This is a genomic window from Gordonia tangerina (assembly GCF_021556435.1).
GTDB classification, from domain to species: Bacteria; Actinomycetota; Actinomycetes; order Mycobacteriales; family Mycobacteriaceae; genus Gordonia; species Gordonia tangerina.
This window is the reverse complement of record NZ_JAKGCU010000001.1, coordinates 633372-691042: the sequence shown is the minus strand read 5'-3', so window position 1 is coordinate 691042 and position 57671 is coordinate 633372. Positions and strand designations below refer to the sequence as shown.

Below are 57671 nucleotides of genomic sequence, written 5' to 3'. Positions count from 1 at the left end.
TCACCGATCCGAGCAGGATCACCGCGAGCGCACAGATCAGCAGACGTTTCTTGTGCGGGCCGTCGCTGAGCCGTCCCATCACGGGCGTGGTCACCGCGCCGACCAGCAGGTTGATGGTCAACATCCACTGCGCGGTCCCGACGGCGACGTCATATTCCTCGGCGACGCTGGGCACCAGCAGCATGCCGAGCGAACTGACCACAGCGGTGGTCAGTGCTGCGTAGACGAGGCCGGGAAGCAGTCGCGTCGAGGTTCCGGCCATCCGGCCACCCTATCGAGTAGGCGGCCGTCGGCACCGGGTGGAGTCTGCGAACTCCGGCCCTCAGACCTTCTCAAGACGGGTGACCACCCCGCGGTCCCCGTCCACCCGCACCCGGTCGCCGGTGACGAGTACCTGGGTGGCGATGAGGGTGTTGACGACGCAGGGCAGCCCGTATTCGCGGGCCACCACAGCTCCGTGGGAGACCGAACTGCCGATGTCGGTGACGAGAGCGGCGATGACGGTGAAGTACGGCGTCCATCCGACGTCGGTGACCGGAGCAACCAGGATCTCGCCGCGCTGGACGTCGCGTGCCTGCGCGATGGTCTTCGCGACACGCACCACCCCCTCGGCCACCCCGCGCCCGGCGGGCCGGCCGACAATCGCATCGTCACCCACCAACCGTGGCGGTGGCGCGATGCGCGCGGTGGGCCGCCCGATCGACACGTCGTCGAAGTCCAGCGCGTCTTGGTAGGCCAGGGCCGCGCGACGCTGCTGCGCGCGTGTGACGAGGCCGTCGATGTTCTCTACGCCGACGATGCGGTGCAGTTCGGCGCGGTCGAAGAAGAAGACGAGGTCGGCGTCGGGCAATCGCCCTGCCGCGGCGAGGACCTCACCGAGGTGCCGATAGCCGAGTTTGAGCGAGTGGGCCATCAGCGCCATCCTCGACTTCGTCTCCTCACGTCCGCGGGCACCGGCCTTCGCCCATCTGGCGAGCAGTCGGATCGTTGCGGATGTGGGCGCGTCGACCTGCACTCGGGTCGGGGCGCGCTCTGCGCGATCGTGCGTGGCACGCAGCATGGCCTGCATCATCGTCCCCAGTCCGGCGGGGTCCTCCGCCCAGGACGGGTCGCGCATGCACAACTCGCGGTAGCCGCGGTGTCCGTGACGACTCAGGAAGTGACGCAACGCCGATGCGGCCTCATCGTCGCCGGCGCGCACAGCGGTGACGGCACGCTCGGGCGTGACCGAGAGGAACGCGTCCGCCGCCATGGGGTCGGCGGCAATCAACCGGACCACCGCATCGAGTTCGCCGAGCATGAGCGCGCTCTCGACATCGCTGGCGCCGGCCATCAGCTGCGCGGCCTCGGTCCGCCCGTCCTCCTCGGTCTGCCCCTGTCGTAGCGCCCGCCGGATCAGCACGCTCTCCAGGATGTTGGCGGCCACTGCGGCCCGCGACGAGGAGCGCACATGGGTCAGCGTGACATCGCAGTAGCGCTCGACGCCGGACTCCAACTGTTGCAGGATGCTTCGCGGATCGTTGCCAGTTGGTATCTCGAACTCAGCGATCTGGGCACCCAGGTGCCGGACCGCCGGCCCGACGGACAGGGCATGGGCGCTGAGTCGAATGGTGTTGCCGAGCTTTCGGCGGAATGGTTGCGGCGGTTTCGGTTTCAACTCGTCGATCACCCGCCCACAGATCGACGTGGAGAACTGTTCGAGGGAATTGCCGAGGATGCCCGAGCTCAGGGCCGTGCCCTCGGTGAGGTTGAGAAACATGTGCCCCGAGAAGTAGCCGACCTGCAGCCACGGCCGTTCGTAGCCGGGCTGGGCTCGCGCGACCACTTGGATCTGCTGCATCGCACGGTCGATGGCGTACCCGGACACCGCCGCGGTGAGCGGGCAGAATGCGCCGGGCATCATCTCGCCGATGTTGCAGCGCGTGTAGACGTGATCGGCTCCGGCAACCGGCGAGTCCATCTCGCCGAGATCGCCGGGCAGGGTGGTGATGGGCCGGGCCTGCAGCCACCACAACCGTCCGTCGTGGTCGATCGCCCATTCGAGGTCCATCGGCTCACCCCAGTGGTGTGCGGCACGCAGTGCGCCGGTGCGGATGTCGGCGATCTCGGTGGATGACAGAACCGGTTGCGCACCAGCGAGTTCGTGCACTATCGGTGTACCAGTATCGTCGAGGACGGTGTGGTCGGGTGATGCAGAGCCGTCGACCAACGACTCACCCAGACCCCCGACGGCGTCGATCACCACCAAATCACGACGTCCGGTGGTCGGGTCCGCGGTGAATACGACACCGGCTGCGCGCACGTCGACCATCTGTTGGACAACCACATTCATAGTGGCGTCCTGATCGGCGCGGTACGCGGTGGCCCGCCGCGAATGCACGGAGGCGGCACACTGCTGGACGGCCGCGACGAAGTCGTCGACCGAATCGACACCCAGGACGGTGTCGTACTGCCCGGCGAAGGACTGCTCGACGCCGTCCTCGCCGACCGCGGACGAGCGCACCGCCACCGGGACCTGACCAGCCGCAACCATCTGCGAGAACCGTTGCACAGCGGTATCTGCGGAGGCTTGAGCAGTGACCTCGGCAATGACGAACCCCGGCGGCACCGGCAGTCCGAGGCGGCCGAGTTCGGCGAGTCCGGCGGCCTTTCCGCCGTAGCGGACGCCGGCGACGTCCTCGAGTTCAATCGTCATCGGCGACATGGTCAGGGCAACGCGTCGACGATCTCGGCCAACGCATCGGCGTCGATCGGCCCCGGTTGATAGAGGCAGATCCGGTCGGACACCCCGGTAACGCGGGCGCGGATGTGCGCGGCGATCTCGGTCGGGGTGCCGCAGGCTGCGATGGTGTGCAGTATGTCGTCGTCGATCAACGTGGCCATGTCCTGCCAGCGCCCTTGCTTGGACATCGCGTTGAGTTCCGGCTGCAGTTCGCCCCAGCCGTGGGCGTCCAGGACTGGCCGGTAGGCGGGGGTGGAACCGTAGAAAGCCAACAGCATTCGGGTCGAGGTATGGTCGTCTCCGACCGAGACGATGATCTCCGGCACCACCTCGAAGTCGCCGTCGACGCGTCCGGCGGCGGCCAAGCCGGCGCGAACGGCCGGCATCGTCACCTCGTGGAGGAATCGCTTGGTGCCGAACGGCATCACGAGTAAGCCGTCGGCCACCTCGGCAGTCATCCGGGTCATCCGCGGGCCCAGCGCCCCGAGATAAATCGGTGGCGGACCGTACGGGTTCGGCCCGGGCACAAAGGTCGGCGTCATCAGGGTGTGCCGGTGGTACTCGCCGCGGTAGTCGAGTCGTTCACCGTCCTGCCACGTCGCGAAGATCGCGCGCAACGCGCCCACCATGTCTTTCATCCGCGCCACCGGGTGGTCGAAGTGCGCGCCGTAGCGTTTCTCGATCTGGGCGCGCACCTGGGTGCCCAGGCCCAGGATGAACCGGCCTTCGCTGAGTAGTTGTAGGTCGTTGGCCTGGTGAGCGAGTTGGATCGGGTTGCGCGGAAGTCCGATCGCGACGTTGGACATCACATCGAGACCGCGCACCCCGGACGCCAGCACCAGCGGCGTGAACACGTCGTGCGGGCCTTCGAAGGTGAAGATGCCTGACGCGCCGGCCTCCTGCAGAACACGTGCGCGGTCGACGGCGTCGGTGGGCCCGAACAGGGCTGTCATGACCTTCATCGGCTGCCTACTTCGCTCCGTCGGTCCAGTCGGTGAAGCCCGACGGATGATGTGGCCCGAGGACACCGTGTTCGAATAGTCCCGCACCATGACACTTCCGACCGTCAGGTTCGGTGCAAACTGCTTCGGCGACGTGGTCGATGAGGCTGAACGGAGCCTTGGCCATCACCTCGGGATCGGTCAGGTCGAAGCCGACACGTTCGACGAAGGACTCGCCTTTCCAGGTGCCGTGCGCCCAGGTCGCGTCACCGCCGTACCCCGCACCGAAAGCGATGGGTGCGAACAGCTTCGATTCGATGTCGAGCTGAAACCGATCACCGTCGCGGTTCTGGAACTCGACGTGCGCACCGTAGGGAATCCGGGTGCCCGACGTGTAGTGGACGGAGACGCGTACCCCGTCGAGCTGTTCGACTCGGCCGTCACGCCATCGTCGGGTGCAGTCGTAGAGGCTGCGATGACCGTCCGGGTCCTCCTGCAGGATCAGGAACAATTGATAGTCGTCGAACGCCAAAGGCAGGTACAACCACCACATCCCGCGGAAGGATGTGTCGGGACGTCCACCCGGTTCGGCCTCGCCGACCGGACGGATCCCCCACGAACGGTCGCGGCTGGCCACGCTGGCATCGTGCTCGACGATCAGCCGTTCACCGTCGACGTCGATCCACCCCTCCCAGCTACCGAGTTGGGCAAACCGGCACGCCTGCAGGGTCACTCGACGGTCGGTCAGCATGTCGTGTGGACGCTCGAGCGCAGCGGAGAACTCACCGCGCCAGGTGAGGTCCGCGGCGATACCCTCCGTCTCGTCCATCGTCAGATGTATCTGCTGTAGGGGTTCGATGACGTCGAGGCGGTAGCCGTTGACGTGTTGATTCAGCCGATCGTCGTCGATGGCGTCGCTCAGATGCACCGCGGTCTGCGTATCGCCGTGCCGGACGACGAAATAGGCGTCCTTGACACCGAGCCGCGGGTAGTAGCCGATGCCGGTGAGCGCCATGAACCGCCCGCCACGGTCGAGCACGTTGAAATACGAGCGGTCGTAGAAATTTCGATCGGACGTGGCCGGCCAGGAGACCGGAGTCGGCGTCTGATGGATCGGATACTCGTCGAGCGGGCTCAGCTTCACCGACACTCCCTCAAATACGATGCACACTGTATTGGAACTAAGGTGGAACTCATGACAGCAGAAAGCGTCAGCCGAGGCAAGGGGTCTGAGACAAGCGCGCCCGCCTCATCCCCACCGGGCCGTCCCCGCGACAGCCGCATCGACGCGGCGATCGTCACGGCGACACGGGAGTTGCTGCTCGAGTCGGGCTATTCGGCCCTGTCACTGTCGGCGATCGCCGCACGAGCCGGAACCACCACCGCCGCCATCTACCGACGCTGGGCCGGCAAAGCCCAACTCGTGCACGAGGCGGTCCTGCCCACCGACTCGATCCCGACCCCTCTCAGCTCCGGCGACATCCACGCCGACATCCGATCTGTGGTCGACACCGTCCGCACGATGTTCGACCGGCCCGAGGTGCGCATGGCGCTACCCGGCCTGATCGCCGACACCGTCGCCGACCCCCAGGTCCACACCATGATGATCACCCGGCTGGCCGGCAACCTCGGCGCATTCGAAACGCACTTCGGCCAGGAACGCCGCGCCGACGACCACCTCCCCATGCTCGCCGAAGTGGTGGCAGGCACCGCGATCTTCCGCATCCTCATCCGCCGCGACGCCGCACTCGACGAGGAGTGGGTCGACGCGATGACGGAGATGATCACCGAGCGGTGGCCGGCGGGGGTGGAACGGTGAGGAACAGGTCGGATCTCAGCATCGCCGCGTCACGTTCAACGACTTGATCTGTGGGCTCGGGTTCTGAGTTTCACCTCAGACCTTCGGTTCCCACGGGTTGACGCATCGGACGCCGAGCGGCTCGAAATGCTTGGTATTGCGTGTCGCCACGGTCATCTGGGTGGCATGGGCGATAGCAGCGATGACAGCATCTTCGAACGGAGCATGCTCGGGCACCCGATAGGTCGCCAAGACCCGTGCTGCGGGCAGATCGAACGGCAACACACGGTCGGCGAATGCAGGCAGGACCCGTTCCTCGAACCAACGGCGCAATACTTCTCCCTGCGCTGGGTCGGATCGCTCCTTGGTGACCACGCCACACTCGAGTTCTGCCATGGTCATCGCCGTCACGAACTGGTCGGTCACCGATACGGACGCCGCCCAGATCTCGACCTGTCGGTTGCGTCCCCGGACCCTCAGCGCGGATACCACGTTGGTATCCAAGACGTACTTCACAACTCGGCAGATCGGACAGTCAGACCGAGGCGTTCGGGCTCGAAATCGATGTCCGCACCCTCATCGGAACTCAGCAGGTCGACGAGCGTGACCGGCTCCCGCTCAAGCGCTTCGGCGAGGATCTCGCGAGCCTCCGCCTCTACCGACCTGCGATGCTGCTCGGCACGCGCCCGCAGGGCGGCCTTGGTCCCCGCGGGTAAATTGCGGATGAGGATCTGTTCCATTTTTTGCCACCTTCGATATCAGGAACATGATATCGAAGGTGTGCGCTTGGACGACACCCTCACATTCTTGTTTGTCATACAAACAAGAATGTGCGACCCTCATCACATGACCACGTCACGTCGCGGTAGTCGCGAAGCCGGCAAGGCCACCCGCGACTCCCTGCTGCGCGCGGCGGCCGAGGTATTCACTGAGCAGGGCGAGACGGCGTCGGTCGCCCAGATCTGCCACCGAGCTGACGCCTATCCGAACCAGGTCACGTACTACTTCGGCTCCAAAGAGCAGTTGTTCACCGAAGTCGCGTGCACCGCGGTACTACGCGCCGGTCGCGCCGCAGAGGAAGCCGCCGGCACGGCCACGACCGTCGGCGAGTACACCCACGCCCTCATCTCGACATTACTCGGCGGGCAGGCCCGCAATGTCGAGTTGTTCACGACCGCAATGTCGATGGCGTCGCGCCGTTCCGACCTTCGACCGCAGATCGCGGACACGTTGCAGGTGTTGCACGAGCGCGGCGCCGAAGCGTTGATGCGAACTCTGGTGCGGACAGGGTGGGAGCTGCGGGCACCGATCGACGTGGAGGCAAAAGCGTTCTGGTCGGCCATCTTCGGGCTCGTCATCCAGCAGGCGGCCGCCGGCGATCACCTCGGGGATCGGCTCGAGGACGCGGTCGCGATCGTGTTCACCAACCTGCAGATCCCGGATCGGGTGTTGGCGCATGCCATTTGACGTGGTCTCGCATCGAGATCGCCCAGCGAAGAGAACAGCAGTCGGAACAATCGAGCATTCGCCTCCCCCGTCGTTGGTCGAGTAGCCGTCGAGCCCCTAGGCGAGACGGCGTATCGAGACCAGTTGCGCCGCTTCGAAAGGAAAACCCATGACACACTCCACCGAGACCACCACCCACCCGCAACCGCATCTCACGCACACCGTCCTCAACCAGTCCGCCCCGCGTGTCGATATCAACGAGTTCGACATGAATACCGTTCTTGTCGAAGCGATCCGACGCCACGATGCGGGCTGGGCGGAAGATGAGCTCCGGGAGATCGGCGCCCACGTGGGCAGTGCGCAGTTTCAGCACGACGCGCACCTGGCCAACACCATCACCCCGGTGCTGCACACCCACGACCGCTGGGGCAACCGGATCGACGAGGTCGAGTACCACCCCGCCTACCACCGGATCATCGAGGCGTCGGTGGCCCACGGCTCGCACACACGCTGCTGGGCCGACCCGCAGCCCGGCTCACACGTCGCCCGTGCCGCGGGTTTCATGTTGTTCGGGCAGATCGAACCCGGTCACGCCTGTCCGGTGTCGATGACCCACGCGGTGATTCCGTCACTGGAGCTGCAGCCCGACGTCGCCGCGCACTGGGTGCCGAAAGCACTGTCACGCAGCTACTCCCCCGATCTGTCGGCCACCAAGGAATCGGCAATCTTCGGCATGTCGATGACGGAGAAGCAGGGTGGCTCCGATGTGCGCGCGAACACGACGGTTGCCACACCGGTCGGCCGTGGCGGGCCGGGCGCCGACTATCTGCTCACCGGACACAAGTGGTTCTGCTCGGCACCGATGTCGGATGCGTTCCTGGTCCTCGCGCAGGCGCAAGGCCCCGGCGGCGAGGGACTCTCGTGCTTCCTGCTGCCCCGCGTTCTGCCCGACGGCACCCGCAACGTCTTCCGCATCCAGCGACTGAAAGACAAGCTCGGCAACAAGTCGAACGCGTCGTCGGAGATCGAACTCGACGGCACCGTCGCGGTGATGGTCGGCGAACCGGGCCGTGGCGTGCGCACCATCATCGAGATGGTTGCGCAGACCCGTCTGGACTGCGTCCTCGGCAGTGCCGCCGGAATGCGACAGTCTGTGGCCGAGGCGGTGTGGCACGCTCGCCACCGGGCCGCCTTCGGCGCGACGCTGGCCGATCAGCCGGCGATGACCGCCGTGCTCGCCGACCTCGCCCTGGAATCGGAAGCCGCCACCATCACCGCCATGCGCCTGGCTCGCGCCCATGACGAGGACGCCACCGATCAGGAGAAGGCGTTCCGTCGCCTTGCCACCGCGGTCGCCAAGTACTGGATTTGCAAACGCGGACCCCACCACTCCTACGAGGCGCTGGAGTGTCTCGGCGGCAACGGCTACACCGAGGCATTCCCCCTGGCCATGCGCTACCGCGAGCAGCCGGTCATGGCCGTCTGGGAAGGCTCCGGGAATGTCATCGCCCTCGACGTGCTGCGTGCGATGACCCGCGAGCCGGAGTCGATCGCGGCGTTCGACGCCGAGATCAACATCGCACTGGGAGCCAACCGCACCCTGGACCTGCACCTCGAACGGCTGCGTGATCAGCTGGGTGAACTTGTGCGCGCCGACGGGGCAACGGCGCAGCGTCGCGCGCGTGGGGTCGTCGAATCCATGGCCTTGGCGCTGGAAGCCTCCCTGCTGGTGCGGTTCTCCCCGGCCGAGGTGTCCGATGCGTTCATCGCCGCACGCCTGGGCGACGACCGCGCGTTCGAGTACGGCGCGCTGCCCGACGGCGCGGATCTCGCGGCGATCCTGGAACGGCACTGAGCGCGGTGGCCGTCGTGGACTCGACTGTCGCGCAGTAACGCGGCGCCAGCCCCTCACCACCCGCGGCAGCGATGTACGTTCTACAATCGCAACTTGAAGAACGTGTCCCTTTCATGGGGGTCTGACGGAGTCGCGTTCGTTGTCAGCAGTGCACAGGGGCGGGACGCGAACGGTGTTTGTCGATGAGAATCGGTCTGCAGGCGTGGGGAATCTTGGGGAGGCGACCCACACCGCGCGGACCAAAGCGTACGAGGATCCTCGATATGTCTTGGATCAGATCGAGATCTCCGAACGGCTACCCCGATATGGAATAGCGGGCCTGACGCTGGCCATCGGCCTGTTGGGTGTCCTGGCGGTGACGTCGCCGGATGGTGCGGCGGGGAGCCCGGTTCGGATGGGCGCGCTCATCGCCATCAGCGCCACCACGGTGCCGGTCGCGATCCTCATCGCGCGCATCGATCTGCGAACCATTTGGTTGTCGGAGACGATGCCTATGCGAGGCGCCAACACCGCCTTCGTCATCTACGCCGACCTCGGACTGACCGCGGCGCTGGCCACGTTCCAGACGCCGGTCATGGCACTGCAGGGCACGGCGCTGTTCGCGGTCATCGGCGGCTACGTCGCGCACTTTCTCCGCATCCAGGCGATGGTCTGTCATGTCGTCTTCTCGACCGCCGTGATCGTCACCATCGGCGTGAGAGCGTTACTCGACGACACGCTGCCCGGATCGACCGCGCTCTACGGGATCATGGTGTCGTTGCTCGCGGCCAATGGCACCGTGGGCTTGATAGCCATCTCAGCGCGGAGTCGAAACGCGCTCTACGCCTTCAGATCGAGTCGGCCAACACCGACCCGCTGACCGGCGTGCTCAATCGGCGCGGGTTCCGTTACATAGCGAAAACGGCAGCCCGGCAGACGACGCGGCCCTTCACGATCGTCGTGGTGGACATCGACAACTACAAGGCCATCAACGATCGCCACGGGCATGCCGTTGGCGACGACGTTCTCGAACGGTTGGCCGCGGTGCTCGTGGATGCCGTTGGGAAGTCAGGGGTGGTCGGGCGCCTCGGCGGCGACGAGTTCGCGATCGCCGGCTCCCTGGATCGCATTTCGGCCATCGGACTGGCCAATCGCATCCGGGCCGCCCAGATCGGCCTGCCCTGCGAGCCTCGCATCACCGTGAGCGTCGGCGCGGTCGTCTATGAGAGCAAACTCCGCCCGGCCACCGACGGCGCGCTCGTGGACCTGGCACTGAAGACTGCCGACCGCGCGCTATTCGAGGCGAAGAACGCTGGGCGGGACACGTACCGAGTGGTGTGCGGCGACCCTTCGTGACGCCCGAGGACGTCCGGAGCGCTAGCGGCGGATCGTCACGAAGGGCAGCCCATCCGCGCCAAACCGGCTCATCCCAATCGGGGGTGTAGGAGTTGGGGTCTGAAGCCGCCGGTCTCGAGCAGGCTTCGGGCGATGTAGTTGGTCAGGTTGCGGAACCCGAGTGCGGAGCCGCGCAGGTGTTCGAGCCGTCCGTTGAGCGCCTCGGTCGGCCCGTTGCTGGTGCCGGGTCGTTCGAAGTAGGCGAGCACGTCAGCGGCTCGCTTCTTCAGGGTCCGGCCCAGGGTGGTGAGCTCGGTGAGCACCTTGGGGACGCCGGCGCTGAGGTCGGTGATCAGCTTCTCCATGAGCTCGCGGCCACGTTGCCGGTCCTCGTGGCGATAGGCGGCGATCATGCGCTGGTAGACACCCCAGGTCGCCTCGACCTCGACGTGAGCGTCATCAACGAACAGCGCGCATAGCCTGTCGCTCTGCTTGTCGGTGAGCAGGTCCGCGCCGGTGTGCAGCGTGCGCCGCGACTTGTAGAGCGGGTCGTCCCTGAACCCACGGTGCCCGTGGATCGCGAGTTGGACCCGGCGCCGGCACCTGTCGAGGGCGTCACCGGCCAGGCGCACGACGTGGAAGGGATCCATCACCGTGACCGCGTCCGGGATCTCCTCTGCAGCGGCGGTCTTGAACCCGGTGAAGCCGTCCATCGCGACCACCTCGACCGCGTCACGGAAGGCGTCGTCGCGGTCGGCGAGCCAGGTCTTGAACGCCGCCTTCGACGGCCCTCGACCATGTCCAGCAGCCTTGCTGGGCCGGCGCCATCGCGGACCGGGGTGAGGTCGATGATCACGGTGACGTACTTGTCGCCACGCCTGGTGTGGCGCCAGACGTACTCATCGACGCCAATGACCTTCACGCCCTCAAACCGCGTGGGGTCGTTGATCAGCAGCCGCTTGCCTTCAGCCAGGACCGCGTTGTTGGCGGTGTCCCACGCGACCCCGAGTCCCTCGGCGACACGGGCGACGATGAGGTGTGCGACCACGATCCCTTCCAGCGCCCACCGCAGCCCTGTGCGCGAGAGCTCGCGCGTGGCTCCGCCGCCGCGCTGGTGTCTTGGCGCCACACGTGTCCGCAGTCGGCACAGCGGTAGCGGCGCACTACAACTTCCAGCACGGTCGGTCGCCAGCCCAGCGGCTCGTGGGCCAACCGCCGGATCACGGTGTCACGAGCAGCGCCTTCGCTGCCGCACCGTCGGCACCACTGATCTGGTTCCACCACGCGGCACGCGAGGACCGCACGATCCGGTTCAAGTCGTTGTCCGGTCACGCTCAGACCGAGGCCGTCGAGTCGAGCGAAGGCGGTCAGGTCAGGGCGGCCGAAGCCGGCCGGCAGGGTAGCGTCGGACACGTCGAGGTCTTTCGGATGGATGGCTTCGACGCCGCCGCAAGCTCCGGTGAAACGGTCGGTACTGGTCGGTCGTCGTCGGTCACCACCGGATGGCGGCGTCCCCCACGCTCGGCGTTTGCGCAGGTCAGCGGCTCGTTCGCCCAGTGGGCGCATCAAGCGATAGACGCAAAGCCGACGTGATTAGGTCGTCGGTTCGATTCCGACAGGCGGATCCGGCGAACAGCCCCTGACCTGCGGAAACGCAGGGCAGGGGCGGTTCGGTTCTGGTGGTCGCGCGATGCGCTGGCCTCACGGCTCTGCCCGACACCGACGTCGCTCTCCTCTGCGACGGACCCCTCGCCGGCTGAGCGCTCGCGGCCGGCATCCTGTCCGTGTGCCGATAGGCCTCGCACCGCTCGGCAACGCAGCGTGGCGTTGCGTTGCGTCGCGACCTGGCGACGGCTCGGCGGGGCGCGGTCGTCTCGTGCGTTGGCGGACTACGGGAGCTTGGACGCGAGGACGTCGGCCGCCAGGATCTCGGGTGCTGCGCCGAGGAGGTGCTGGTTGGCCATCAGGGCTGCGACGATGGCGCCGTTGGCGTGGGCGTCGCGAGCGGCCTCGTCGGGGAATGCATCGAAGATCCAGAAGGTGTCGGCGTGGGTCCTGACCGCGAACCAGACAATCGTTCCTACTTCTTCGTTGGCGAGCGCGACAGCGCCGGCGAGCAGATCGGCGAGCGCGTCGTGCTGTCCATCGGCCGCGACGATCTTGGCGACGAAGGCATACGGAAGTGATGCGGGTGTGGACATGAGGGGTTCTCCTAAGTGTCGAGGTTTCTTGGTGAAGCGAGTTCAGCGTATGACGAGCAAGGGCATGTGAGAAGTGGCGTATACGGCAGTATTGCTATTGTTTACGCCATGCGTATCGGACTGATCGCGATCGACGGCTGCTTCGGTTCGGCTGTCGCGTCGGTCATCGACATCGTGCGGGTGGCCGACGGAGCCCGCGGCGATGTCGACCCGCGGATCGACCCGATCGAACTCGCCATCCTCGGACCGAAACGGAGAGTGACCACGACGGCATCGATGACCCTGTCGGTGGACCACCCGCTGTCGGAGTCCGCAGAGTTCGACGTGGTCGTCGTCCCTGCGCTTGGAACCCTCACGGCCGCCGCTACCAACGACGCCCTCCAGAGCCGAGATGCTCGTTCGGTCATCGCCTCGCTCGGGCGCCTCGACGACGCGACCACCCGGATCGCCGCGGCGTGCACCGGCGTGTTCGCTGTCGCCGAGACCGGACGGATGCATCATCGGCGGGCGACGACCAGCTGGTTCCTGGGGCCGGAGTTCCTGAAGCGCTATCCGACCGTCGCCCTCGATCTCGACACCATGGTCGTGGTCGACGGGAACCTCGTCACCGCCGGCGCCGCGTTCGCCCACATCGACCTCGCGCTCTCACTCGTGCGATCGATCAGCCCCGACCTGGCCCAACATGTCGCCAAGCTCCTCATCATCGACGAGCGTCCGTCGCAGGCGGCCTTCGTCGCCTACGAACAGCTCCGGCACGAGGACCCGATCGTCGTCGAGTTCGAACGCTTCGTGCGCGCCCGCCTGGACGAACCGTTCAACGTCGCCTTCGTCGCGCAGTCGCTCGGCACCAGCCGGCGCACCCTCGAACGACGAGTCCGTGCGGCGCTCAACCTCACTCCGCTCGGCTTCGTCCAACGGCTTCGCATCGAACGAGCTCGGCACCTCTCAGCAACCACGGACCTCACCTCCGCCGAGATCGCGCTACGGGTCGGCTACGCGAACGCCGAGACTCTGCGCTCCCTCCTGCGTAGGGAGCGACGCCGTTCCTGACCTATCGCCATGCCTGTAGCCGGTGTCCTAGTGCTCGACTTGAACCACCTCTCAGCACGTCGCGTCGACGCTCCTGCGTCGCCCCTGGACGACCCACTCGACACGCCCGCAGCACAGGCCATGTGACGTGTCCCGGCTTCCCGGACGGTCGGGGTTGGGTGGCTGTGATGTCGCTGCGTTCTCGTCGAGGGGGTCAGCAGACTCGATCAGGGTCGATTGGGATGAGACGCGAAGGCGGTCAGGTCAGGGCGGCCGAAGCCGGCCGGCGGGGTAGCGTCGGTCACGTCGAGGTCTTTCGGATGGATGGCGTAGGAACCTCCATCGTCGGGAGACCTCGACGTCCACCTGCGGACCGACGCGCCCGGCCGACCTACACCCTCATCTGGGAAGAGCCGCCAAACCTACAGCAGCACACCGGGGTTGAGCAGACCGTGCGGGTCGAGAGCCTTTTTGATGGTGGCGGTCAGTTCCATCACGTCGTCGCCGACCTGATTCGGCAACCACGCCTTCTTCAGCCGACCCACTCCGTGTTCGCCGGTGATGGTGCCGCCCAACGAGATCGCGAGATCCATGATCTCTCCGAAGGCTGCCTGCGCGCGGGCGGCCTCGTCGGAGTCGGTTGGGTCGAACACAATGAGCGGATGTGTGTTGCCGTCACCGGCGTGCGCGATCACCGAGATCATCACGTCGCGTGCCGCCGCGATCCCCGCGACCCCGTCGATGAGCGCGGGCAGTTGTGGCAGCGGCACCCCGACATCCTCCAGCAACAGCGATCCCAGCTTCTCGACCGCCGGGATCGCGGCACGACGAGCGGCGGTGAACGCCTCCCCTTCCTGCGCGTCATCGGTCGCGAAAACCTCGCTGGCGCCGTGCTGTTCGAAGGCGCGCTGGATGATCTCCACCTCGGCCGCGCCGGCGGGTCCGGGCGCGTCGGATTGGGCCACAAGGAGCGCACCCGCCTCGCGATCCAACCCCATCCGCAACATGTCCTCGACAGCGTTGATCGACACCGCATCCATGAATTCGAGCATCGCCGGACGAATCTGCGAGGTGATCGCGAGGACAGCCTCACTGGCCTGGTGCACCGACCCGAAACTGCCGACCACCGTGCACGCCGGCGCCTGCGGAGGGAGCAGTCGCAGCGTCACCTCGGTGACGATGCCGAGCAACCCCTCGCTGCCGACGAAGAGTTTGGTCAGGGGCAGCCCGGCTGAATCCTTGAGCTGTTTCCCGCCCAGTCGTACCGCCCGCCCGTCGGCCAGCACCACCTCGAGTCCGAGGACATAGTCGGTGGTCACGCCGTATTTCACGCAGCAAAGCCCGCCGGCGTTGGTGGCGACGTTGCCGCCGATCGAGCAGATCTCGAATGATGAAGGATCCGGCGGATACCAGAGACCGTGGGCCGCCGCGGCCGCTTTGACCTCGGCGTTGAACAGTCCCGGCTGTACCACGGCGGTACGCGTGGCGGTGTCGACGAGGAGGTCGCGCATCTTCTCGGTGGACAACATGATCGCGCCGTCGACCGCTGTCGACCCACCGGACAGGCTGGTGCCGGCTCCCCGGGTGACCAAGGGAATGCGGTGGTGTACACACCATCGAACCGTGGTCTGCACCTCGGCGGTGGTCGTCGGACGGACCAAGGCCAGCGGAGTGCCGGCGGCGGGATCCTGCGCTCGATCCTGCCGATAGGCCTCCAGAATGTCGGGGTCGGTGACCACCATGCCTTGTGGGAGGTCCGCGGCCAGCGACTCAGGACTCACGACGTCGGTCATGACCTCACTGTAGGACGCCGTCGGCCCGTCGCCGGTGTTCTCTCATACCGAGACCTCCCAGCAACCGCACAGCTGAACTCCCGACGACGGGCAGGTCCGGTTTGTACGTTGTGTCCATGCAGCGCCACGATGAGACACACGAACACGACCGAGGTCTCCGCTACGACCTGCGTTCGCTGAGCCGCCGCCGGGCGCTGATGCTGTTGGCCACTGGCGCGGTCGCCACCACCGCCGCCGCCTGCGGCACCGACACCTCAGGGTCCGGTTCTGCGGCATCCGGCACAGCCGGGGCATCGTCCACCGACGCGGCCGGCGCCACGGGTACGGCCGACGGCTGCGTGGCGGCCGCGCCAGGGGAGACAGCCGGCCCGTACCCCGGCGACGGCAGTAACGGACCGAACGTGCTGATCGCGTCGGGAATCGTGCGCAGCGACATCCGGTCGAGTTTCGGCGATTCGTCGGGCACCGCCGAGGGTGTGCCGGCCACCCTGACCATCACCCTGCAGGACTTGGTCGACGACTGTTCGCCGGGCGAGGGTATGGCCGTTTACGTGTGGCATTGCGATCGCGAAGGCAACTACTCCCTCTACAGCGACGCCGCTGCCGACGAGAACTACCTGCGCGGCGTGCAGGTCGCCGACCCCGATGGCGTCGTTCGGTTCACCACGATCTTCCCGGCCTGCTACGCGGGCCGGTGGCCGCACATCCACTTCGAGGTCTTCGACTCCCTCGAACAGGCCGTCGCCGGCTCGGATGCCCGACTGACCTCGCAGATCGCGCTACCCGAAGACGCCTGCACCGAGGTGTTCGATTACGACAGCGGCTACGCCCGGAGCATCTCCAACATGTCCAATGTGACGCTGGCTTCCGACAATGTGTTCGGCGACGGATGGGACGCCGAACTCGCGACCGTCGCCGGGTCCCCCGCCGACGGCATGGACATCTCGATCACCCTCGGCGTGGCGGCAAAGGAAGACAATCAGCAGAGTATGGGTGCGCCTCCATCGGGTGGACCGGGCGGTCCGGGCATGCCACCAGGTGGGTCGGGCGGGCCCCCGCCACGGCAACAGGGATGATCCGGCCGGCGGGTCGTCGGGCGTCCGAATGACGTCGATGGCCACCGCCGCACCGCCAAAAGCCCAGCAGAACGCAGGTTTACCCGCTCGGACCGAGTAGCTCTACTCATGTGCCACGGAGCGTCGCCGACGACTCTTGAGCCATGAACCAGACCCCGGTGAACCAGACCACCGCCCACTTGCTGACCAGGATCTCCGGCGAGTTCGCAGACATGTCTCGGCAGATGCACCGCATGTCCGACGACTTCGCCGAACTGCGAGCCGTCCTCGTCGAACCGACGACACAGACAGCGTCGCAGCCGTCGCCGACGATGCAGTCCCCGCCGCCGGGTCGGCAGGTGCCGCCGACGACCGGTCCGATGGTGCCGACACCGCCGATGATCATGGTGGACGCGACGTCCACGCCCGCAGGAGTTCCGGCGACGTGGATGCCGGCGCCGCCGATACCCGGCCAGGCCATGCCCAACCCGGCGGCACACAACCAGGCCGCACCCAATCCGGCTGCATACAACCAAGCCATGCGCAAACCGGCGATGGCCACTCGGGCGATGCCGCCGAACCCCACCCACCTGCCCGCCGGCTACTCGCCGCCGCCTCCCGCTGCACCACCACCGTGGCCGCCGAGCCAGCAGCGGTCGACCCGTCCGGCACTGACCGACCGCATCGCGACGGCCTTCCGCAAGGGCACGGTGGCGAGTGTGCTGGCGGCCGCCGGCGTGGGTGTCACCCTCATCGGCATCGTGCTGCTGCTGGTGCTGGCCGCCCAGGCCGGCATCCTGCGTCCGGAGGTTCGGGTGGCCGGCGGCGCCGTCTTCGCGATAGCGCTGGTGGTGGCGTCGACGTGGTGGCATCGTCGGCCCGCCGGACACACCGGCGCCGTGGCGCTCGCCGCGACCGGCGTGGCGGCCGGCTATCTGGATGTGCTGGCGGCCACTCGGTTCTATGAGTGGCTGAGCGTGCCGGCCGCGCTGAGCGCGGCAGCTGTGATCGCCGGAGCCGGGCTGGCGCTCAGTCGCATGTGGAACAGCCAAGCCCTCGGAGTACTGGTGGTTGTCCCGGTGGCCGTGCTGGCCCCGGCTCTGACCCAGGGCGTCGACATCGTGCTCGTGTCGTTCATGCTCGTGCTGGCAGCAGCGTCCGGTTGGGTTCAACTCGGACGTGACTGGACCTGGCTGTACCTCGTCCGGATGGCGGCGCCGACGTTGCCGTTGGTGTTGATCGCCGTCCTCGCAGGCGTGGGGGTCGGACCCGACACGACGATGTGGACCTACGCCCTGGCTGCTGGGCTCACCGTGGTGATCGGTCTGGGCAGCGCCCTCCTCGCGCTCCCGAGTTCGTCGCAGCCGGCGCTGCTCGCGGCCATCACTGCAGCCACGTCCGCGCCGGTCCTGTTGTCTGGCGCCCTGGTCGACGACCTGTCCGCGGCCTCGCTGATCGCCACCTGCGCCGCAGCGCTACTCCTGCTGGTGGTCAGTGGCCCGCGAATTCCGGGTGTCACCACGACGGTCCGCGAGATCTGGGCGATGACGGTGGCGCTGCAGACGCTGGTCGCGGTCGCCACCGCGTTCAACGGCGGCATCGACGTCGCGGCGATCCTCGGGTTCGGCACGGTCGTCGCGATGACCGCGCGGCACAGCACGTCGATGGCGCGCATCATGCGCGGCATCGCCACCACTTTCGTGACGATCGGCGGCATCGGCACCCTCTCGACGGCCCCGCCCGCCGACCTCGCCGTCGCCCGCGTCATCGATCCGGCGATCGCGGCAACGACGCTGGTTCAGTGTGTGCTCTTGGTCGGTGCAGTCTGGATACTCGCCGGCATGTGGATCAAGGCCAGCCGAACCCGGCAACGGAGCGACCGGTCGGCCGAACAGTTGTGGGGACTGACGCTGGCAGTGGTGGCGTTGTATGCAGTCACCGAATTCACCGTCACCGCCGGGGTGCTGGTCGCGGGTGCCGAGGAGGGCTTCTTCGCCGGCCATCTGATGGCCACCATCACATGGATGATCGCCGGCGGCGCAACGCTCGCCCACGCCAGCCGGTTGCCGTCGGCGGCCCGCACCCCGCTGCTGGCCGGCGGCCTGGCCGTGGTCGCCGCGGCGCTCGCGAAGTTGTTCCTGTTCGACCTCGCCACCCTCGACGGCATGTTCCGCGTGCTGGCGTTCATCGTCACCGGACTGCTGCTACTGGCCATGGGTGCGTGGTTCGCGCGGAGTCTGTCCGACGATGCCGACACATCAATTCCGCATCCGGGCCCCGCGACGAGCTCGCCGGGGCAGAATAGGTCGACGTGACCGACGACGCCACCGAGCCCGATGGAAGGCGACGGTGCAGGTCGTGACCACTTCGAGCCGCCGCGCCGATCGGACCGGGCCCGACTACGCTGACGTTGTGTACGGGGCGGGCGACGAGGTGGCGGGATACGTCATCGACAGCTTTCTGGGCAGCGGCAGCAGCGCCGAGGTCTACCGGGCTCGCCACATCGGCGAGCCCGGATCGGTCGCGCTCAAGGTGCTACACACCCGGCCCAGCGACCGGCAACGCGTGCGGGAGCGTTTCGAGCGAGAGTTCACCATTGCGTCGTTGCTCGACCACCCGAATATCGTCGACATGTACGCCCGTGGTGAGATTGACCCCACCGAGGTGTCGGACGAGACCCGGACGCGCGCAACGATTCTGTGGATGGCGATGGAGTACATCGATGGTCGGCCGGCGAACGACCTGGTCGGACCACATCCCACCGAAGACGACGTCGAGACCATCGTCGCGATCGCAACCCAGATCGGAGCTGCACTCGACTACGCGCACGCGGCAGAGGTGCTGCATCGGGACGTGAAACCCGCCAACATCATGGTCGCAACGGGGTCCGAACGACCGCGGGCGGTGCTCACCGACTTCGGTATCGCACAGTTGCTCGACGACGCCCGCCCACTCGCCCGCAACGGCCGCGTCCAAGGTTCTATCGCCTATGCGGCACCGGAACTGCTGACCGCCCAACGACTCTCCGCCGCTACGGACCAATACGCCTTCGCTGCAGGGCTGTTCGAACTGTTCACCGGCGAACCCCCGTTCCCCCGCGCGACCGCGTTCGCGATCACCTATGCCCATCTGCATGATCCGGTGCCTCGGTTGACCAAGGCGCAACCCTGGCTGCCGTCGTCATTGAATTCGGTGTTCGCGAAAGCCCTGGCGAAGAATCCCGCCGACCGCTACGAGACATGTGCCGAGTTCACCGACATCATTCGCCGTGCGTTGCAGGATGTTCCGGTTCCCACACCATCTCGCCGACGGTGGTGGCCATGGGCGCGTCAACCCGCCGGCTGAGCCGCGGCTCGCGCTTGCGCCCTCGCCGGTAAAGCGGTGACAAGCGAGTTTGCGAACAGGCCCCGTCGCCGGTTGAGTAGCGGCGTGCTGCCCCTGTCACCGGTTGAGTAGCGGCGTGCGAGCTTGCGAGCCCGCCGCGTATCGAAACCACCCCACCCGCACAAAAATCTTCTGCACTATTTTCAAGAATTTCCTTGACGTCGAACTGATGTTCGACCATAGTGGAGTCATGGGAGCTTCGGGGGATCTCACCACCATCACTGATTCTGTTCGTGACCTGCACTTGGGCGACGATCTGTCGGGGCGTGCAGCGTTCGATGCGATGACCGCTCTGGTCACATTGCGCAATCTGATCGACCATCACGCCGCGACGGTGGTCGGCCATCTGGACCGCCTCGGTGTGGCCCGCGACCACGGCCGCAAACTCAGCGAGTTGTTGATCGTGATGGGGCTCGCGCCGGCGGTCGCCTCCCGGCTGATCCGTATCACTGCCGCACGCGAGCAGCTACCCACTCTGGCCGCGCATGCCGCCGATGGGGCGATCTCCGCCGAACATGTGGATGCGGTGGGTAAAGGGGTCGATCATGTCGGGAAAAGATCGGCGGAACCGCTCGACGATGTGGCGCGTCTAAACATCGTGACCGAACTTCTCGCCCAATTCTTTTCCGGCGCCACCCCCGCCGACATCGGTAAACGTGCGCGTCGTCTGGGCAACCAGGCCGCCGCCGACACCGGTGGGCTACCGGCATCCGAGGACCGCAACCTCAACACGCTCACCCACGATGCCGACGGTGACGGACGGCTGCAGGTACGCGCCGACCTCAACACCGAAGTCGGCGAAAAATTCTCGGCCGCAATGGAAGAGTTGGCGGCACCCCGCCCCGAACCCGACGGCTCACCGGATGCCCGCAGCCCCGAACGCCGGCATGCCGACGCCCTCGAAGCGCTCCTGGATATCGCTGCCCGTAGTGGTGATGCGGCGTCGGCACCACGTCACCAGATGCTGGTGTCGGTGCCCGCTGATACTCCCGATTTGGCCGAACTGCCGTTCCTGGGGTCGATCACTGAAGCCATGTTGCGCACGTTGACCTGTGACACCACTGCGACGGTCGCGATTGTCGATGGTGAGGCGGTGCCGATGGAGATGAGTAAAGACAAACGCCTGTTCCCAGCCCATCTCCGTAAGGCGTTGCACAAGCGCGATGAGTGTTGCATCAAATGCGGCGTGGCGGCCTCCCGCTGCCAGGGCCACCATATTGTCCATTGGGCTGATGGTGGAATCACGGTGTTGGACAACGGATGTCTGCTGTGCCCGTCGTGTCATGCCGACATCCACCACAACGGGTGGGAGGTGATCATGGGCCACGACCGACATCCCTGGCTCATCCCACCCGTCGCTGTCGACCCGACACGTCGGCCGATACCGGCCTACAACCGACGCACGATGAACCTCGACAACCTACCCGCCGCAGCCTGAGCCACGCTGACTGGCGAGTAGGTCACGCAGCCACGTCTTCCCACGCACCCGACCCCGGTCGGGACCGCAACCGTCCCTTGACAACTCCATAGAGTTAACCCTCCGGCACCACAGTGGTGTCGCGTACCCGACGGCCACATCGGTTGCACAGCAACCCTTGTGGTGCGCGGTACGCGACCCCACACGCCGGCCAGGACATTCGCTCAGCCGGGTGTCTCGATCTTATAGACGCGTAAAGCATTGTCTCGGAATACTTTACTCAGTGCGTAGTCGCCGCCGAGCGGCGCGATCAGATCGACCAGTGCGCCGACGATCATGTCGAACGATACGTTGGGCTTGTCGATGGGGAAATTGGAGCCGAACATCACGCGGTCGGCACCGAAATGGGTGAACACATGGTCGACCAGCGGGCCGACCATCTCGGTCAGTGTCGCCCGGCTGCCGACATTGCCCCACCGCTCCCGTCCGTAGCCCAGAACCGGCAGCCCGAGTCCGGACAGCTTCACCATCACGTTCGGGTAGGCCGCCAGGGTGACCATTCGTTCGCGCCACAACCGCATGATGTCTGCGCGCGCACCCGCAGTGGCACCGGTTCGCGCGCCGACGGGTCCGAACACCCCGACCGGCGCCCCGACGTGGTCGACGACGATGGTGACCTCGGGATACTCCCGCGCCAGAGTCACCACGTCGTAGAGCTGATGAGAGTAGACGAACGCGTCGAACACCAGGCGTCGGTCGGCAACCTCGGCGAAGCCCTTCAAGAACGACGGGGAGGACAAGATGCCATCAGCATCGGCCCCATTGCGGATCTTGGGGTCTGGGTGACGGGTGGTGATCCACCGAATGCCACGAAGTCGGTCGGTCAAGGCGGCATGTTCGTCGATGAGTTCGGCGAAACGCTCGGCCCGCGGGTCGGCGTGGGCAACGATCGCACCCAGTTGAGGCAACGAATCCGCACCGAACGGCAGGGTCGTCACGTACCGCGTCTCCTCGACGGCCGACCTCCCCGCGGGAGTGTCGACGCGGCCGGCGGTCTCGTCGCCGCGCCAGTGCGACTCCATGTGCACCACGGTGTCCACCCGCACACCGGCGGTCTTGAAGACCGGGGAGGTGTCGGCCAGGTACTGCATAGGCTCGTACACGCGCGCGACGGTGCTCGGGGTGAGAACGTACTCCCGGTCGGCCTGCGACACCACCATCGGGAAAACCCGGTCGCCGAATGCGGGCACGAACCGATACAGCCGCGAGAGCCGATTCGCCGCCCACGGCGTGCTCCGCGGATTCCACTGGTGCAGATGAGCGTCGACAATTCCCCTGACAACACCATCGAGCAAGCTCACGTACCCGAGGTTGCCACAGTCGTCGCGAACCCGACATCGATTGATCGATCGCAAGTCGCCGTCGATGGACCGCTAGGCTCTCTGGGGCGGGCATCGATCCCGCCGACCATGCGACACGCTCAGGGGAGGTGACCGGCCCGTGGCCAATCATTCGCGACACGTCCTCCACCAGCTCCGCGAGCTGATCAACCGCGACCCCGACCGGTTCTCGGCCAACATCTACACGCGCATGTTCGCCATCGATCCCGATCTTCGCGAACTGTTCCCGGCGGTCATGTCCGGTCAGCGCGATGCGTTCTTCCGGGTCATCGACCACGTCCTCGACGTGATTCCGCAGGCAGATGGCCACCCCGAGCTCGTGGAGTTCCTCGCCCAACTCGGCCGTGATCACCGCAAATTCGGAGTCCGCCCCGAGCACTACGGTGTCATTTATCGGGCACTGATCGCCGAGTTCGCATCGCTGCTGGGTGACTACTGGGATGACGAAACCGCCCAGACGGTAACTCAGGCGATGATGCTGACCACCGGCGTGATGCGCGGCGCCGCCGAGACAGCGCCGTTCCCGGCGCTCTGGTCGGCGGAGGTGGTGGAGAAGTTCCGCATCACCCGCGACCTCGCGGTGGTGCGGCTGCTGTCCAAGGCACCTCTACGGTTCGCCCCCGGCCAGTACCTCGAGGTGCAGATTCCGCAGCGCCCGAAAGCGTGGCGAAGTCTGTCGCCGGCGATCCCGCCCAACCCGCGCGGTGAGCTGGAGTTTCACGTGCGGGGCGTGCAAGGCGGCACTGTGAGCTGCGCCATCGTCGGCGAGACGCGGGTCGGCGACGTCTGGCATTTCGCACAAGGGCACGGCACCCTGCACATCGAACCGGACCGCCCGGTGGTGATGGTGGCCGGCGGATCCGGCCTGGCGCCGCTGCGGGCGCTGCTCATCGAAATGTCCAAGCGCGCCGATACTCCGCCTACCCACATCTTCTACGGCATGCGCTATCCGGGCGAACTCTACGACCTCGTCGTATTGCGTCGAATTGCGGCGACCAACCCTTGGCTGCGCGTCACCGCGGTTTCCGAAGAGACCACCGATCCGTGGTGGATCACCGCGGTGGCCACCCCCGAAGCGCTGGGCATCGAGCACCACATCGGCACCCTCGCCGATGTCGCCGCAGCCGCCGGCCCGTGGGACGAGCACCAGGTGCTCATCGCCGGATCGGCGAAGATGATCGAGGCGACTCGCCGGCGAATGCTCATCGCAGGTGCTCGGGCGAGCCTCATCCAGCACGACCCCGTGGTCTGACGAAAGACTCGGACCTACGGGCCGGGAGTCTGACCGGCGACGGACACGGTGGTCGTCTCGGTGACCGTCTCAGTCGGCTGCTCGGTGACCGTCTCGGTCTCCGTCGACGTCTCCGTCTCGGTTTCGGTCTCCGTCGTGGTGCTCGTGGCATCGCGCGATTCGGTCACTGTTGTGGTGGCGACGCGGGTGCGGACCTCGGTGACCGGCGCAGCGGTGCGGGTCACCGTCGACGCTTCTGCGGTCTCGGTGACCGTCGTAGTTGGTGTCGGCTCCTCTTCGGTGGCGTCCACACCGGCGAACACCGCGGACGCCGCAATCGCACCGAGGGCCAGTGCCGCCGCCATCGCCGCGCCGATGAGCCACCAGCGACGCGTCGACGGGGTACGCACAACCGCCCCCGGCCGCAGCGCCAACACCGCCGCGCCGACCGCCGCCGCGAGCGCCGGTTGATCAACGACAGTGACCGGTCGCGCCAGCGCATACTCGAGAGCCGCCGACGTTCCGGCCACCTCGGCGCCGGGGCCGGTGAGTACCACCGACGTGACGGCAGACCCTCCAGGTGCCGCCATCACCGCGTCGGCGACAGCGCCCGCATGGGCGGGATCGGTGACCGGGCCGGGCGACCCGTAGGCGAACTCGGCCGTTCCCAGGACCTCGCCGGTTGCCGAATCGAGGTTGACGACCGACGAACCCGGCGACGGGACGGCGTCACGATCCAGATCAATCGCAGCGACGATCCCGGTACCGGATGCGGCAGTCCGGGCCACCTCGGCCAACGCCGCCGGCATGTCGGTGACGGCCACCTTGTCGTACCAGGCCGGCCGCGACGTACCCGGCGCCAGATTGGCCTGCAGGTAGCTCTGGGTGGCGGGTCGGGCGCAGGCGACACCGATGCGATTGATCTCGTACGGCACCGAGTCGACGAGTTCGTGGATGGCGTTCTCGGCGCTCTGCGCCGACGGATCCGGAAGGTCGACCAGGTTGCTGGCGATGATGTCGCCGTCGGCACCGCGCACCACGGAGGCGACTCGATCCTCGACCACGGAGATCCCGAGGACCGATCCGTCCGAGCTCGAACCGCCCCCGTACTGGGCGCTTCTGGTCTCGGCCATGTCCTCGTCCTGTCTACAACGACGCTTTTGTCCCGAGTCAGGGTAACGGGTGGGCCGAGGTACCGATCAGTTGGTCTTGCGCTTGCGGCGCGGCTGCCACACCACCAGTGCGCTGGTGCGCGGCACCGGCACCAGCTCGCCGCCCCTACGAGCCGCGCCGCTGTCGACTTCGGATTGCAGCTCGCGGATGCGCTGCTGCAGGGCGTCGACCTGGTTCTCCAGATCGATGATGCGTTTGATGCCGGCGAGGTTGACGCCCTCCTCCTGCGACAGGCGCTGGATCTCGCGCAGCACCTCGACGTCGCGCGCGGAGTACCGCCGACCACCGCCGGTGGTGCGCTGCGGCGTGACCAGCCCGAGCCGGTCGTAGGTCCGCAACGTTTGAGCGTGCATGCCGGCCAGTTCCGCCGCGACCGAGATCATGAAGGTCGCGGCGGCTTCTCCGTCGAACTTGTTGCGGTCGTGGTTACCGGCCACCATCATCGCCCCCAACCGGCGCGTGGATCGAAACCGGCGGCCTTCTCCGCGGCGGCGTAACGACGCATGGCCTCGACTGCGTCGTCGTCGAGCTTCGGCGGCACGGCAACTTTCACCGTCACCAGCAGGTCACCCGCCCCACCCGAACGTTTCGGTACACCTCGTCCGCGCACGCGTAGCGTGCGCCCGTCGGTGGTGTTGGCGGGGATCTTCACTCCCACACTGCCGTCGAGTGTGGGCACCGACACGGTGGCGCCGAGGACCAGTTCGGAGATGCTGACCGGCAACTGCACCTTCAGGTCGTTACCGCTGCGAGTGAACACCTTGTCAGCGGTCACATGGACCACCACGTAGAGGTCACCCGAGGGAGCACCACGGCGACCGGCCTCGCCTTGGCCGGCCAGCCGGATGCGTTGGCCGTCCTCGACACCGGCCGGGATACGCACATTGATGGTGCGTGCGCGTACCTTCACGCCGCTGCCCTCGCAGTCGGTGCACGGATCGTCGATCCGTGACCCGGTGCCCTGGCAGTCCTGGCACGGTTCGCTGAACCCGAACGCGCCCTGGTTGCGGCTGACGAATCCGGACCCGTTGCAGTTCGGGCAGACGCGCGGACTGGTACCCGGTTTGGCACCACTGCCGTGGCAGGTGGTGCACGGCGCCGGGCTGGTCACCCGAAGCGGTACGGTCGTGCCGGTCGCGGCATCCTTGAACGTCAGGGTCGTCTCGGTCTCGAGGTCGTTGCCACGCTTGGGCCGCGTCGCCGTGGAGGTTCGCGGACCGCGATTGAACAGCCCGTCGAATAGGTCGCCGAAACCGCCCGCCGACTCGCCGCCGGCGCCACCACCACCGCCGAACAGGTCACCGATGTTGAAGTCGGCCCCCGGCGTCGTCGTGTAGTGCGTTCCACCGCCTCCCGAGAAACCGCCGGGAAAGCCATTGCCCCCGCCACGGAATCGCCCACCGGCGAACATCGCGCGGGTCTCGTCGTATTCTTTGCGCTTCTCTGGATCGGCCAGCACGCTGTGTGCTTCGGACACCCGCTTGAAGCGTTCTTCGGCCGCGGTGTCGCCCGGGTTCGCGTCCGGATGGAGTTCGCGGGCGAGCTTCCGGTAGGCCTTCTTGATCTCTTCAGCCGAAGCGTCAGAAGCAACGCCCAGGTCCTTGTAGAAGTCGTGTTCCAACCACTCCCGTTGTGGAGCCACCAGACGTCACCTCCTTCGATATCTCAGTTGTCTGGATGAAGTTGTGTGGAGCGGGCCACGAAGGATTGCCGTGCACAACCCTTCGTGGCCCGTCGTCGGTGCGCTTATTGTGCACCAGTCTGTTCGGCCGCATCGCTCGGTACGTCCGACGGATCGGTGACCGTGACCATCGCGTGACGGATCACCTTCTCGCCGAGCCGGTAGCCGGTGCGATAGACGGCGCCGATGACGGGTTCGGCCCCATCACCATCGTGCTGGACGGCCTCGTGCAGTTCCGGGTCGAACACATCGCCCGGCGCACCGAACGTGGTGAGGCCCTCGGCCGACAGCGCGGCGACGAGTTTGTCGGCCACGCTGCGTAGCGGCCCCTCGTCGAGGTCACCGTGCTGGCGGGCACGATCGAGATCGTCGAGCACCGGCAGCAGTTTGTCGATGAGCAGCTGCTTGCCGTAGAGGACCGAGCCCTGCTTCTCTTCTGCGGCACGCCGCCGGAAGTTGGCGAACTGGGCACGCTCCCGCTGCAGATCTGCCGTCAGCTCGGCGACGCGCTCGTCGGCGAGATCACTCACCTCCGGCTCGCCGTCGGCCTGCGGATCGGCGACGGGTTCGGCCTCCGCAGGGCCGGGCCCGGCGGCCGGCTCCTCGCGCACCTCGCCCGTCTCCGGGTCGATGCGACGACGATCGGTCACCGTGACCGGTTCCTGCTCCTGGACGCCTTCCGGCTCACCTGCGGTCACTTGTTGTCTCCGGAGGAGGACGGTTCGTCGACGACCTCGGCGTCCACGACATCGTCGCCACCGGCGTTGTCACCCTGCGGCGCCTCACCGTTGGGCGACTCGGCGGCCGACGCGGCGTAGATCGCCTGACCCATCTCCTGGGACTCGGTCGAGAGCTTCTCCACCGCGGACTTGATCGCCGCGATGTCGGTGCCCTTCAGTGCCTCCTGAGCCTCGGAGATGGCCGCGGTGACCTTGTCCTTGAGCTCACCGGGCACCTTGTCCTCGTTGTCCTTCAGGAACTTCTCGGTCTGGTGGACCAGCGACTCGGCCTGGTTGCGGGTCTCGGCCTCTTCACGACGCTGACGGTCCTCGTCGGCGTGTGCCTCGGCATCCTTGATCATCCGGTCGATCTCGTCCTTGCTCAGGCCCGAGCCCTCCTGGATGCGGATGGAGTTCTCCTTGCCGGTGCCCTTGTCCTTCGCGGTGACGTGCACGATGCCGTTGGCGTCGATGTCGAAGGTCACCTCAATCTGCGGGACACCCTGCGGCGCAGGCGCGATGCCACCGAGCTCGAACGATCCGAGCAGCTTGTTGTGCGAGGCGATCTCGCGCTCACCCTGATAGACCTGGATCTGCACCGACGGCTGGTTGTCCTCGGCGGTGGTGTAGGTCTCCGACCGCTTGGTCGGGATGGTGGTGTTGCGCTCGATCAGCTTGTGCATCACGCCGCCCTTGGTCTCGATACCGAGGCTCAGCGGGGTGACGTCGAGCAGCAGCACATCCTTGACCTCGCCGCGCAGCACGCCGGCCTGCAGTGCCGCGCCCACGGCGACGACCTCGTCCGGGTTGACGCCCTTGTTGGGCTCCTGGCCGCCGGTCAGTTCCTTCACCAGCTCGGTGACGGCAGGCATACGGGTCGAACCGCCGACCAGCACCACGTGGTCGATGTCGCCGACGGCGATGCCGGCGTCCTTGATGACCGCCTGGAAAGGCGAGCGGGTGCGCTCGAGCAGATCGGAGGTGATCTTCTGGAACTCGCTGCGCGAGAGCTGCTCGTCGAGGAACAGCGGGTTCTTCTCGGCGTCGACCGTGATGTAGGGCAGGTTGATCGAGGTGCTCTGCGAGGCAGACAGTTCGATCTTGGCCTTCTCGGCAGCCTCACGCAGACGCTGCATGGCCATCTTGTCCTTGGTCAGGTCGATGCCGTTCTGGCTCTTGAACTTCTCCACGAGCCAGTCGACGATGCGCTGATCCCAGTCGTCACCACCGAGGTGGTTGTCGCCGGAGGTCGCGCGGACCTCCACGACACCGTCGCCGATCTCGAGCAGCGAGACGTCGAAGGTACCGCCACCGAGGTCGAAGACCAGGATGGTCTGTTCGCTCTCGCCCTTGTCCAGGCCGTAGGCGAGTGCCGCGGCGGTGGGCTCGTTGACGATGCGCAGCACGTTGAGGCCGGCGATCTGGCCGGCTTCCTTGGTGGCCTGACGCTGGGCGTCGTTGAAGTAGGCCGGCACGGTGATGACCGCGTCGGTCACGTCCTCACCGAGGTAGGACTCGGCGTCGCGCTTGAGCTTCTGCAGCGTGCGCGCGCTGATCTCCTGCGGGGTGTACTTCTTGTCGTCGATCTCTACGGACCAGTCGCCCTCGCCCATGTGGCGTTTGACCGAGCGGATGGTGCGGTCGACGTTGGTGACCGCCTGGTTCTTCGCCGGCTGCCCGACCAGTACCTCGCCGTTGCGCGCGAACGCGACGACCGACGGGGTCGTGCGGGAGCCTTCGGCGTTGGCGATGACGGCGGCCTCGCCGCCCTCGAGCACGGACACCACCGAGTTGGTGGTACCGAGGTCGATTCCAACTGCACGAGACATGTGTGTTCCTCCTAGTTCATGGGTGTGCACCCAAGTTCGTGTCGGGTCCGAGGGGTGTCCGCGAACTAATGCCTGCGAACGGACCTCGGATGATGCTGTCGAAACCCTCGTCGGACCCGAACTTCAGCGCATCCGACTCATGTCTTACTGAAAGAATCAGCCGGAGTCAACTGAGTTGAGTGATATCGACTCAAGTTTCTCGTAGTCTGCAACGGCAGTAGGCGCTGGAATGTTCCCGGTGCCGCAAAGATCGTCGACACAGGCGTCAGCGCGGGCGCCGCCGCCCACACTGACGCCATCAGCCACGGACACGGCGTGACCGACGTCGCATTCGCTGGATGTAACGACGGGTCACCCTAAAGTAGACAAAGGAACCAAGCACCGGGCGCTGCGCTGGCCCACGATCCACGGCAGATTCGGCGAAGGAGGAACGTTCCCATGGTGGAGTCGAGGCAACGCCGCGGTGGCGAACGCCGGACCAAGTTCGGCGAGACCGCTGTCGAGATCATCGCGACCCAGGGCCTGCACGCCCTGACCCATCGCACGGTCGACGAGACCGCCGGCTACCCGCCCGGCTCGATCAACTACTACGCCCCCACCCGCAGCCGACTGCTCGCGCTCGCCCTGGAGACCGTGCACGCGCAGCTTCAGGTCATCGCCTCGGAATCCTTCGGCCCCCTGCTGACCCCGGGCCCGCACACGCCCGACGACGTCGTCGAGTGCGGCACGCAGTTCGTCGAACTGTCACGCACCCAGGGCCGCAAGACCGTGACCGCACGACATGCACTGTTGATCGAGGCACAGTTTCATCCCGACCTGGCGGAGATGATCGAGGCGCACCGCCAGGAACTCGTCCACCTGTCGGTCGCGGTGGGTGCACCGTTTCGGCCCGAACACCCGGAAGAAGCGGCCAATCTCGTCGTCGCGCTGATGGACGGGCTCGTCCAGCAACTCGTGCTCGGCAAACTCGACACGGTGACCCGGCCGATGGTCAAGATGGCGATGTCACATATCTGCACGATCGGCAGCGAGACATCGCAGTGGACGGCAATCACGCCATAGCCACGTTGTGCTCATCGCCGGCGAGGGTGGTGGCAGCGTTGACGTTGTCGCCGACCCCGGCAGTTCAGAGCGCTTCGGGCGGCAGCGCATCGCCGGGGAAGCCGCGTGCAGGGTGCACAGTGAAGGTGAACACACCCGCGGCTACTCCGGGATCGTCGTCCATCAGCGTGGTGGTGGTCTCGACGTCGCGGTCGAAGACTCCCACACCGCAGACGTCGGTGTCGTCGATGACAGGTAGCACCACCGCCAGCGCGCCGGCCGCGCGCAGGGCGAAGTTGCGCCTGCCGTGTTCCCAGATGATGGCTGAGGCCTCCGGCGAATCGTAGTTCGGACCGGTACGGAGGATCACGACCGAATAGGGTTGCGCGTACTGCAGACTCGTCTGCATCTCGGCGTCGGTCACGGTGGGCAGATCGGCCATCAGCACTCCTCGGGTCGGCGCGACAGCGTTAACGTTCCGGTGGACCACGGCTGACACCAGAGCGGGCCGCGACAACAATTATCGTCGTCGTGGCCCGCTGTGGTGTCAGTTGTGCCGATCAGGCGGCGGACACCGCGTGATCCGACGCGCCGTGTCCCGACGTCGCGTACTCGGCCGCCGGTTCCAACGCCTGCGCGAGGATGTCGGCGACGTCGGTCATCGGACGCACGTCGAGCGCGTCGAGCACCTCGGCCGGAACGTCGTCGAGGTCGGGTTCGTTGCGCTGCGGGATGAACACCGTCGTCAGGCCGTTACGTTGCGCGGCAAGCAGTTTCTGCTTGACCCCACCGATCGGCAGGACCCGCCCGTTGAGGGTGACCTCGCCGGTCATGCCCACCTCGGCGCGCACTTTACGGCCGGTCGCCATCGACACCAGCGCGGTCACCATGGTGACGCCGGCGCTCGGACCGTCCTTGGGCACCGCCCCCGCGGGCACGTGCACATGGATGGTCTTGTTCAGCATCTCCGGGTCGATACCCAGCTTTTCGGCGTGGGCCCGAACGTAGGACAGCGCGATCTGCGCCGATTCCTTCATCACTTCACCGAGTTGGCCGGTCAGCTTGAGTCCGGGTTCGCCGTCGACGCTGTTCACCTCGATGAACAACACGTCTCCGCCCATCCCGGTCACGGCCAGCCCGGTGGCCACGCCCGGCACCGCGGTGCGCTCGGCCGATTCCGGGGTGAACCGCGCCCGACCGATGTAGTCCTTCAGATCGGCTTCACCGATCGCGATGGGCGCCTGCGATTTTCCGGACTCCAGGTTCGTCGCGGCTTTGCGCAGCAGCTTGGCGAGTAGCCGTTCGAACTGTCGCACACCCGGTTCCCGGGTGTAGTTCGCTGCGATCTCCCGCAGCGCGTCGTCGCTGACGTCGACCTCGTCGGCGGTCAGTGCGGCCCGTTCGGCCTGCCGCGGCAGCAGGTAGTCGCGGGCGATGGCCACCTTGTCGTCCTCGGTGTAGCCGTCCAGAGTCACCAGTTCCATCCGGTCCAGCAGCGCCGACGGGATGTTCTCCACCACGTTGGCGGTGGCGAGGAACAGCACGTCAGACAGGTCGAGATCGAGGTCCAGGTAGTGATCGCGGAAGGTGTGGTTCTGCGCGGGGTCGAGCACCTCGAGCAGCGCCGCCGCCGGATCGCCCCGGTAGTCGGAGCCGACCTTGTCGATCTCGTCCAGCAGCACAACAGGATTCATCGATCCTGCCTCACCGATGGCCCGCACGATGCGGCCCGGCAGAGCGCCGACGTAGGTGCGGCGGTGACCGCGGATCTCGGCCTCGTCACGCACACCGCCGAGGGCGACGCGGACGAACTTGCGGCCCAGTGCGCGGGCGACGGATTCACCCAGCGACGTCTTGCCGACACCGGGAGGGCCGGCCAGCACCATGACGGCACCGGAGCCGCGGCCGCCGACGACCTGCAGGCCGCGCTCGGCGCGACGTGCGCGCACGGCCAGGTATTCGACGATGCGGTCCTTGACGTCGTCGAGACCGTGATGGTCGGTGTCGAGGATCTCGCGAGCACCCTTGATGTCGGTGGAGTCGTCGGTTGTGACGTTCCACGGCAGTTCCAGCACGGTGTCCAGCCAGGTGCGGATCCAACTGGTCTCCGGCGACTGATCGCTGGCGCGTTCGAGTTTGCCGACCTCGCGCAGTGCGGCCTCGCGCACCTTGTCGGGTAGGTCAGCGGCCTCCACGCGACCGCGGTAGTCGTCGGCGCCGTCGGGTTCGTCCTCGCCGAGTTCCTTGCGGATGGCGCCCAGCTGCTGGCGCAGCAGGAACTCCTTCTGCTGCTTCTCCATGCCACTGCGCACGTCGTCGGCGATCTTGTCGCTGACCTCGGTCTCGGCGATGTGTTCGCCGGTCCACTCGATCAGCCGGGTGAGCCGTTCGGCAATGTCCGGGGTCTCGAGCAGTTCACGCTTCTGCTCGTCGGAGAGCCACGAGCTGTAGCCCGAGGTGTCGGCGAGATCCGACGGGTCGGTCATCTTGTTGACCGCGTCGATGATCTGCCACGCCTCGCGTCGTTGCAGCATGGCCAGGACGAGTTTCTTGTACTCGGCGGCCAGGTTCTTCACCTCGTCGGTGACCGCGGGGTCATCGACCTCGGTGACCTCCACCCAGAGAGCGTTGCCGTTACCGGTGGTACCGGTACCGATGTGGGCCCGCTTCTCACCCTTGATCACCGCAGCGGTCTGCCCGCCAGGGATGCGGCCCACCTGCACGATCGAGGCCACCACACCGTAGGTGGGATAGCGGTCATCGAGGCGCGGCGCGACCAGCAGCTTGCCGGACTCGCTGGCACGTGCGGCGTCCACGGTGGCCTGAGCGGCGTCGTCGAGTGGGACCGGCACCACCATGCCGGGGAGGACGACCAGATCGGGAACGAACAGGACGGGCACGGAATATGTGTGCGACATCAAACCTCCAAAAAGTTCAGTCTGATGGGCTCAACCTTGCTGGCGGGATGTTTGTTCCCGGTGATATTTTGCCAGGAGCGGACAGTTCGTGTGGCGCCGATTACATTCGACATCACAACGACCCATCCGCCGCTCAGTCCCAGACGAATGGAGCACGTATGGGTCCGTTCTGCTGTCTCACCTGAGGAGTGCGTGTATGACCATCTCGACCTTCGCCCGCCGCGCCGCGGTGTCGATGGCCTGTCTGGCCACGGCACTGAGCGGCGCACTTGTGTTCTCGAATGCCCCCGCCAGAGCCGCATCCTGCGCCGACGTCGAGGTGATCTTCGCGCGCGGCACCATCGAACCGGCACCACCGATGGGATTGACCGGGCTGTCGTTCTCCGAGGCGGTGCGCTCGCAGCTGCCCGGCAAGACGGTCAGCAGCTATGGCGTGAACTATCCCGCCAGCGACCAGTTCAACAATCGCCTCGCCATCGCGAACTCGGTGGCCGTGGGCGTGCGGTCGGCGCAGACGCGCATAAAGTATCTTGCCGCCACGTGCCCGGACACGAAGATCGTGCTCGGCGGTTACTCGCAGGGCGCGGCCGTCGCCGGGTTCACCACCGCGACCGGCATCGACGTCCCGAACGAGTACCGCCAGTACCGCAACCAGGTGCCACCGCCGCTGCCGGCCGACGTCGCCGACAACGTCTCCTCGGTAATCCTGTTCGCGCCGCCGTCGGACCGCTTCCTGCGTGACATCGGCTCGCCGGCCATCCAGGTCGACCGCGAGTACCGGGGCAAGACCAAGACGTACTGCATCCCTGGGGACAACATTTGCGACGGGTCGCCGGTGGGCCAGCCCAACGGGTTGCACGTGCTGTACTCGGTCAACGGGATGACCCTCGACGCCGCCAACTATGTGAAGGCGCACCTCTGACCCGACCGAACGAGCCATCGCCGCCCCGCCGACTGACCAGGTCGCCGGGGCGGCGATGATTTACGCGGCGCCGCTCGGTCTGCATCAACATGACCCGAATGATCGCGGACATCTCGATGTCGGTCGACGGCTTCGTGACCGGCCCCGACCCGGGGCCGCAGAACGGGTTGGGCACCGGCGGCGACGCCCTGCACACATGGGCATTCTCCGACGATCCCGAGGATCAGCGCATCCTGCAGACGGCGACCTCGCGATCGGGTGCGGTGGTGATGGGCCGGAATCTGTTCGATGTGGTCGACGGGCCGGGCGGCTGGGACGACACTGTCGGCTACGGCGCGACCGAAGCCGCCACCCCACCATTCGTCGTGGTGACCAGCACACCCCCGACCGACATCCGACTCACCCACCTCGACTGGACGTTCGTCACTACCGGACCATCCGATGCCGTCGCTGTCGCACGCGATCGAGTGGAGGCCGCGGCGAGCGACAACGATCTCGACGTGGTGCTCATGGGTGGCGGTGCGCTCATCGGTTCTGCCCTGGCAGCAGGGCTGGTCGACGTGCTGTCGCTGCATCTCGCGCCGGTGGTGCTGGGATCGGGGACACCGCTGTTCACCTCTGCGCCGTGCGGTCTGGAACAGCAGAGCGTGATCGCGACGTCGACGGCCACCCATCTCACCTACGACGTCATCGCAACCGGCGCCAGGTGACCGCGATGCCCACCGACGACACGACCAGCGCCACGCTCATTGTTGCGGCGGCGGTCGACCATGTTTTCGCGGTGCTGTGCGACCCCGGGACGCATGCCGCCATCGACGGCACCGGCTGGGTGCAGGCATCCGTCGATCGTTCTCCCTTCGACCACGCGGGACAGGTGTTCCGGATGTCGATGTTTCACCGCAATCACCCCGACGGCGACTACCAGGTGGCCAATCAGGTGCGGGTGTTCGACCCGCCGCGCACCATCGCGTGGACTCCCGGCACCGAGAACGGTGACGGCACGCTAAAGTTCGGCGGCTGGATCTGGCGCTACGATCTCGCCGTCATCGGGCCGCGCCGCACCGCGGTGACACTCACCTACGACTGGTCGGCGGTACCCGACCGGATCCGGGAGTACCTGCAGTTCCCGCCGTTCGGGCCGGACCATCTGGTCAACTCGTTACGGCATCTCGCCGAGCTGGCCGTCCGCTGACCACCACTGCCGAGCGTGATCACCGGACCGAGCTGCGGTCCGATTCGGGTTGCTGGCACCCGTGATTGACCGCGGGTTGCACGTGCGGGGTGAACCCGGCGGCGGTGCGGATACTGATGGCCGCGATCAGGCCGCCCAGTGCGCAGCACCCGGCAGCGATCAACATCGCGGTCGAAAAGCCCGGGCCGAGCGGCGCGCCCGGGCCGGCATCGAGCCCGGCGACCACCGGGAGCACGGCCACGGCCAGCAGACCCGCGACCCGCGCCACGGCGTTGTTGACACCGGACGCGGTGCCGGCCCGGCCGGGCTCCACCGCACCGAGCGCCGCCGCGGTCAGCGGCGCGACGGTCACCGTCATGCCGAGCCCGAACAAGATCACCGCGGGCAACACCGCACTCACATAGCCGGCTCCGGGGACGATGCGCGCCATCAACGCCAACCCGACCGCGGCGATGCACGGTCCCACCGTCATCGGCAGCCGCGGACCGGTGACCTGAGCCAACTTGCCCGACCACGGCGAACCGAACAGCATGATGACCGTGGCCGGAACCGTCGCCACGCCGGCCTCGAGCGCCGAATAGCCCAGGCTCTGCTGCAGCTGCAACGCCAGCAGGAACAGCGCACCCCCGAGCGCGGCGTAGACCATGAGGGTGGTGAGGTTGGCACCGGTGAACTGCCAGGATCGAAACAGTCCCAGTGGCAGCAACGGCGACTGCGCACGCCGTTCGATGACGACGAAGGCGATCAGCGCGACCGAGCCGAGTACTGCCGAGCCGATGATGAGCGGGCCCCATCCGCGCGTCGGTCCTTCGATGAGGGCATAGATCACGCCGGACAAACCCAGCGTCACCGCCACTGCCCCACCGATGTCGAGGCGACCGACCATCCGGGCGTCGCGCGACTCGGCGACATGTCGCAGCGCGATCGCCATCGCGCCGAGAGCGAGCGGAACGCTGAGGAAGAACACCCACCGCCAAGATGCGGTATCCACCAGCCATCCACCCACGAACGGCCCCAGCGCGCTTGTCGCACCGGACATCCCCGCCCACAGTCCGATGGCGCGACCGCGATCGGACTCGGAGATCTCGGCGTCGATCAGGGCGAGGCTGCCCGGCACCACCGCAGCCGCGCCGAGGCCCTGCAGGATGCGGGCGGCGATCAGCACCCCTTCGGTGGGGGCCAGGCCACAGGCCATCGAGGCGATCGCGAAAACACCGAGCCCGAGCACGAACACGCGGCGACGACCGTATCGATCACCAGCCACACCGCCCGCCAGCAGCAACGCGCTCAGCGTCAACAAGTAGCCGTCGAGCACCCACTGCTGCCCGGTGAGCCCGGTGTCGAGGTCACGAGCGACGGCGGGCAGCGCCACATTGACCACGGTGCTGTCCAGGAATGCGACACCCGAACCGAGCACGGCGGCCCCGATCAGCCATCGACCTTCGGGAGAGGAGGCAGCGACACCGGGGAGTTCTGCCCGGCCGGGCTCGGACGCGGTCATGATCTGCCCACGTCGGCGAGTCTACGTCGCGACATCCCGGCAACAGGTGGTGTCACCGACGCGGAGCACTAGGCCGATGACCCGTAATCCAGGCCGTCACCCAGCACGAATGCACCGGTCAGGCCGTAGAGGTCCGGGTCCAGGTTGCAGACGCTCATCACGGCATAGAGTCCGTCGGGGATGTCCTCGAAGGTGCCGGTGACGACGCCGTCGCGATTGGCAAGCCGCGCCAGGTGGGTGGCGGTGATCGCGTCGGCATCGCGTAGCGCTTCCAGCAGGGCGACCACGTTGACCGATTGCCCCTGCACCAGGGCGATGATGTCGGGACCGATGATCGGCGCCGCCTTGACCGCGTCGATCACCGCCGAGGTACAGAAGCCCGGGACCAGTCGGCTGATGCGCGGCACGTCGGTGACTGTGTAGCTGATGGTTCGACCGCTCACGTCGATGGAGTAGCCGACGCCGTCGGCCAGGCCCACCACTGGCGTCGTGCCTGGTCGGAGTGGTTGAGCGTGGGCGACGGCGGTGCCTGAGAAGGCAAGGGTGAACACGGCCACCACCGTGAGTGCACTGCGCACGAGGACGTTACAGACGAGGACATTGCGACGCATCGTGACTCCTGGGTCAGGTGTTTCCCCCTGAAGCCGCACCGTAGTGGTGCCAATCAGGTCGCGGAGCGTTTTCGCGAGAATCGGGTCGATCGACCCAGTTGCCGCCGTACCCGGGCTATCCCTGCACCGTCGCCACCCAGTACTCGACGAACCGGCGGTCACGTGCACGCAGGATGTCGTTGCCCAGGAAGCGGTGTCGCTGACCGTCGCGCATCCCCGCCCCGATCCATCGGGCGGCGACGTACACGCCGTCGGTCACCGGGGGCACCTCGATGGTGAACTCGATCGCGGTGAACATCTCTTTGGTCTCGGCGACGACCGCGGCGAGTTCGGTCGGGCCGTGCACATCGTGGCCGGGCCAGTGCCCGACGAAGCCTGCGGACACCAGGCCGTGGGCGATCTCGGCGAGGTCGTCGGCGCCGGTCGGGCCGTTCCACAGCTGGTCGATCCAGCGGCGATAGAGATCGGGAAGTGCCATGTGCTGCTCCTGGGCTGCTCGCTCCCAGGTTACGCCGACGGCCCACACCGGTAGAAGAGTCGGCGGCCGGGCTGATCGATGTGTCAGCCCGCCACGTCGGCGTGCACCTGCCAGACGAAACCATCAGGATCGGTGAACGCGCCTGCATCACTGGTGATCTCGAGACGGTGGGCGCCACTACCGGCGGGATCGACACCGGCGTCCTTTGCGGCTGCCTTGCGTCCGTAGAGGGCGAGGGTGATGGCGTCGGCACCGCCGGCGAACTCGACATACTTGCGGCCGAAGCTCTTCGCAACGGTCAGCCCGTGGTCGACATAGAACTTCTTGCTCGCGGCGACGTCGGTCGCGCCGATGAGCAGCACGATGTCATCGATCTGCCGCGCGGGCGCGCCGGTCTCCTTCTTGCTCGAGGAGGCGACCTTCCACAACGCCCCGTCGGGTGCGGCCACCACACCGCCGTAGCCCCAGAACGACTTCTTGGCGGGTTTGATCGCGGTGGCGCCGGCGGCGAGGGCGGGTTCGATGAGGGAGTCGACCACGGCAGGAACGGGCACCACCAGCGACAGCACATAGCCGCGGAAGCCGCTGGAAGGACTGTCGGAGGTGCGGAACCGGAGGCGGTCGCCGATGCCGAAGGCGCTGTCGTAGAACGCCTTCGCAGCGGCAGTGTCGGGAACGTCGAGGGTGAGTGCGTCGATGGATGTCATAGACGATGACGCTAGGCGGCCCGAGGGCACCTCGGCTTCTCGATTCCTGACCGATCAGTGCTGCGATCGGACATGCCCGACGACGGTGGCACTCACCCCCACGGCGGCGGCGACGACGAAGACCGGCCACAGCGGCCCGATCGTCAGCAGGAACGCCCCGACCAGAGCACCGAGGAAGATGGCGCCGATCGCCAGCAAACGCCGGTTCGCCAACGTGCGCCAGCTCGGTCGCGACCAGAATTCGATGGCCCATACGGTGATCGTCGACGTGACGACGACGGTGGTCATCTCGGCCACCCCCACCTTGCGCGCCACCGCGGCCTGCACACCCATCGCGGCCGCGGTCAACACCGCCGCGGTGATCTGCGTTGTCTCGGTCAGCGTTACGACACCGACGACACCCGCACTGGCCGCGACCATCGCATACGACGCCAACAGCATCACGGTGACCCGAGTGCTCCATCCGCTCCCATGCCCGCGCAACACGAGTCCGCCCAGGCCGGCACCGACGACGAACGCGACCAGGGCCAGGACGGGCCCTAACACGGGCAGGCCGTCGGCACCGGCGGCACCCATGCCGAGAATCACGACGTTGCCGGTCATGTTGCCGACGAACACCTTGTCGAGCCCGAGATAACCGCCGGCGTCGACGATGCCGGTCACGAAGGTCAGCGCCACCATCAGCCCCAGGTGCAGCGACGCGTCGTCGCGGCGCCTCACCGACTCCGTCGCGCTCACGGTGGTCGTCGTCATCGGGTGACCGCCTCGGCGATCAGCGCGACCTCGACCGGAGCAGCGTCGGGCAAGGCGTACACCCCGACGGCGCTGCGCGCCGGGAGGCCCGGCCGATCTGGATGCGCGGCCAGCACATCTGAGGCCCCGTCGGCGACCGCCGACAGGCGGGTGAAGTCTGCGGCACAGGAGATGTAGACGGTCATCTCCGCGCAACGGAGGTGTTCGTGTGGCTCGAGCATGGCGCTCGCCGCGGCGAGCGCATTGGTGACCGCGAGCGCGGCCGCCTCCCGTGCCCGGTCCAGGTCCACCCGGTCACCGACGCGGCCCACCACGACGAGTTCACCAGAGCGGCGCGGGGTCATCCCGGCGGTGCGGATCGTGTTTCCCGAGCGGGTCGCCGGGATGTAGTTTCCGCGTGGAACCGGGACCGCGACAGTCTCATTCGAGACCAAGAGCCACACCTTCCTGTCGAGGGTCACTGCCGCCGAGCAGGGACCCGCCGGGGTCGACCGTGATCACCTGGGCACTGCCGCCGATGGACCCGGCCGGATGCACCCGCACGTCGTGACCGCGCTCGGCCAGCGCCACGCGTGTGCTTTCGGGCATCGTGTCCTCGACACGCAGCCGCGGCCGCGCCCCGACGACGTTCGCATCCGAGCCGGGGAACACCGTGAACCGCGGCGCCGCCACCGCTTCCTGCGGGTCGAGACCGTGGTCGAGCAGATGCGAGAGCACCTGCATATTCCACTGCACCTGCCCGTCGCCGCCGGGGGTGTTGCCCACCGACACCAGGCCGCCGTCGTCGTCGGTGGCCACCCAGGCGTTGAGCGTGTGCAGCGGTTTGCGCCGCGGGGCCACTTCGTTGGGGTGTCCGTCGATGAGATAGGCCCCTCGACCGAGCCGGTTGTTCAGCACGATGCCGGTGCCGGGCACACTGAATTTCGCCCCGAAGGTGAACGCAAGTGAATGAATGAAGCTCACCGACCGTCCCTCGTCGTCCACCACGACCAGTGAGGTGGTGTCGCCGCCGGTCACTGCGAACTCGCGCTCGGTGACCGGGTCGTCGGCGAGCTGCATCCGTTGCTCGGCCAGGCGGGCCGGGTCAAGGATCTGCGCGATACCGCCGTTGTCACTGCCGCACAGAGCGAATCGGTCTTCGAATGCGACCCGCGCGGCATGCACCATCCGGTCGACCGCCTCGACACTGAGCCACGGCACCATACCGAGGTCGTCGCCGAGCAACGCGGCCTGGTGCAACACCATCCACCCCGCCGACGGCGACGGCGTCTGATGAATGACGGTTCCCGCGTAGCGCAGGGTGATCGCATCCTCGGGCTCGACATCCCCACCGGCGCACCACTCGTCGCCGGAGAACGGGGCGCCCGCAGCGACCAGGGCGTCGACGCAGCGCTGCGCCAGCTCACCGGTGTACATCGCGTGGGGATCGTCGGCCAGCATGCGGATCGTCTGGGCCAACTCGGGTTGCGGACGCCGCTGCCCGACGATCGGTACCCGCCCGTCGTCGGTGAACACCGCACGGGTCAGCGGATCGGCACCGATGGCGTCGATCGCGTCGGCGACATCATCGCGGGTCTTCGCCGAACACGGGATGCCCCGCTCGGCCATCCGAGCCGGCCCCGCCCACAACTCCGACAGCGGCCGCGACGCCCCACCCGCATGCAGGGCGGCCAGGGCAGCCGGCGCACCCGGCACGGTCACAGCCAGCGCACCGTCGAGCGGGATGGCCTCGAGACCCTGCGCGCGATAGAACTCCGGAGTGCCGCCGTCGGGTCCGTAGCCGCTGCCGTTGACCGTCCACACCCGGCCGTCGGGTTCGCGCACCACGGCGAACGCGTCACCACCGATGCCGCATTGCCCCGGCAGGGTCAGCCAGGTGGTCGCCGCCGCGGCGAGGGCCGCGTCGACGGCATTACCGCCCGAGGCCAGCACCTCCAACCCGGCCGCGCTGGCGAGCGGATGGCTGGTGGCCACCATGCCGCGCGTCGCGATGGTCGGCGGTCTGCCCTGCCCGGCGATCATGCCTGCCGGGCCTTGCGACGTCGCGGTCCCTCCGGCGGTTCGGCGGGGTCGATACCGACAAAGATCTCGCCGTCGCGTTCCTCGCACGGGTAGGTCTTGATGGGCTCGGTCGCCGGCGGGCAGATCGGCTCACCCGTCGCCAGATCGAAAGCACTGCCGTGGCAGGAGCACCCGATGCCGTCCTGCACCAGTTTGCCCGACGAGAGCAGGCAATCCAGATGCGAGCAGTAGTTCGAGGTGGCATACGCCGTGCCGTCGAGGCGTGAGATGGCGAACTCGTAGTCGTCGGCGTAGAACCGGCGGACGATTCCCTCGGGCACCTGACCCGATCGGGCGACTCTTCTGAAATCCATGGTGATACTCCGTGTCGTGCCGTCGGCGTCAGCCGGCCGGGGTCAGGTAGATGGTCTTCTCGGCCTGATAGAACTGCATCATCGAAGATCCGGCCTGCTCTTTGAAGGTCTGCGTGCTCGACGCCTTGTAGCCGCCGAACGGGGCGTTCATCGCCATCCCGGTGGTCGGTTGGTTCACCTTGACCAGTCCGGTTTTCGACGCCGCGGCGAACGCCATCGCCCGGCCGAGGTCGGCAGTGATGACCGCGGCACTCATGCCGAAGCGGGTGTCGTTGGCGATGCGCAGGGCGTCGTCGACGTCCCGCGCCCGCTGGAAGGCGAGGACGGGCCCGAAGATCTCCTCGCGCACGATCCGCATGTCCGGGGTCGTGTCGGTGAACACCACGGGGGCGGCGAAGTAGCCGTCGGACTCCGGGACCGGGACGTCGACATCGTGTCGCAGTGCGCCTTCGGCGACACCGATCGACACGTACTCGCGGTATTTGGCCAGCTGCGCCGCACTGGCCAGTGGACCCATCGTGACGTCGTCGTCGATGCCGGGTCCGAGGCGTAGCGCCGAGGCCTTCGCCACCACCGCTTCCACCAGGGCGTCGTGGATCTCGTCGACCACCACCACCCGGCTCGTTCCGGTGCACGCCTGCCCGGACAGGCCGAAGGCACCCTTCACGATGGCGGTTGCGGCGAAGTCGAGGTCGGCGTCGCCGAGCACCACGGTCGGGTTCTTGCCACCCATCTCCAGCTGTACCCGGCGTTGCGGTCCGACGCCGGCATGAATCGCCGCGCCCACGTCCGTGGAGCCGGTGAAGGTCACCGCGGTCACCCGGTCGTCGGTGGCGACGGCCGCTCCGGCGCCACCGCCACCCTGGATCAGCGCGATCGCCGTCGGCGGCAATCCGCCGGCGATCAGCGCCTCCACCAGCCGCTGCCCCATCAGCGGGGTGACCTCGGATGGCTTGAACAGCACCACATTTCCGGCCGCGAGTGCCGGCCCCAGCTTGCGGGACGGGATGTTGAGCGGAAAGTTCCACGGAGTGATGGCGCCGACGATGCCGACGGGTTCACGCACGGTGTACACCATCGTCTGTCCCGCCGCGGGATAAGTCGCGCCACCCGATCGCAACGCCTCGGCGGCGTAGAAGCGCATGTTCATCGGTGTTCGGCCGACCTCGGTGGTCGCTTCGGCCCGCGATTTGCCTTCCTCACGAATCAGTTCGGTGATCAACTGGTCGGCTCGGGCCTCGAGGGCATCCGCAGCGCGTTCGAGGATGCGGGCGCGTCGTTCCGGCGGCGTCCCGGCCCACTCGGGTGCGGCCTTCTCCAGGGCGTCGACCGCGGCCGCCACGTCCTGTGCGGTCGAGTCCGGAAAGACGCCCAGCACTTCCGTCGGGTGGGCGGGGTCGACGCTGCGGAACGTGTGGCCCGAAGCAGACGGCACCCATTGGCCGTCAACCAGATTCGATCCGGTCGTGATCTCGATGTTCGTCATGTCAGCTCACCATCTCCTCGCCCAGTTCCCAGAGCTCGACGTCCTCGTCGGTCAGCGCGGTGGCATCGACGCTGCGGCCGATGAGTTCCCGCGCGGCCATGATGTCCTCACCGCGGTCGACGGCGAACGCGCCACTGAGTTGCCCGCCGGTGAGGTAGAACGCGGTGAACTCGTGGTCGGCCATGTCGCCGCGCACCACCACGTCGTCGGCGGTGGCGGTGTTGCCGGCGAACTGCAGGTTGCGGTCGTACTGATCCGACCACAACCAGTGCGGTCCGTCCTCGACAACCGGGTCGCCCAGGATGGCTCGGGCCACCGCGGCGGCCTGCCGGTTGGCGTTGTCGAAATGTTCGACTCGCACGTGCCGGCCGGCGGCATCGGAGAAGCGGGCCGCCACATCGCCGGCCGCATAGACACCCGGCGCATCGGTGCGGCCGACCGCGTCGACCAGGATGCCGTTGCCCACGGCCAGGCCCGCCTCGGCGGCGAGTTCGACATTCGGTTCGATCCCAACACCGACGATCACGTCGTCGACGTCGAGCACGGTGCCGTCGGTCAACGTCAGGCGCACCCCGTCCGCTCCGGCATCGACGTCGGAGACACCCACGCCACAGTGGAATCGCACACCGTTGCTGCGGTGGAGTCCGGCACAGTAGCGCGCCATCTGCGGGCCGAGGCGTCGCTCCAGGATGGTCTGCTCCTGTTCGACAACGGTCACCTGTGCTCCGAGACCGGTGGCGGTGGCCGCGATCTCGAGGCCGATGAAGCCACCTCCGACAACCGCGATCCGACTGCCGGCCCCCAGTGTTGTACGCAGGCGCTCCGCGTCGTCGACGGTGCGCAGATGATGGATGTGTGGCGAGTCGGCGATCCCGGCGAGCCGCCGGGGTCGGCCACCGGTGGCCAGCACGATGGCATCGGCACTCATCGACGAACCATCGGCGAGAGTCAGCGTCCGCCCGCCGGCGTCGAGACTCGTGACCCGTGCGCTGGTGCGGATGTCGATGTCGTTGTTCGCCAGCCACTTCGGCGCCAGCAGTGCCAGCGGTTCGAGTGCGCCGTCGCCGGCGAGGAATTCCTTGGACAGCGGCGGTCGCTGATACGGCAGATGTCGCTCGTCACCGAGAATGGTGATCGAACCGTCGAACCCGCGTCGGCGCAGGGTGCGGGCGAGAACCGCGGCCACCTGTCCGCCGCCGACGACGGTCACACTCTGAATCGTCATGAGATCTTCCTCTGGTCGCCGGCGGCCGCAGCGCGCGCAGCCAGGTTCACATAGATGGTGTCGCCGTCGAGACGTACGTCGTAGGTTGGTTGGCAGAGATCCTGGTCGGCTTCGTAACCGGTCTCCAGGTCGAATTGCCATTGGTGGCCGGGACAGATCACCCGGCCGTGCAGGATGGTGCCCTTGACCAGCGAACGGTCCTGGTGCACACACAGATCGGCGAAGGCGTAGATGCGATCGCCGGCAGCGAAGAGGGCGATCGCGGTGTCGTCGATCTCGACGCGGAGTTTGCGTCGCCGACCCAGTTCCTTGATGGTGGCCGCCGGCCGCCACGTGTCGCCGCCGGACGGCGCAATGGGTTCGCTGGCCATGTCACTCACTTTCGTCGAATCGCAGTACCCGTGGGAGACACCGCAGGCGACGTCTCCCACGGATGACCGGGTCACACTGTGGCCAACTCCAGGTCGTCGGCGACATAGGTGTCGTAGAGACCCTTGGTGTAGGAGAACCGCATCTCCGCACCCCACTGCACCAGCTTCAGGCAACGCTGCTGCAGCGCCGGCGTATCGGCGCAGTCGAGCACGATCTGGTAGCCACGCTCGCCGTGCACCACATCGGAGGTGATGTGCAGATCGAAGAACTCGATCTCGTCCTCGGTGAAGCCGTACACCTCACGCAGCGGGATGATCTGCTTCTTGTAGATGCTGGGCACCTGCGACTCCAGTCCCACCACCAGCGCGGCGGTCGCGACCACGAAGTGTTCGCGCTGCGACACTGCGTAGCACCACGACTGCAGACCGCGGGTGATCGCATTCATGTTGTCGGGGTTCTCGATCCGCTCCTTGGTGGTGCCACAGGCCTCACCGAATTTGATGAGCAGATCGGTGTGCCGGATGTCGGCGAGCTCTTCCTCGTACATGTTCTGCAAGGTGAAATCCTTGGCATCGGTGAACTCGTCGGGGGTGTTGGCGTAGATGTTGGCCAAGTAGTCGGCAAACGGACCAACGTAGTGGAAGTGGTTCTCCGCCCACCGCGCGAAGTGCTTCTTCTCGAGTTTGCCCTCGGCCCAGGCCTTGCTGAACGAGGCGTTCTTCGCCTCGCGGCCCTTGATGGCGTCTTCGAGAGCGGCGCGGAACTCATCGCGCCCGAGCAGAGTCGACATGGGTGTTCCCTTCATGGACTGGTGGCCGGGGATCGGCCGAGATCTCGCAACACTGCGAGTAGGACTGTCGAAAACCGATATAAACCAGGCTGTTTCGACCAACTTCAGGCTAGGGACGTGACGGCGTGGTCTCCACGGTCAGAATGACCCGACAACCGCCCGATGGCTGGCCAGAGTGCACGGTCAGTGTGCGGCGGCCGCCACGACGGCGTCGAATTCGGCGAGCATCGCCGCACCGACAGCCTTGTCCTGTTCACCGTTGCCGCCGCTGATCCCGACGCCGCCGACGATCTGCCCGTCGACCAGCAGCGGGAACCCACCGACGAAGGTGGCGAACTTGCCGGGCAGCATGTGGCTGATGCCGAAGGCCTCGTTGCCCGGCAGGGCCGGACCGTTGGGCGGCTCGTTGAACAGGTGGGTGGCGCGTTCGTGGCCGGCCGCGGTGAACGCCTTGGCGATCGAGATCTCCACACCGGTGAGCCGCGCCCCCGGAAGTCGGTGCAGCGCGATCACATTGCCGCCGTCGTCGCACACGCAGAGGGTTTGCCGGACGCCGATCTCCTCGGCTTTGGCGCGGCCGGCCGCGAGGACCGGGAGCGCGTCGTCGAGGGTGATCCGCAAGATTCGATGCATGGCTGTCGTCTTTCCTGTGAGGCTTCTCGGGGAGGATTGCCGCCGGAATGGCGTACTCGACATGTAACCGGACAGAGCCACGAAGCGTGAGGGTCACAGTGACCTGAGGATCGTGGTCTAATAGGCCAATCTGCACATAGAGCGGTGCGAAGTGCCCTGGTAATCCACAATAGGACGAGCGCTGAACGCAGGCCCGACAGGAAGCAGGCCGATGGAACCGCATCCCCGATTGACTCTCGCCGGCCTCCTCGACGAACCGTTGATGGAGGGCGCCCGTGTGGTGGCGGGCACTGCCGCCACCGACACCCCGGTGACCTGGGCGCTACCGTTCACCGAGGTCATGAGTCGTTACGACGACCTCACCGCCACCGTCGTCTACACCCGGCCGGAGTCGCTGGCCGCCAAGCCGTCCAGTCTCGGCTCGCTGCTGGCGCGCGGCGCCCCGGCGGTCATCGTCGATGGCCCACTACCGTCCACGATGACCGCCGACTCGTTTCCCACCGGCCTCGTCGTGGTGGAGATGGGATTTCCCATCGGCTTCGGGCCGCTGAATCGACTGCTCGCCGAACGTGCCCTCACCCAGGAGGTGCACGTGATGCGCTATGCGACACATGTGCATCAGTCGCTGGCGGGCATGCTGCATCGCGGCGCCGGGATGCCACTACTGCTACGGGAGGTGTCGGCGTTGTCGCATTCCCCCGCCGTCGCCCTCGACTCGCACTGCCAACCCGTCGCCGACCACGCCATCCCGGCAGACTGCGCCGAGGCGGTGCTCGCCGCGGTACGCACGACACTCCTCGAGCGTGGAGACGCTCCCGACAACCACCACACCGCTGTCGTTGCCGACCTCACGGCCGACGGTGTGCGGTGGACATGTACGGCCAGTCCGATCCTGCTCGGCAAGTACTTCGAGGGGTGGGTGGCGATCCTGCGCCGTGGCGAACGCCCCGGGGAACATGACCTCGCTCAGCACGCCGTGGTGGCCGAGCAGGCCACCGCGATCATCGGCTCGGAGATGTTGCGTCAACGCAGCGTCGAGGAAGCCGAGGAACGTGCGCGGGGCGATTTCGTGCAGGCGCTGGTGCACGGCGGGTTCGCCTCCGACCTCGAGATGCGCACGCGCGCCGGCTATCACGACATCGACCTGGACGCGACGTTTGCGGTGTTCATCACCCGCGACGACAGTCGCGCACCGGACTCCGACGAGAATCCCCGCGGCAGCAGCCGGTTGCTGCGTCTGGCGCGGTTTGCGGCCAGCCTGCTGCCCCACCGCGACGTGCGGTCATATGTGACCGTGCTCGGCGACGTGCTCGTGGTGGTGCGGACCGTCCGGTCCACGGCACCTTCAGAGGTGGACATCGAGGTGGCCGATTACGCCCAAGCCATGGCCGAGGAACTGACCGCCCGCGGTCACGACGTGCGATCCCCGGTCGCCTACGGCGCCGTCGCCGTCGGCGCATCGCAGATCCGCGACAGTTATCGCGAGGCCCGTGTGGCCCTGGGAATCGCCTCGCGGATGCACCTGCAGGGTGCGGTCGCGTATCGCGATCTGCGGTCCTACGGCGTGCTCGAGCAGATCGCCGACACCGACCGGAGCCGCCAACTCGTGGCCGACGTGCTCGGCCCCATCCGGCTCGGCACGGAACTGCATGCCACGCTGCTCGCCTACCTGGAGCAGGGTGGCAACGTGAATGCCGCTGCGCGCGTGCTGAACATGCACCGCAACACCATGCTGTCCAAGCTCGACCGGATATCCCGGACCATCGGACTCGACATCCGGGAGCCGGAGAATCAGTTCACCGTGTGGCTGGCCGTTCGGCTCGAACTGCTCGACAATCTCGGCGTCTCGGTGGCCCGAGAGGTCAACTTCGTCTAGCTGACCGCGACCGTTCCTGCGGTCAGCGGGCCGCCGGCTCCAGGTGATCGTCCGGGGCGGGCGCATGCGGGGTGGGGGTGCGACCGAGGAACGAGGCGGCGAAGCCACCGGCGGCGATCGCGGCGGTGACCGCGAACAGGACGGCGTGACCACCGTGGGCCAAGGCGACGGCCACCCACGCCGCACCGAGCGCGGACCCGCCGAATCGCATCAGATTGAACAGGCCCAGCCCGGTGCCGCGTGCCCCGGCGGCCGAGCGTGTCGAACCTGCGGCCGCAGGCGTCTGCACCAACGCGATCCCGACCCCGCTCACCACGAGAACAACGACCAGCCAAACGAATTCAGCGCCGGCGAGGGTGACCGCACCCAGCGCGACCTGCGACGCGCAGAGCACCACCAGGCCGGTACGCAACACCCGGCGCGCGCCGACGCGGTCGGAGATCCCGCCGACGATGGGTGCGAGGATCGCCATGGTCGCCGGCAACGCGAACAGCAGCGCCCCAGCGAAACTGGTGCTGCCGCCATCACCCACCACATAGAGCGGGATGACCAGCAGTGTCGCGCCCAGTGCGAACATCTGCGCGAAGGCGGCCAGCGCGCTCCGGACGAACCGCGGTTCGACGATGTCGCCGACATCGAGGAAGGGCACGGGCACGCGGCGACAATGCACCACGCACACCGTCAGCAGCACCACCGCGGCTACGGCCAACACACCGGAGATCCACAGCGGCACACCGCCGGACCCCACCAACGTGACCGCCAGGATCAGCAACGCCGAACCGAGGGTCAAGGTGGCGGCGCCGAACTTGTCCAACCGCATCACCCGCGCCGGATATCGGGGCACGCTGCGTAGCGTCAGTATCAGTCCGATCAACGCGCACGGGATCAGCGGGACGAACACCCAGCGCCACCCCCAGGCGTCGGCCATCAGCCCACCCAGCGATGGCCCCACGGCCTGGCCGATGCCGTTCACACTGGCCCACGCCCCCACCGCCCGCGCTCGTCGTCGGGGGCCGAAGAGCCAGGCGATCAGTCCCATCACCGCCGGCGCGAACACCGCCACTGCGAGCCCCCCGAGTGCGCGCCAGGCGATCAGCACCTCCAGCGTCGGCGCGGTGGCTGCGCCGGCCGAACACACCGCCGTGCCCACCAGGGCCGCGCAGTACACGCGTCGTCGGCCGTATCGATCGGCGATGTAGCCGGCCAGCGGCATGGTGGCGGCGAAGGTCAGCAGGAACCCGACAACGACAAACACTCCGCGTCCCAACGGTGCGTCGAAGTCGTCGAGGATGTCGGTGAGCGGGACGTTGACGACGTTGTTGCTGACCGTGCCGACGAGCGTGCCGGTGAGCAACGCGGCAAGGGCCAGCGGGGTACCTGCATCGTCTCCGCGCGCCCGCTCGTCGTCACGGCGCTCCACCATGTGCACTCCTACCGGTCATCGCGATCCGCCCGCGACCAACCGCCGTGGGTACCGAGAATTTTTCCATCCGAATGGAGCGGTCGGCACCTCGTGCGCATGTCAGAGTGCACACGATGCCACGTCCGATGAGGACAACCTGCACAGCCGACTGGTCAGCATCACCAGGATCTGCGGACGTGACGAAACACTGAGGTATCCGACGATTTACCGGCGTGACACAACCGATCGTGAGACTGTCGTTCGACGGCATCGTGCACAGCGAACACCGACCGGAGGTGTGCATCGTATCGATTGACCGCCGATGACGGCGGGAGGAGGGTCTTCACCAGCACAGCCCCTTTCGTTCATCTCCCGCTAAGGATTCAACGTGCAGCCCATCAATCTCACCGCCGCCCACTGGATTTACCTGGCCGGCATACTCGTCATCATCGCGACGATGGTGATGCGCAAGAACATCGTCGTCCCTGCCGTGATCGCCACGTTCCTCACCGCTTTCGCCTTCTCCAACAGCATCGTCACCGCGATCGCGTCGATCTTCAACGCGAGCCTTGTCGCGGCCAAGGAACTGTTCAACATCTTCCTCATCATCGCGATGGTGACCGCGATGCTCGGCGCACTGCGCCAGATGGGCGCCGATCGACTGATGATCGCCCCGTTCCGGCACGTGATGCGTGGTGCCACAGCAAGTTTCATCGTTCTTCTGGTGGTCACCTACCTCATCTCGCTGTTCTTCTGGCCGACGCCCGCGGTGCCCCTGGTGGGCGCGGTGTTGATTCCGGTCGCGATTCGGGCGGGTCTGTCACCGATCTCGGTCGGCATGGTGGTGGCAATCGCCGGACAGGGGATGGCACTGTCGTCGGACTATGTGATGAAGGTTGCCCCGGGCATCTCCGCGACCGCCGCCGGTGTGGACACCGACGCCGTCGCCGACAAGGCACTCGTCCTGTCGCTGGTGGTGGGGTTCGTCGCCGTGGTGATCACCTGGGTGATGCAGCGTCGCACGTGGCGCGCACCGTCGGCGGAGTTGCTGCGCGAATGGGAAGCCGAGGCCGACCGCGGGGCCGCCGATGTGGAGGCCGAACTCGAGGTCGCCGAGACCGACGGGTCGGCGGGGCGTTCCGGTACGGGGGCCGGCGGCTCGGTCGCGGCCGGAACCGGCAACAGCGGCAGTGGATCAGATGCCGGCAGCGGTTCGGGTTCGGCGGGTACCGCCGTGATCGACCGCCCGGAGCCGAACGATCCGGGAGCCGAACCTCGGGCAACGCGTACCGCCAAATTGTTCGCGGCGCTCGTTCCGTTGGCCTACCTGGCCTTCATCGTCTTCCTGATCCTCGGTAAGGCCGGCGTCGTCCCCGCGCTCGAAGGCGGTGAGGCAGCCGCGATGGTCGGCGGGATCGCTGCCCTGATGCTGTTTGCCGTCTGTGCGGCGCACGAACCGCGCAACTTCCTGGAGACGACCGCCGATCACCTGGTCGACGGCCTGGTGTTCGCGTTCAAGGCCATGGGCATCGTGTTGCCGATCGCAGGCTTCTTCCTCATCGGCAACTCCGACTTCTCCAGCCAGATCCTGGGGCTGCCCGAGGACGTGACCGGCCCGGCCTTCCTCTTCGACCTGGTCAGTTCCGCCCAGTCACACCTGCCGAACATCCCGATCCTCACCGGACTCGGCGTCCTGCTGGTCGGTATCGTCGCCGGTCTCGACGGCTCGGGTTTCTCGGGTCTGCCACTGACCGGCGCGTTGGCAGGCGCGCTGGCACCCGGCGTCGACATGGACCCGGCGACGCTGGCCGCGATCGGGCAGATGGGCAACATCTGGTCCGGCGGCGGCACGCTGGTGGCGTGGTCCTCGCTCGTGGCGGTCGCCGGATTCGCCCGGGTGCCGGTACTCACGTTGGCGCGCAAGTGCTTCGTCCCGGTGGTCTCGGGTCTGGTGATCTCCACCATCGTGGCGGTCTACCTGCTGTAGCGCCGTCGCCTCGTCGCAACCCCGTTCGTGCGCACAGTCGATGCGCCGGACGGGGTTCGGTGCTTTCAGGTCACACCGAAGGCCATCCCTCCGGCCCCGCCGAACCGGCGGGGTATTCCTCGAGCGGTACGCGACCGGCCTGCCAGGCGTCGATGATGGGACCGACGATGCGCCAGCACTGTTCGGCCGCGTCGCCCCGGACGGCGAGAGTGGCATCGCCGTCGAGGATGCCCGAGAGCACCTCGGCATAGGCGCGGATGGAGCCCTCGCCCAGATCCGCGCCGAGCTCGGTGGCCGCCAGATCGAACGGGTCGGTGCCGTCATGTACGTTGAGCCGCAACGACATCGCGTCGGGACCGAAAGTCAGGCGGAGCACATTGGGTGCCACGTCCCCGCTGAACTGCTGCGGCAGGTGACGTACCGGACGGAAGTGCAGGGCGATCTCCTTCACGGCAGGCTCGAGAGCCTTCCCCGACCGCAAGGTGAACGGGACCCCTGCCCAGCGGGCGGTGTTCACCTCGAAGGTCGCCTCCGCCAACGTCTCGGTGGCCCGGGTCGGGTCGACGCCATCCTCGTCCACATAGGACGGAAGGTGTTTGCCGTCGACCTGACCCGAGGTGTAGCGCGCGCGGCGCGATGATCGGACGGGGTCGCCGCCCATGACACGGGTGGCGCGCAGCGCAGCTCCCGTCGCGTCTCGCAGATCGCGTTCGTTCAACGACGCCGGCGGGTCCATCGCGACCACTGCCAGCAGTTCCAGCAGGTGACTCTGCATCATGTCGGTCAGAGCGCCGGCTTTGTCGTAATAGCCTGCGCGGCCTTCGAGTCCGAGGGTCTCGTCGTAGCGGATGACCACCGACTCGATGTGCTCGGCCGACCACACCGGTTCGAACACACGGTTGGCGAATCGGATGCCGAACAGGTCGAGCAGGATGGATTGGCCGAGGAAGTGATCGACGCGGAACACCTGGTTCTCCGGCACGAGCCGGGCGAGCCGGGCATTGAAATCCCGTGCGCTGTCTTCATCGGTGCCGAACGGTTTCTCCAGGGCGAGCATCAGGCCGTCGGGGAGATCGTCGAGTTCGGCCATGGCGTCACACGACTGCTGTGCCACCGACGGCGGCACCGCGAAGTACAGCACCGAACGTCCGTCGCCCGCCTGATCGAGAACTTTCCGCATACCGTCGGACGTGCCGACATCGGCCTGGAGGAATGTGGTTCGGTCGGCGACCTGCCGGGCCGCCGGTGCCACGTCATCGCCGAACGCACCGGACACCCGTTCTCGCCACTCGTCGTCGGACACGTCGCGCCGGCCCACTCCCACCAACCGCACCGAGCGGTCGGGTTCGAGGGCGAGGAGTTGGGCGAGGGCCGGTAGCAGCAGGCGTGAGGTCAGGTCCCCCATCGCACCGAAGATGAACAACGTCGTGGTCGCCATACCCGACGGTAACCCTCCAGCGGATTCGGGCGCGCGGATCTCGTCGCCTTGCCGCACGAATCGTCACCGATGAGGACAATCGAGATCATGGGTGCACGCATCGAGGATTACGCAATGGTGGGCGATTGCCGGACTGCCGCGCTGATCTCCGCGGACGGCAGCATCGACTGGCTGTGCGTCCCCCGATTCGACTCGGCGTCGATCTTCGCCGCCCTGCTCGGCTCGGTGGAGCACGGCCAGTGGCGATTGGCTGCCCGTGATCCCGACGCCCGGATGACCCGGCGCTACGACGACGACACGCTGATCCTGGTCACGCGGTGGGTGACGTCCACCGGCACCGCCGAGGTCCACGAGTTCATGCCGGTCGACGGCGGCCGGGTCGACCTGGTCCGCCGGGTCGTCGGACTGTCGGGATACGTCGATTTCGAAACCGAGTTGCGGATGCGGTTCGACTACGCGAGATCGATCCCGTGGGTGTCGCAGGTCGGCGACACCGGTGGGCCGGCTCTGCGCGGCATCGCGGGTCCGGACGCCTGCGTTGTCCGGGGTGTACCGCTGCATGCCGACGGCGACGTTCATCGCGGGTTCTTCACGGTGGAGCCCGACGTCACCGTGGATCTCACGCTGACCTGGTATCACTCGCACCGCCAGGAACCGGGACCGTTGCCTGTCGACGACGCGCTGGCCCGCACCCGCGACTGGTGGACCACCTGGGCGAGTCGGATCGACCACAGCGGGCCGTATCACGACCAGGTGATCCGATCGCTGATCACCCTGCGCGCCTTGAGCAATCTGGATACTGGCGGGATCGTCGCGGCGGCCACCACATCGCTTCCCGAGCAGTTCGGCGGCGCCCGCAACTGGGACTACCGCTACGTGTGGCTGCGTGATGCGTCGCTGACGTTGGAAGCGCTGGTGAATCACGGCTTCCTGCACGTGGCCGAGCACTGGCGGATGTGGCTGATGCGTGCCATCGCCGGCGACACCGAGGACATCCAGATCATGTACGGCATTGCGGGCGAACGGGATCTGCTCGAACGCGAGCTGCCGCAGCTGCCCGGCTATGAGAACTCGGCGCCCGTGCGCATCGGCAACGGTGCGGTCGATCAGTATCAGGGCGATGTGATCGGCGAGGTGATGGTGGGCCTCGACGACGCACGCGCCGCCGGCCTGGCGGAGACGCCGCTGTCGTGGTCGCTGCAGAAGGCATTGCTCGAACAGGTGGAGGCCAAACTCGAGTGGCTCGACAACGGAATCTGGGAGATGCGTGGTGAGCCAAGGATGTTCACCCAGTCCCGGGTGATGAAGTGGGCCGCGTTCGACCGGGGTGTCCGCGCGGTGGAGCGTTACGGGCTCGACGGTTCGGTCGATCACTGGCGCGAGCTGCGAGACCGGCTCCGTCACGAGATCGACACCGAATGCGTCGATCCCGCCTCCGGTCGGTTCGTGCAGTACGCGGGTACCGACGAGGTCGACGCCTCGTTGCTCCTGCTGCCGCAAGTCGGTTTCTGTGCGCCGGATGATCCGCGGATGGTGGCGACCGTGGAGCACATCGAACGCACGCTGCTCCGTGGTGGCCTGGTGCTGCGCTACCGCACAAGCACAGGCGTGGACGGCCTGGCCGGCGACGAGCATCCCTTCCTGGCCTGCACTTTCTGGCTGGTCACCCAATATGCCCGCAGCGGGCGCCACGACGACGCCACCGCACTGATGAAGTCCGCGCTGGCCACCGCCAACGACGTCGGCCTGTTCTCCGAGGAGTACAACGTCGACGAACAGCGCCAAGCGGGCAACACCCCGCAGGCGTTGTCGCATCTCGCGTTCGTGCGGGCGGCAGACGCGCTGCGCGACGGATAGGAACCGCCCGAACTGGATAACGTCTGCGCGGATCTCATTTCCGTAGGTGTCAAAACCGTCTCGACCGGGTAGTCGAAGGGCGACCACGAATCACGAGATGCGTAGGAGATTTCATGGGTGACACGGTCGCCGACGTCGTTCTGTCGAGGTTGCGTGAGTGGGATGTCAAGCAGGTCTTCGGTTATCCCGGTGACGGGATCAACGGCCTCCTCGCTGCGTGGGTTGACGCCGACGACGATCCACAGTTCGTGCAGTCCCGGCACGAGGAGATGAGCGCTTTCCAAGCAGTCGGATTCGCGAAGTTCTCCGGTCGCGTCGGGGTGTGCGCGGCCACCAGCGGCCCCGGCGGGATTCACCTGCTCAACGGTCTCTACGACGCGAAACTCGATCACGTGCCGGTCGTGGCGATCGTCGGGCAGACCGAGCGGTCGGCGATGGGTGGTTCGTATCAGCAGGAGATCGACATGCTCTCGCTGTACAAGGACGTGTGCAGCGACTACGTGCAGATGTGCACGGTGCCCGAGCAGATCCCCAATCTGATCGACCGGGCCTTCCGGATCGCGATGACCGAACGGGCGCCCACTGCGCTCATCTTCCCGTCGGATGTCTTCGAACTCGACTATTCGCCGCCACAACACGAGTTCAAGCAGGTGCCGTCGAGCCTCGGGATCGAGGAGGCCACGCCGGACCCCGATCCGGCTGGGGTCGCGCGGGCTGCCGACGTCCTCAATGCGGGCGGGACGGTCGCGATGTTGGTGGGCCAGGGCGCGCGGGGATGCGTCGACGAACTGACCGAGGTGGCAGACAAACTCGGGGCCGGGTGCGCCAAAGCGTTGCTGGGCCGCGATGTCCTGCCCGACACGCTCCCGTGGGTGACCGGCTCCATCGGACTGCTCGGCACCACCGCGAGCTATCACCTGATGCGTGACTGCGACACCCTGCTGACCGTCGGGTCGAACTTTCCCTACACCCAGTTCCTCCCGCAACTCGACCAGGCGCGCGGCGTGCAGATCGACCGGTCCGGCAAGTGGATCGGCATGCGCTACCCGAACGAGGTCAACCTCGTCGGCGACGCCAAACGCACGCTGCAGCAACTTATTCCCAAACTCGAGTACAAGCAGGACCGCTCCTGGCGCGAGTCGGTGGAAACGAATGTGGCGCGCTGGCACAAGACCGCGCAACGCCAGGCGATGACCGATGCGCACCCGATCAACCCGATGCGGATCTTCCACGAGTTCTCCGAGCGCGCACCGTCGAATGCCATCATCGCCGCCGACTCGGGGAGCGCAGCCAACTGGTACGCCCGTCACATTGTTTTTCGCGACGAGATGCGCGGCTCACTGTCGGGCACCCTCGCCACCATGGGCCCCGCCGTGCCATACGTGATCGGCGCCAAGTGGGCACACCCAGACCGGCCGTCAATCGCCTTCGAGGGTGACGGTGCGATGCAGATGAACGGATTGGCCGAGATGCTCACCGTCGCACGCTATTGGCGGCAGTGGGCCGATCCGCGCCTCATCGTGGTCGTGTTGCACAACAACGACCTCAACCAGGTCACCTGGGAACAGCGTGCCATGTCCAGTTCGCCCAAATTTGCTGCTTCCCAGGATCTCCCCGAGATGGACTACGCAGCTTTCGGGCGCAGCATCGGGCTACACGGCATCAACGTCGACGAGACCGACCAACTCGGGGACGCCTGGGACCACGCACTGTCGGCCGACCGGCCCACGCTCCTTGATGTGCGGTGCGATCCGGATATCCCGCCCATTCCGCCGCACGCCACGCTCGAGCAGGCGATGTCGCTGAGCACCGCACTGGTCAAGGGCGACGAAGACGCCTGGGGCATCATCCGCGAAGGCGCCAAACAGAAGGTGCAACAGTATCTGCCGGGAACCAAGGGAGACGTCAGTAGGTGAAGGGATTCCCTCAGCGACCGCACGTCCGATCGGGCGTGCGGTCGCTGCTCGGATTGCGGCCGAACGGCCAGGACCGGGTCACCCCGCCGAGTACTGTGATCGGATGACGACCGACTGGCGTGACACGCGTGCCCAGCAGATTCGGACACTCATCGTCCAGGCCGAACCCGACATCACCGAAGAGATCAAGTGGCGCAAGCCGTCCAACCCGGGCGGGGTGCCGACCTTCTCGCTGGACGGGCTGGTGTGCACGCTGGAGACCTACAAGGACAAGATCAAGGTCACCTTCGCCCAGGGCGCCTCACTACCCGATCCGGCCGGCGTCTTCAACGCCAGCCTGACTGCCGGTACGCGCCGCGCCGTCGACATCAGAGAGTCCGACTCCGTGGACGATGACGCTTTTGCCGACTTGATCCGTGCCGCAGTGGCATTCAACCGGAAGTAGCCGCGGAGGTCGACCGGCGCACGCCACGCAGCGGGACCTTGTCGGGGGTAATCCCTACCCTGCTCTCATGCGTTGCCTCAGTGTGCCGATCGTCGATCGGTTGTTGTCGTACCCCCTCGATACTCTGAATCTGTTCGTCGACGCCGCGCCTGTGCCGCATCCTCCGATGCTGCTCGACCGTTGTTGTCGGACCCCATCGTTAGCCTGATGGTAGTTCCTGATTCGTTGGCCGCCGCCGTCTCAAAAGAAGGGTCTTCTGGTGTTCTCCTTCACCGATCACGACGCCGATGACACCGTGTTGTCGGCGCCGCTCGATGGTGTCGCCGAACAGATGGCCTACGCCGAGGGTGTGCGCGACACGCTGCGCTTGAGCCGCCAATCCGAGGCCCGCACCGTGCTCGGTGCCGGCATGATCGGCGACCGCGCCTACAACGACCGCATGAACGGACAAGGCCCACACGCCAACTCCGGCTCCCACACCAAAGCCCACAAATTCGCCATCGGCGAGATCTCCCTGCAACTGGGCATCACCCGCGGCAAAGCCGGCGAATGGGCGTCGCTGGCACACATGCTGGCCGACCTGCCCAAAATCCGGTTGGCCTACCTCGCCGGCGACTTCAGCACCCACCGCGTCACCGAACTGGCCACCAGCTCGCAGACCGCCCCGAAAGGCAACCTGCGACCACGCCTCAACGACATCCTCGACGAAGCGCTCGGTCCCCGACCCGACATCCCAATCGAGGAACCCACCCCAGACG

Annotated in this window: 52 protein-coding genes and 1 pseudogene (2 of these 53 cut by a window edge); 21 read left to right on the top strand and 32 right to left on the bottom strand. The window is 66.9% G+C overall.

Annotation, left to right across the window (positions count from 1 at the left end; genetic code table 11):
- The 4 genes in view from L1892_RS03190 to L1892_RS03175 are tightly spaced (at most 60 nt apart) and all read right to left on the bottom strand, a layout consistent with a single transcriptional unit that may run on beyond the window.
- Positions 1-262: the start of an MFS transporter gene (locus L1892_RS03190; RefSeq protein WP_235721970.1), read on the bottom strand. 1112 nt of this gene lie to the left of the window's left edge; 262 of the gene's 1374 nt are visible here — the first part of the coding sequence; the start codon lies at positions 260-262; the stop codon falls past the left edge of the window.
- Between the two features lie 60 nt (positions 263-322).
- On the bottom strand, positions 323-2704 hold the full coding sequence (locus L1892_RS03185) for a PEP/pyruvate-binding domain-containing protein (protein WP_235721969.1): 2382 nt from the start codon (positions 2702-2704) through the stop codon (positions 323-325).
- A gap of 2 nt (positions 2705-2706) precedes the next feature.
- Positions 2707-3684, bottom strand: a complete 978-nt coding sequence (locus tag L1892_RS03180) for a TIGR03617 family F420-dependent LLM class oxidoreductase (protein WP_235721968.1) — start codon at positions 3682-3684, stop codon at positions 2707-2709.
- A 7-nt stretch (positions 3685-3691) separates the two neighbouring features.
- Positions 3692-4807, bottom strand: a complete 1116-nt coding sequence (locus L1892_RS03175) for an Rv3169 family protein (protein ID WP_372474944.1) — start codon at positions 4805-4807, stop codon at positions 3692-3694.
- A 51-nt stretch (positions 4808-4858) separates the two neighbouring features.
- Here L1892_RS03175 and L1892_RS03170 point away from each other — a divergent pair, with 51 nt between their 5' ends.
- Positions 4859-5482: a TetR-like C-terminal domain-containing protein gene (locus L1892_RS03170; RefSeq protein WP_235721966.1), complete on the top strand. Its 624-nt coding sequence runs from the start codon at positions 4859-4861 to the stop codon at positions 5480-5482.
- A 75-nt stretch (positions 5483-5557) separates the two neighbouring features.
- On the opposite strand, the gene L1892_RS03165 is transcribed toward L1892_RS03170, so the two are convergent.
- Together L1892_RS03165 and L1892_RS03160 are read right to left on the bottom strand one after the other, a co-directional pair.
- Positions 5558-5965 (bottom strand): type II toxin-antitoxin system VapC family toxin, encoded by a 408-nt coding sequence (locus L1892_RS03165; RefSeq protein WP_235721965.1) that lies wholly within the window; start codon positions 5963-5965, stop codon positions 5558-5560.
- An 8-nt stretch (positions 5966-5973) separates the two neighbouring features.
- Positions 5974-6201 (bottom strand): FitA-like ribbon-helix-helix domain-containing protein, encoded by a 228-nt coding sequence (locus L1892_RS03160; RefSeq protein ID WP_235721964.1) that lies wholly within the window; start codon positions 6199-6201, stop codon positions 5974-5976.
- A gap of 106 nt (positions 6202-6307) precedes the next feature.
- On the opposite strand from L1892_RS03160, the gene L1892_RS03155 reads away from it, so the two are divergent.
- The 4 genes from L1892_RS03155 to L1892_RS03140 all read left to right on the top strand — a co-directional run bounded on the left by L1892_RS03155 (position 6308) and on the right by L1892_RS03140 (position 10097).
- Positions 6308-6928, top strand: coding sequence for a TetR/AcrR family transcriptional regulator C-terminal domain-containing protein (locus tag L1892_RS03155; protein WP_235721963.1), 621 nt, complete (start codon positions 6308-6310; stop codon positions 6926-6928).
- Positions 6929-7076: 148 nt separating this feature from the next.
- Positions 7077-8762 (top strand): acyl-CoA dehydrogenase family protein, encoded by a 1686-nt coding sequence (locus L1892_RS03150; RefSeq protein ID WP_235721962.1) that lies wholly within the window; start codon positions 7077-7079, stop codon positions 8760-8762.
- A 268-nt stretch (positions 8763-9030) separates the two neighbouring features.
- Positions 9031-9621, top strand: coding sequence for a hypothetical protein (locus L1892_RS03145; protein ID WP_235721961.1), 591 nt, complete (start codon positions 9031-9033; stop codon positions 9619-9621).
- 5 nt (positions 9622-9626) lie between these two features.
- A complete protein-coding gene (locus L1892_RS03140) occupies positions 9627-10097 on the top strand; it encodes a GGDEF domain-containing protein (RefSeq protein WP_235721960.1) in 471 nt (156 codons plus the stop codon).
- 68 nt (positions 10098-10165) lie between these two features.
- On the opposite strand, the pseudogene L1892_RS03135 reads toward L1892_RS03140, so the two are convergent.
- Positions 10166-11489 (bottom strand): annotated as a pseudogene (locus tag L1892_RS03135) (ISL3-like element ISPfr2 family transposase).
- Between the two features lie 476 nt (positions 11490-11965).
- On the bottom strand, positions 11966-12277 hold the full coding sequence (locus L1892_RS03130) for a putative quinol monooxygenase (RefSeq protein WP_003941073.1): 312 nt from the start codon (positions 12275-12277) through the stop codon (positions 11966-11968).
- 108 nt (positions 12278-12385) lie between these two features.
- On the opposite strand from L1892_RS03130, the gene L1892_RS03125 reads away from it, so the two are divergent.
- The gene (locus L1892_RS03125) at positions 12386-13327 is read left to right on the top strand and encodes a GlxA family transcriptional regulator (RefSeq protein ID WP_235721959.1); all 942 of its coding nucleotides are present in this window, start codon (positions 12386-12388) and stop codon (positions 13325-13327) included.
- Between the two features lie 401 nt (positions 13328-13728).
- Here L1892_RS03125 and L1892_RS03120 read toward each other — a convergent pair whose 3' ends face one another.
- Positions 13729-15099 (bottom strand): FAD-binding oxidoreductase, encoded by a 1371-nt coding sequence (locus L1892_RS03120; protein ID WP_235721958.1) that lies wholly within the window; start codon positions 15097-15099, stop codon positions 13729-13731.
- A gap of 116 nt (positions 15100-15215) precedes the next feature.
- Between L1892_RS03120 and L1892_RS03115 the strand changes: the two genes are divergently transcribed.
- The 4 genes from L1892_RS03115 (at position 15216) to L1892_RS03100 (ending at position 20976) form a co-directional block, all read left to right on the top strand.
- Complete coding sequence (locus tag L1892_RS03115; protein WP_235721957.1) at positions 15216-16175, top strand: intradiol ring-cleavage dioxygenase; 960 nt, start codon at positions 15216-15218, stop codon at positions 16173-16175.
- Between the two features lie 143 nt (positions 16176-16318).
- On the top strand, positions 16319-18469 hold the full coding sequence (locus L1892_RS03110; RefSeq protein ID WP_235721956.1) for a DUF2339 domain-containing protein: 2151 nt from the start codon (positions 16319-16321) through the stop codon (positions 18467-18469).
- A 97-nt stretch (positions 18470-18566) separates the two neighbouring features.
- Positions 18567-19499, top strand: a complete 933-nt coding sequence (locus L1892_RS03105; RefSeq protein WP_235722021.1) for a serine/threonine-protein kinase — start codon at positions 18567-18569, stop codon at positions 19497-19499.
- A 229-nt stretch (positions 19500-19728) separates the two neighbouring features.
- Positions 19729-20976 carry an HNH endonuclease gene (locus L1892_RS03100; RefSeq protein WP_235721955.1) on the top strand — a complete coding sequence of 416 codons (1248 nt, stop codon included), beginning with the start codon at positions 19729-19731 and terminating at the stop codon, positions 20974-20976.
- Positions 20977-21179: 203 nt separating this feature from the next.
- On the opposite strand, the gene L1892_RS03095 is transcribed toward L1892_RS03100, so the two are convergent.
- Positions 21180-22316 (bottom strand): amidohydrolase family protein, encoded by a 1137-nt coding sequence (locus L1892_RS03095; protein ID WP_235721954.1) that lies wholly within the window; start codon positions 22314-22316, stop codon positions 21180-21182.
- Between the two features lie 139 nt (positions 22317-22455).
- On the opposite strand from L1892_RS03095, the gene L1892_RS03090 reads away from it, so the two are divergent.
- A complete protein-coding gene (locus L1892_RS03090) occupies positions 22456-23607 on the top strand; it encodes an FAD-binding oxidoreductase (RefSeq protein ID WP_235721953.1) in 1152 nt (383 codons plus the stop codon).
- Positions 23608-23621: 14 nt separating this feature from the next.
- On the opposite strand, the gene L1892_RS03085 is transcribed toward L1892_RS03090, so the two are convergent.
- The 5 genes from L1892_RS03085 to dnaK all read right to left on the bottom strand — a co-directional run bounded on the left by L1892_RS03085 (position 23622) and on the right by dnaK (position 28988).
- The gene (locus L1892_RS03085; RefSeq protein WP_235721952.1) at positions 23622-24719 is read right to left on the bottom strand and encodes a hypothetical protein; all 1098 of its coding nucleotides are present in this window, start codon (positions 24717-24719) and stop codon (positions 23622-23624) included.
- Between the two features lie 66 nt (positions 24720-24785).
- On the bottom strand, positions 24786-25202 hold the full coding sequence (locus tag L1892_RS03080) for a heat shock protein transcriptional repressor HspR (RefSeq protein WP_272492735.1): 417 nt from the start codon (positions 25200-25202) through the stop codon (positions 24786-24788).
- Positions 25199-26401: a molecular chaperone DnaJ gene (dnaJ, locus tag L1892_RS03075; protein ID WP_235721951.1), complete on the bottom strand. Its 1203-nt coding sequence runs from the start codon at positions 26399-26401 to the stop codon at positions 25199-25201. Before dnaJ ends, L1892_RS03080 begins: the two co-directional genes overlap by 4 nt.
- Before the next feature lie 104 nt (positions 26402-26505).
- Positions 26506-27138 carry a nucleotide exchange factor GrpE gene (grpE, locus tag L1892_RS03070; protein WP_235721950.1) on the bottom strand — a complete coding sequence of 211 codons (633 nt, stop codon included), beginning with the start codon at positions 27136-27138 and terminating at the stop codon, positions 26506-26508.
- Positions 27135-28988 (bottom strand): molecular chaperone DnaK, encoded by a 1854-nt coding sequence (gene dnaK / locus L1892_RS03065; protein WP_235721949.1) that lies wholly within the window; start codon positions 28986-28988, stop codon positions 27135-27137. Before dnaK ends, grpE begins: the two co-directional genes overlap by 4 nt.
- A gap of 438 nt (positions 28989-29426) precedes the next feature.
- Between dnaK and L1892_RS03060 the strand changes: the two genes are divergently transcribed.
- Positions 29427-30050 (top strand): TetR/AcrR family transcriptional regulator, encoded by a 624-nt coding sequence (locus L1892_RS03060; RefSeq protein WP_235721948.1) that lies wholly within the window; start codon positions 29427-29429, stop codon positions 30048-30050.
- 64 nt (positions 30051-30114) lie between these two features.
- Here the strand turns inward: L1892_RS03060 and L1892_RS03055 are convergent, their stop codons facing one another.
- Both L1892_RS03055 and lon read right to left on the bottom strand, forming a co-directional pair.
- Positions 30115-30462, bottom strand: coding sequence for a hypothetical protein (locus L1892_RS03055; protein WP_372474952.1), 348 nt, complete (start codon positions 30460-30462; stop codon positions 30115-30117).
- 127 nt (positions 30463-30589) lie between these two features.
- On the bottom strand, positions 30590-32947 hold the full coding sequence (gene lon, locus L1892_RS03050; RefSeq protein ID WP_235721946.1) for an endopeptidase La: 2358 nt from the start codon (positions 32945-32947) through the stop codon (positions 30590-30592).
- A 196-nt stretch (positions 32948-33143) separates the two neighbouring features.
- On the opposite strand from lon, the gene L1892_RS03045 reads away from it, so the two are divergent.
- The 3 genes from L1892_RS03045 to L1892_RS03035 all read left to right on the top strand — a co-directional run bounded on the left by L1892_RS03045 (position 33144) and on the right by L1892_RS03035 (position 35061).
- The gene (locus tag L1892_RS03045; RefSeq protein ID WP_235721945.1) at positions 33144-33869 is read left to right on the top strand and encodes a cutinase family protein; all 726 of its coding nucleotides are present in this window, start codon (positions 33144-33146) and stop codon (positions 33867-33869) included.
- A gap of 98 nt (positions 33870-33967) precedes the next feature.
- Entirely contained in the window at positions 33968-34579 is a 612-nt protein-coding gene (locus tag L1892_RS03040; protein ID WP_235721944.1) for a dihydrofolate reductase family protein, read from the top strand.
- Between the two features lie 5 nt (positions 34580-34584).
- Positions 34585-35061, top strand: coding sequence for an SRPBCC family protein (locus L1892_RS03035; RefSeq protein WP_235721943.1), 477 nt, complete (start codon positions 34585-34587; stop codon positions 35059-35061).
- Between the two features lie 19 nt (positions 35062-35080).
- Here L1892_RS03035 and L1892_RS03030 read toward each other — a convergent pair whose 3' ends face one another.
- The 13 genes from L1892_RS03030 to L1892_RS02970 all read right to left on the bottom strand — a co-directional run bounded on the left by L1892_RS03030 (position 35081) and on the right by L1892_RS02970 (position 45992).
- Positions 35081-36562, bottom strand: a complete 1482-nt coding sequence (locus L1892_RS03030; RefSeq protein WP_235721942.1) for an MFS transporter — start codon at positions 36560-36562, stop codon at positions 35081-35083.
- A 68-nt stretch (positions 36563-36630) separates the two neighbouring features.
- Positions 36631-37173, bottom strand: coding sequence for a hypothetical protein (locus tag L1892_RS03025; RefSeq protein WP_235721941.1), 543 nt, complete (start codon positions 37171-37173; stop codon positions 36631-36633).
- A 115-nt stretch (positions 37174-37288) separates the two neighbouring features.
- The gene (locus tag L1892_RS03020; RefSeq protein ID WP_235721940.1) at positions 37289-37651 is read right to left on the bottom strand and encodes a nuclear transport factor 2 family protein; all 363 of its coding nucleotides are present in this window, start codon (positions 37649-37651) and stop codon (positions 37289-37291) included.
- A gap of 83 nt (positions 37652-37734) precedes the next feature.
- Entirely contained in the window at positions 37735-38358 is a 624-nt protein-coding gene (locus tag L1892_RS03015; protein WP_235721939.1) for a glyoxalase, read from the bottom strand.
- Positions 38359-38412: 54 nt separating this feature from the next.
- A complete protein-coding gene (locus tag L1892_RS03010; RefSeq protein WP_235721938.1) occupies positions 38413-39111 on the bottom strand; it encodes a YoaK family protein in 699 nt (232 codons plus the stop codon).
- Complete coding sequence (locus L1892_RS03005) at positions 39108-39545, bottom strand: RidA family protein (RefSeq protein WP_235721937.1); 438 nt, start codon at positions 39543-39545, stop codon at positions 39108-39110. Before L1892_RS03005 ends, L1892_RS03010 begins: the two co-directional genes overlap by 4 nt.
- Complete coding sequence (locus L1892_RS03000) at positions 39532-41133, bottom strand: gamma-glutamyltransferase family protein (RefSeq protein WP_235721936.1); 1602 nt, start codon at positions 41131-41133, stop codon at positions 39532-39534. The genes L1892_RS03005 and L1892_RS03000 overlap by 14 nt, the downstream gene beginning before the upstream one ends.
- Entirely contained in the window at positions 41130-41486 is a 357-nt protein-coding gene (locus L1892_RS02995) for a Rieske (2Fe-2S) protein (protein WP_235721935.1), read from the bottom strand. Before L1892_RS02995 ends, L1892_RS03000 begins: the two co-directional genes overlap by 4 nt.
- A 28-nt stretch (positions 41487-41514) precedes the next feature.
- Positions 41515-42972 carry an aldehyde dehydrogenase family protein gene (locus L1892_RS02990; protein ID WP_268899814.1) on the bottom strand — a complete coding sequence of 486 codons (1458 nt, stop codon included), beginning with the start codon at positions 42970-42972 and terminating at the stop codon, positions 41515-41517.
- Position 42973: 1 nt separating this feature from the next.
- The gene (locus L1892_RS02985) at positions 42974-44197 is read right to left on the bottom strand and encodes an NAD(P)/FAD-dependent oxidoreductase (RefSeq protein WP_235721934.1); all 1224 of its coding nucleotides are present in this window, start codon (positions 44195-44197) and stop codon (positions 42974-42976) included.
- Entirely contained in the window at positions 44194-44568 is a 375-nt protein-coding gene (locus L1892_RS02980; protein WP_235721933.1) for a Rieske (2Fe-2S) protein, read from the bottom strand. The genes L1892_RS02985 and L1892_RS02980 overlap by 4 nt, the downstream gene beginning before the upstream one ends.
- Before the next feature lie 71 nt (positions 44569-44639).
- Positions 44640-45359, bottom strand: a complete 720-nt coding sequence (locus tag L1892_RS02975; RefSeq protein WP_235721932.1) for an iron-containing redox enzyme family protein — start codon at positions 45357-45359, stop codon at positions 44640-44642.
- 183 nt (positions 45360-45542) lie between these two features.
- Positions 45543-45992, bottom strand: coding sequence for a GlcG/HbpS family heme-binding protein (locus L1892_RS02970; RefSeq protein WP_235721931.1), 450 nt, complete (start codon positions 45990-45992; stop codon positions 45543-45545).
- A gap of 211 nt (positions 45993-46203) precedes the next feature.
- Between L1892_RS02970 and L1892_RS02965 the strand changes: the two genes are divergently transcribed.
- Positions 46204-47868: a PucR family transcriptional regulator gene (locus L1892_RS02965; RefSeq protein WP_235721930.1), complete on the top strand. Its 1665-nt coding sequence runs from the start codon at positions 46204-46206 to the stop codon at positions 47866-47868.
- A 22-nt stretch (positions 47869-47890) separates the two neighbouring features.
- Here L1892_RS02965 and L1892_RS02960 read toward each other — a convergent pair whose 3' ends face one another.
- Positions 47891-49291: an MFS transporter gene (locus tag L1892_RS02960; RefSeq protein WP_235721929.1), complete on the bottom strand. Its 1401-nt coding sequence runs from the start codon at positions 49289-49291 to the stop codon at positions 47891-47893.
- A gap of 367 nt (positions 49292-49658) precedes the next feature.
- On the opposite strand from L1892_RS02960, the gene L1892_RS02955 reads away from it, so the two are divergent.
- Positions 49659-51257, top strand: coding sequence for a hypothetical protein (locus tag L1892_RS02955; RefSeq protein ID WP_235721928.1), 1599 nt, complete (start codon positions 49659-49661; stop codon positions 51255-51257).
- Between the two features lie 70 nt (positions 51258-51327).
- On the opposite strand, the gene L1892_RS02950 is transcribed toward L1892_RS02955, so the two are convergent.
- A complete protein-coding gene (locus L1892_RS02950) occupies positions 51328-52695 on the bottom strand; it encodes a glucose-6-phosphate dehydrogenase (RefSeq protein WP_235721927.1) in 1368 nt (455 codons plus the stop codon).
- An 87-nt stretch (positions 52696-52782) separates the two neighbouring features.
- Here L1892_RS02950 and L1892_RS02945 point away from each other — a divergent pair, with 87 nt between their 5' ends.
- The 4 genes from L1892_RS02945 to L1892_RS02930 all read left to right on the top strand — a co-directional run.
- The gene (locus L1892_RS02945; protein ID WP_235721926.1) at positions 52783-54552 is read left to right on the top strand and encodes a glycoside hydrolase family 15 protein; all 1770 of its coding nucleotides are present in this window, start codon (positions 52783-52785) and stop codon (positions 54550-54552) included.
- 113 nt (positions 54553-54665) lie between these two features.
- Positions 54666-56468 (top strand): thiamine pyrophosphate-requiring protein, encoded by a 1803-nt coding sequence (locus L1892_RS02940; RefSeq protein ID WP_235721925.1) that lies wholly within the window; start codon positions 54666-54668, stop codon positions 56466-56468.
- 103 nt (positions 56469-56571) lie between these two features.
- Positions 56572-56913, top strand: coding sequence for a DUF1801 domain-containing protein (locus L1892_RS02935; RefSeq protein WP_235721924.1), 342 nt, complete (start codon positions 56572-56574; stop codon positions 56911-56913).
- A gap of 259 nt (positions 56914-57172) precedes the next feature.
- Positions 57173-57671 carry the 5' portion of a hypothetical protein gene (locus L1892_RS02930; protein ID WP_235721923.1) on the top strand. The gene runs 1157 nt beyond the window's last position, so 499 of the gene's 1656 nt are visible here — the first part of the coding sequence; its start codon is at positions 57173-57175; its stop codon lies beyond the right edge, outside the window.

Excerpts from the sequence above, each read along its gene's own strand:
- L1892_RS03160 (WP_235721964.1), bottom strand. The coding sequence starts at position 6,201 with ATGGAACAGATCCTCATCCGCAATTTACCCGCGGGGACCAAGGCCGCC.
- L1892_RS03060 (WP_235721948.1), top strand. The coding sequence starts at position 29,427 with ATGGTGGAGTCGAGGCAACGCCGCGGTGGCGAACGCCGGACCAAGTTC.
- L1892_RS03025 (WP_235721941.1), bottom strand. The coding sequence starts at position 37,173 with ATGCGTCGCAATGTCCTCGTCTGTAACGTCCTCGTGCGCAGTGCACTC.
- lon (WP_235721946.1), bottom strand. The coding sequence starts at position 32,947 with ATGTCGCACACATATTCCGTGCCCGTCCTGTTCGTTCCCGATCTGGTC.
- L1892_RS03035 (WP_235721943.1), top strand. The coding sequence starts at position 34,585 with ATGCCCACCGACGACACGACCAGCGCCACGCTCATTGTTGCGGCGGCG.
- L1892_RS03150 (WP_235721962.1), top strand. The coding sequence starts at position 7,077 with ATGACACACTCCACCGAGACCACCACCCACCCGCAACCGCATCTCACG.
- L1892_RS03030 (WP_235721942.1), bottom strand. The coding sequence starts at position 36,562 with ATGACCGCGTCCGAGCCCGGCCGGGCAGAACTCCCCGGTGTCGCTGCC.
- L1892_RS02960 (WP_235721929.1), bottom strand. The coding sequence starts at position 49,291 with ATGGTGGAGCGCCGTGACGACGAGCGGGCGCGCGGAGACGATGCAGGT.
- L1892_RS02990 (WP_268899814.1), bottom strand. The coding sequence starts at position 42,972 with ATGACGAACATCGAGATCACGACCGGATCGAATCTGGTTGACGGCCAA.
- L1892_RS02995 (WP_235721935.1), bottom strand. The coding sequence starts at position 41,486 with ATGGATTTCAGAAGAGTCGCCCGATCGGGTCAGGTGCCCGAGGGAATC.
- L1892_RS03170 (WP_235721966.1), top strand. The coding sequence starts at position 4,859 with ATGACAGCAGAAAGCGTCAGCCGAGGCAAGGGGTCTGAGACAAGCGCG.
- L1892_RS02940 (WP_235721925.1), top strand. The coding sequence starts at position 54,666 with ATGGGTGACACGGTCGCCGACGTCGTTCTGTCGAGGTTGCGTGAGTGG.
- L1892_RS03100 (WP_235721955.1), top strand. The coding sequence starts at position 19,729 with ATGGGAGCTTCGGGGGATCTCACCACCATCACTGATTCTGTTCGTGAC.
- L1892_RS03185 (WP_235721969.1), bottom strand. The coding sequence starts at position 2,704 with ATGTCGCCGATGACGATTGAACTCGAGGACGTCGCCGGCGTCCGCTAC.
- L1892_RS02945 (WP_235721926.1), top strand. The coding sequence starts at position 52,783 with ATGGGTGCACGCATCGAGGATTACGCAATGGTGGGCGATTGCCGGACT.
- L1892_RS03120 (WP_235721958.1), bottom strand. The coding sequence starts at position 15,099 with ATGACCGACGTCGTGAGTCCTGAGTCGCTGGCCGCGGACCTCCCACAA.
- L1892_RS02935 (WP_235721924.1), top strand. The coding sequence starts at position 56,572 with ATGACGACCGACTGGCGTGACACGCGTGCCCAGCAGATTCGGACACTC.
- L1892_RS02950 (WP_235721927.1), bottom strand. The coding sequence starts at position 52,695 with ATGGCGACCACGACGTTGTTCATCTTCGGTGCGATGGGGGACCTGACC.
- L1892_RS02975 (WP_235721932.1), bottom strand. The coding sequence starts at position 45,359 with ATGTCGACTCTGCTCGGGCGCGATGAGTTCCGCGCCGCTCTCGAAGAC.
- L1892_RS02970 (WP_235721931.1), bottom strand. The coding sequence starts at position 45,992 with ATGCATCGAATCTTGCGGATCACCCTCGACGACGCGCTCCCGGTCCTC.
- L1892_RS03125 (WP_235721959.1), top strand. The coding sequence starts at position 12,386 with ATGCGTATCGGACTGATCGCGATCGACGGCTGCTTCGGTTCGGCTGTC.
- L1892_RS03010 (WP_235721938.1), bottom strand. The coding sequence starts at position 39,111 with ATGACGACGACCACCGTGAGCGCGACGGAGTCGGTGAGGCGCCGCGAC.
- L1892_RS02965 (WP_235721930.1), top strand. The coding sequence starts at position 46,204 with ATGGAACCGCATCCCCGATTGACTCTCGCCGGCCTCCTCGACGAACCG.
- L1892_RS03045 (WP_235721945.1), top strand. The coding sequence starts at position 33,144 with ATGACCATCTCGACCTTCGCCCGCCGCGCCGCGGTGTCGATGGCCTGT.
- L1892_RS03020 (WP_235721940.1), bottom strand. The coding sequence starts at position 37,651 with ATGGCACTTCCCGATCTCTATCGCCGCTGGATCGACCAGCTGTGGAAC.
- L1892_RS03000 (WP_235721936.1), bottom strand. The coding sequence starts at position 41,133 with ATGATCGCCGGGCAGGGCAGACCGCCGACCATCGCGACGCGCGGCATG.
- L1892_RS03115 (WP_235721957.1), top strand. The coding sequence starts at position 15,216 with ATGCAGCGCCACGATGAGACACACGAACACGACCGAGGTCTCCGCTAC.
- L1892_RS03130 (WP_003941073.1), bottom strand. The coding sequence starts at position 12,277 with ATGTCCACACCCGCATCACTTCCGTATGCCTTCGTCGCCAAGATCGTC.
- L1892_RS03080 (WP_272492735.1), bottom strand. The coding sequence starts at position 25,202 with ATGATGGTGGCCGGTAACCACGACCGCAACAAGTTCGACGGAGAAGCC.
- L1892_RS03180 (WP_235721968.1), bottom strand. The coding sequence starts at position 3,684 with ATGAAGGTCATGACAGCCCTGTTCGGGCCCACCGACGCCGTCGACCGC.
- L1892_RS02980 (WP_235721933.1), bottom strand. The coding sequence starts at position 44,568 with ATGGCCAGCGAACCCATTGCGCCGTCCGGCGGCGACACGTGGCGGCCG.
- L1892_RS02985 (WP_235721934.1), bottom strand. The coding sequence starts at position 44,197 with ATGACGATTCAGAGTGTGACCGTCGTCGGCGGCGGACAGGTGGCCGCG.
- L1892_RS03015 (WP_235721939.1), bottom strand. The coding sequence starts at position 38,358 with ATGACATCCATCGACGCACTCACCCTCGACGTTCCCGACACTGCCGCT.
- L1892_RS03110 (WP_235721956.1), top strand. The coding sequence starts at position 16,319 with ATGAACCAGACCCCGGTGAACCAGACCACCGCCCACTTGCTGACCAGG.
- L1892_RS03040 (WP_235721944.1), top strand. The coding sequence starts at position 33,968 with ATGATCGCGGACATCTCGATGTCGGTCGACGGCTTCGTGACCGGCCCC.
- dnaK (WP_235721949.1), bottom strand. The coding sequence starts at position 28,988 with ATGTCTCGTGCAGTTGGAATCGACCTCGGTACCACCAACTCGGTGGTG.
- L1892_RS03155 (WP_235721963.1), top strand. The coding sequence starts at position 6,308 with ATGACCACGTCACGTCGCGGTAGTCGCGAAGCCGGCAAGGCCACCCGC.
- L1892_RS03085 (WP_235721952.1), bottom strand. The coding sequence starts at position 24,719 with ATGGCCGAGACCAGAAGCGCCCAGTACGGGGGCGGTTCGAGCTCGGAC.